The 55166-nt window shown below is 64.2% G+C and carries 59 protein-coding genes and 1 tRNA gene (2 of these 60 cut by a window edge); 28 read left to right on the top strand and 32 right to left on the bottom strand.

Translation table 11 applies throughout. The features are described from left to right. Positions 1 to 800: the 3' portion of an acetate/propionate family kinase gene (locus tag QM467_RS05615; protein ID WP_283365313.1), read on the top strand. Its footprint begins 373 nt before the window's first position; 800 of the gene's 1173 nt are visible here — the last part of the coding sequence; its start codon lies beyond the left edge, outside the window; its stop codon occupies positions 798 to 800. A gap of 284 nt (positions 801 to 1084) precedes the next feature. On the opposite strand, the gene QM467_RS05610 is transcribed toward QM467_RS05615, so the two are convergent. Then, entirely contained in the window at positions 1085 to 1288 is a 204-nt protein-coding gene (locus tag QM467_RS05610; protein ID WP_283365312.1) for a hypothetical protein, read from the bottom strand. Positions 1289 to 1412: 124 nt separating this feature from the next. Here QM467_RS05610 and QM467_RS05605 point away from each other — a divergent pair, with 124 nt between their 5' ends. The 3 genes from QM467_RS05605 to QM467_RS05595 all read left to right on the top strand — a co-directional run bounded on the left by QM467_RS05605 (position 1413) and on the right by QM467_RS05595 (position 4111). Continuing rightward, positions 1413 to 2207 carry an enoyl-CoA hydratase gene (locus QM467_RS05605; RefSeq protein WP_283365311.1) on the top strand — a complete coding sequence of 265 codons (795 nt, stop codon included), beginning with the start codon at positions 1413 to 1415 and terminating at the stop codon, positions 2205 to 2207. A 282-nt stretch (positions 2208 to 2489) separates the two neighbouring features. Beyond that, the gene (locus tag QM467_RS05600; RefSeq protein WP_283365310.1) at positions 2490 to 3545 is read left to right on the top strand and encodes an HAD family hydrolase; all 1056 of its coding nucleotides are present in this window, start codon (positions 2490 to 2492) and stop codon (positions 3543 to 3545) included. A gap of 215 nt (positions 3546 to 3760) precedes the next feature. Further along, positions 3761 to 4111, top strand: a complete 351-nt coding sequence (locus QM467_RS05595; protein ID WP_283365309.1) for a hypothetical protein — start codon at positions 3761 to 3763, stop codon at positions 4109 to 4111. Positions 4112 to 4888: 777 nt separating this feature from the next. Here QM467_RS05595 and QM467_RS05590 read toward each other — a convergent pair. Both QM467_RS05590 and QM467_RS05585 read right to left on the bottom strand, forming a co-directional pair. Then, on the bottom strand, positions 4889 to 5893 hold the full coding sequence (locus QM467_RS05590) for a glycosyltransferase family 2 protein (protein WP_283365308.1): 1005 nt from the start codon (positions 5891 to 5893) through the stop codon (positions 4889 to 4891). Positions 5894 to 6424: 531 nt separating this feature from the next. Next, positions 6425 to 7606, bottom strand: a complete 1182-nt coding sequence (locus QM467_RS05585; RefSeq protein WP_283365307.1) for a fatty acid desaturase — start codon at positions 7604 to 7606, stop codon at positions 6425 to 6427. 162 nt (positions 7607 to 7768) lie between these two features. On the opposite strand from QM467_RS05585, the gene QM467_RS05580 reads away from it, so the two are divergent. After that, on the top strand, positions 7769 to 7963 hold the full coding sequence (locus QM467_RS05580; protein ID WP_283365306.1) for a hypothetical protein: 195 nt from the start codon (positions 7769 to 7771) through the stop codon (positions 7961 to 7963). Between the two features lie 106 nt (positions 7964 to 8069). Here the strand turns inward: QM467_RS05580 and QM467_RS05575 are convergent, their stop codons facing one another. Continuing rightward, a complete protein-coding gene (locus tag QM467_RS05575; RefSeq protein WP_283365305.1) occupies positions 8070 to 8435 on the bottom strand; it encodes a hypothetical protein in 366 nt (121 codons plus the stop codon). A 234-nt stretch (positions 8436 to 8669) separates the two neighbouring features. On the opposite strand from QM467_RS05575, the gene QM467_RS05570 reads away from it, so the two are divergent. Both QM467_RS05570 and QM467_RS05565 read left to right on the top strand, forming a co-directional pair. Beyond that, entirely contained in the window at positions 8670 to 9353 is a 684-nt protein-coding gene (locus QM467_RS05570) for an ion channel (RefSeq protein ID WP_283365304.1), read from the top strand. Position 9354: 1 nt separating this feature from the next. Further along, positions 9355 to 10485: an NAD(P)/FAD-dependent oxidoreductase gene (locus tag QM467_RS05565; RefSeq protein ID WP_283365303.1), complete on the top strand. Its 1131-nt coding sequence runs from the start codon at positions 9355 to 9357 to the stop codon at positions 10483 to 10485. Between the two features lie 18 nt (positions 10486 to 10503). Here the strand turns inward: QM467_RS05565 and QM467_RS05560 are convergent, their stop codons facing one another. From QM467_RS05560 to QM467_RS05545, 4 genes are all read right to left on the bottom strand, one after another. Continuing rightward, positions 10504 to 11742, bottom strand: coding sequence for a hypothetical protein (locus QM467_RS05560; RefSeq protein ID WP_283365302.1), 1239 nt, complete (start codon positions 11740 to 11742; stop codon positions 10504 to 10506). Between the two features lie 202 nt (positions 11743 to 11944). Continuing rightward, the gene (gene clpA, locus QM467_RS05555; protein ID WP_283365301.1) at positions 11945 to 14371 is read right to left on the bottom strand and encodes an ATP-dependent Clp protease ATP-binding subunit ClpA; all 2427 of its coding nucleotides are present in this window, start codon (positions 14369 to 14371) and stop codon (positions 11945 to 11947) included. Positions 14372 to 14381: 10 nt separating this feature from the next. Next, complete coding sequence (clpS, locus tag QM467_RS05550; protein WP_283365333.1) at positions 14382 to 14726, bottom strand: ATP-dependent Clp protease adapter ClpS; 345 nt, start codon at positions 14724 to 14726, stop codon at positions 14382 to 14384. Between the two features lie 713 nt (positions 14727 to 15439). After that, the gene (locus QM467_RS05545; RefSeq protein ID WP_283365300.1) at positions 15440 to 15778 is read right to left on the bottom strand and encodes a phasin family protein; all 339 of its coding nucleotides are present in this window, start codon (positions 15776 to 15778) and stop codon (positions 15440 to 15442) included. 257 nt (positions 15779 to 16035) lie between these two features. Between QM467_RS05545 and QM467_RS05540 the strand changes: the two genes are divergently transcribed. Continuing rightward, the gene (locus QM467_RS05540) at positions 16036 to 17790 is read left to right on the top strand and encodes a serine hydrolase (protein ID WP_283365299.1); all 1755 of its coding nucleotides are present in this window, start codon (positions 16036 to 16038) and stop codon (positions 17788 to 17790) included. Between the two features lie 60 nt (positions 17791 to 17850). Here QM467_RS05540 and QM467_RS05535 read toward each other — a convergent pair whose 3' ends face one another. Next, positions 17851 to 18570 carry a J domain-containing protein gene (locus tag QM467_RS05535; RefSeq protein WP_283365298.1) on the bottom strand — a complete coding sequence of 240 codons (720 nt, stop codon included), beginning with the start codon at positions 18568 to 18570 and terminating at the stop codon, positions 17851 to 17853. 40 nt (positions 18571 to 18610) lie between these two features. Next, positions 18611 to 19315, bottom strand: coding sequence for a VWA domain-containing protein (locus tag QM467_RS05530; protein ID WP_446737737.1), 705 nt, complete (start codon positions 19313 to 19315; stop codon positions 18611 to 18613). 93 nt (positions 19316 to 19408) lie between these two features. Here QM467_RS05530 and QM467_RS05525 point away from each other — a divergent pair, with 93 nt between their 5' ends. Continuing rightward, a complete protein-coding gene (locus QM467_RS05525) occupies positions 19409 to 19846 on the top strand; it encodes a DUF1489 family protein (protein ID WP_283365297.1) in 438 nt (145 codons plus the stop codon). A 49-nt stretch (positions 19847 to 19895) separates the two neighbouring features. On the opposite strand, the gene QM467_RS05520 is transcribed toward QM467_RS05525, so the two are convergent. From QM467_RS05520 to QM467_RS05505, 4 genes are read right to left on the bottom strand one after another with little or no spacing between them, the layout of a single operon-like run. Beyond that, complete coding sequence (locus QM467_RS05520; RefSeq protein WP_342395098.1) at positions 19896 to 20462, bottom strand: globin domain-containing protein; 567 nt, start codon at positions 20460 to 20462, stop codon at positions 19896 to 19898. Then, on the bottom strand, positions 20459 to 21370 hold the full coding sequence (locus QM467_RS05515; RefSeq protein ID WP_283365296.1) for an ion channel: 912 nt from the start codon (positions 21368 to 21370) through the stop codon (positions 20459 to 20461). Before QM467_RS05515 ends, QM467_RS05520 begins: the two co-directional genes overlap by 4 nt. Positions 21371 to 21374: 4 nt before the next feature. Then, positions 21375 to 22028: a glutathione S-transferase family protein gene (locus QM467_RS05510; protein WP_283365295.1), complete on the bottom strand. Its 654-nt coding sequence runs from the start codon at positions 22026 to 22028 to the stop codon at positions 21375 to 21377. 14 nt (positions 22029 to 22042) lie between these two features. After that, positions 22043 to 22462, bottom strand: coding sequence for a rhodanese-like domain-containing protein (locus QM467_RS05505; protein ID WP_283365294.1), 420 nt, complete (start codon positions 22460 to 22462; stop codon positions 22043 to 22045). 93 nt (positions 22463 to 22555) lie between these two features. On the opposite strand from QM467_RS05505, the gene QM467_RS05500 reads away from it, so the two are divergent. Both QM467_RS05500 and QM467_RS05495 read left to right on the top strand, forming a co-directional pair. Then, on the top strand, positions 22556 to 22843 hold the full coding sequence (locus QM467_RS05500) for a DUF3253 domain-containing protein (protein ID WP_283365293.1): 288 nt from the start codon (positions 22556 to 22558) through the stop codon (positions 22841 to 22843). 51 nt (positions 22844 to 22894) lie between these two features. Then, a complete protein-coding gene (locus tag QM467_RS05495; protein ID WP_283365292.1) occupies positions 22895 to 23683 on the top strand; it encodes a YdcF family protein in 789 nt (262 codons plus the stop codon). Positions 23684 to 23685: 2 nt separating this feature from the next. Here QM467_RS05495 and QM467_RS05490 read toward each other — a convergent pair whose 3' ends face one another. Beyond that, complete coding sequence (locus QM467_RS05490) at positions 23686 to 24489, bottom strand: glycoside hydrolase family 25 protein (RefSeq protein WP_283365291.1); 804 nt, start codon at positions 24487 to 24489, stop codon at positions 23686 to 23688. A 225-nt stretch (positions 24490 to 24714) separates the two neighbouring features. On the opposite strand from QM467_RS05490, the gene QM467_RS05485 reads away from it, so the two are divergent. After that, positions 24715 to 25611, top strand: coding sequence for a polysaccharide deacetylase family protein (locus tag QM467_RS05485; protein WP_283365290.1), 897 nt, complete (start codon positions 24715 to 24717; stop codon positions 25609 to 25611). A 31-nt stretch (positions 25612 to 25642) separates the two neighbouring features. Here QM467_RS05485 and QM467_RS05480 read toward each other — a convergent pair. Beyond that, positions 25643 to 25729 (bottom strand) — tRNA-Leu (locus QM467_RS05480). A gap of 142 nt (positions 25730 to 25871) precedes the next feature. Here QM467_RS05480 and lipB point away from each other — a divergent pair. Further along, positions 25872 to 26594, top strand: a complete 723-nt coding sequence (gene lipB, locus QM467_RS05475) for a lipoyl(octanoyl) transferase LipB (RefSeq protein WP_283365289.1) — start codon at positions 25872 to 25874, stop codon at positions 26592 to 26594. Here the strand turns inward: lipB and panC are convergent. The 6 genes from panC to QM467_RS05445 all read right to left on the bottom strand — a co-directional run bounded on the left by panC (position 26591) and on the right by QM467_RS05445 (position 32322). Then, positions 26591 to 27442, bottom strand: coding sequence for a pantoate--beta-alanine ligase (panC, locus tag QM467_RS05470; protein WP_283365288.1), 852 nt, complete (start codon positions 27440 to 27442; stop codon positions 26591 to 26593). The genes lipB and panC overlap by 4 nt on opposite strands. A 7-nt stretch (positions 27443 to 27449) precedes the next feature. After that, complete coding sequence (locus tag QM467_RS05465; protein WP_283365287.1) at positions 27450 to 27932, bottom strand: gamma-glutamylcyclotransferase family protein; 483 nt, start codon at positions 27930 to 27932, stop codon at positions 27450 to 27452. Positions 27933 to 28006: 74 nt separating this feature from the next. Further along, positions 28007 to 28888: a GYF domain-containing protein gene (locus tag QM467_RS05460; protein ID WP_283365286.1), complete on the bottom strand. Its 882-nt coding sequence runs from the start codon at positions 28886 to 28888 to the stop codon at positions 28007 to 28009. A gap of 180 nt (positions 28889 to 29068) precedes the next feature. Then, a complete protein-coding gene (locus QM467_RS05455) occupies positions 29069 to 31075 on the bottom strand; it encodes an acetyl-CoA carboxylase biotin carboxylase subunit (RefSeq protein ID WP_283365285.1) in 2007 nt (668 codons plus the stop codon). A 142-nt stretch (positions 31076 to 31217) separates the two neighbouring features. After that, a complete protein-coding gene (locus tag QM467_RS05450) occupies positions 31218 to 31694 on the bottom strand; it encodes a hypothetical protein (protein ID WP_283365284.1) in 477 nt (158 codons plus the stop codon). Between the two features lie 121 nt (positions 31695 to 31815). Further along, positions 31816 to 32322, bottom strand: coding sequence for a flavin reductase family protein (locus QM467_RS05445; protein ID WP_283365283.1), 507 nt, complete (start codon positions 32320 to 32322; stop codon positions 31816 to 31818). A gap of 156 nt (positions 32323 to 32478) precedes the next feature. Here QM467_RS05445 and QM467_RS05440 point away from each other — a divergent pair, with 156 nt between their 5' ends. The 8 genes from QM467_RS05440 (at position 32479) to QM467_RS05405 (ending at position 39419) form a co-directional block, all read left to right on the top strand. Next, complete coding sequence (locus QM467_RS05440; RefSeq protein WP_283365282.1) at positions 32479 to 33393, top strand: branched-chain amino acid ABC transporter permease; 915 nt, start codon at positions 32479 to 32481, stop codon at positions 33391 to 33393. Positions 33394 to 33396: 3 nt separating this feature from the next. Further along, entirely contained in the window at positions 33397 to 34725 is a 1329-nt protein-coding gene (livM, locus tag QM467_RS05435; RefSeq protein WP_283365281.1) for a high-affinity branched-chain amino acid ABC transporter permease LivM, read from the top strand. After that, positions 34722 to 35651 carry an ABC transporter ATP-binding protein gene (locus tag QM467_RS05430; RefSeq protein WP_283365280.1) on the top strand — a complete coding sequence of 310 codons (930 nt, stop codon included), beginning with the start codon at positions 34722 to 34724 and terminating at the stop codon, positions 35649 to 35651. The genes livM and QM467_RS05430 overlap by 4 nt, the downstream gene beginning before the upstream one ends. Further along, complete coding sequence (locus tag QM467_RS05425; RefSeq protein WP_283365279.1) at positions 35648 to 36385, top strand: ABC transporter ATP-binding protein; 738 nt, start codon at positions 35648 to 35650, stop codon at positions 36383 to 36385. Before QM467_RS05430 ends, QM467_RS05425 begins: the two co-directional genes overlap by 4 nt. Next, positions 36382 to 36690, top strand: coding sequence for a DUF6867 family protein (locus QM467_RS05420; protein ID WP_283365278.1), 309 nt, complete (start codon positions 36382 to 36384; stop codon positions 36688 to 36690). The genes QM467_RS05425 and QM467_RS05420 overlap by 4 nt, the downstream gene beginning before the upstream one ends. Positions 36691 to 36792: 102 nt before the next feature. Further along, entirely contained in the window at positions 36793 to 37287 is a 495-nt protein-coding gene (locus QM467_RS05415; RefSeq protein WP_283365277.1) for a hypothetical protein, read from the top strand. 361 nt (positions 37288 to 37648) lie between these two features. Next, complete coding sequence (locus QM467_RS05410) at positions 37649 to 38200, top strand: hypothetical protein (protein WP_283365276.1); 552 nt, start codon at positions 37649 to 37651, stop codon at positions 38198 to 38200. 103 nt (positions 38201 to 38303) lie between these two features. Then, positions 38304 to 39419 (top strand): branched-chain amino acid ABC transporter substrate-binding protein, encoded by a 1116-nt coding sequence (locus QM467_RS05405; protein WP_283365275.1) that lies wholly within the window; start codon positions 38304 to 38306, stop codon positions 39417 to 39419. Positions 39420 to 39517: 98 nt separating this feature from the next. On the opposite strand, the gene QM467_RS05400 is transcribed toward QM467_RS05405, so the two are convergent. Beyond that, positions 39518 to 40249 (bottom strand): cytochrome c biogenesis CcdA family protein, encoded by a 732-nt coding sequence (locus tag QM467_RS05400; RefSeq protein WP_283365274.1) that lies wholly within the window; start codon positions 40247 to 40249, stop codon positions 39518 to 39520. 114 nt (positions 40250 to 40363) lie between these two features. Here QM467_RS05400 and QM467_RS05395 point away from each other — a divergent pair, with 114 nt between their 5' ends. The 3 genes from QM467_RS05395 (at position 40364) to QM467_RS05385 (ending at position 43106) form a co-directional block, all read left to right on the top strand. After that, entirely contained in the window at positions 40364 to 41362 is a 999-nt protein-coding gene (locus QM467_RS05395) for a P1 family peptidase (RefSeq protein WP_283365273.1), read from the top strand. A gap of 89 nt (positions 41363 to 41451) precedes the next feature. Then, positions 41452 to 42450, top strand: coding sequence for a sigma-70 family RNA polymerase sigma factor (locus QM467_RS05390; protein WP_283365272.1), 999 nt, complete (start codon positions 41452 to 41454; stop codon positions 42448 to 42450). Then, the gene (locus tag QM467_RS05385) at positions 42447 to 43106 is read left to right on the top strand and encodes a ChrR family anti-sigma-E factor (protein WP_283365271.1); all 660 of its coding nucleotides are present in this window, start codon (positions 42447 to 42449) and stop codon (positions 43104 to 43106) included. The genes QM467_RS05390 and QM467_RS05385 overlap by 4 nt, the downstream gene beginning before the upstream one ends. A gap of 22 nt (positions 43107 to 43128) precedes the next feature. On the opposite strand, the gene QM467_RS05380 is transcribed toward QM467_RS05385, so the two are convergent. From QM467_RS05380 to QM467_RS05365, 4 genes are read right to left on the bottom strand one after another with little or no spacing between them, the layout of a single operon-like run. Beyond that, complete coding sequence (locus QM467_RS05380) at positions 43129 to 43524, bottom strand: DUF2177 family protein (protein WP_283365270.1); 396 nt, start codon at positions 43522 to 43524, stop codon at positions 43129 to 43131. Beyond that, entirely contained in the window at positions 43521 to 44765 is a 1245-nt protein-coding gene (locus tag QM467_RS05375) for an SAM-dependent methyltransferase (RefSeq protein ID WP_283365269.1), read from the bottom strand. Before QM467_RS05375 ends, QM467_RS05380 begins: the two co-directional genes overlap by 4 nt. Further along, complete coding sequence (locus QM467_RS05370; protein ID WP_283365268.1) at positions 44752 to 45573, bottom strand: DUF1365 domain-containing protein; 822 nt, start codon at positions 45571 to 45573, stop codon at positions 44752 to 44754. Before QM467_RS05370 ends, QM467_RS05375 begins: the two co-directional genes overlap by 14 nt. Next, the gene (locus QM467_RS05365; protein ID WP_283365267.1) at positions 45570 to 46922 is read right to left on the bottom strand and encodes an NAD(P)/FAD-dependent oxidoreductase; all 1353 of its coding nucleotides are present in this window, start codon (positions 46920 to 46922) and stop codon (positions 45570 to 45572) included. The genes QM467_RS05370 and QM467_RS05365 overlap by 4 nt, the downstream gene beginning before the upstream one ends. Positions 46923 to 47044: 122 nt before the next feature. Here QM467_RS05365 and QM467_RS05360 point away from each other — a divergent pair, with 122 nt between their 5' ends. After that, positions 47045 to 47845, top strand: a complete 801-nt coding sequence (locus tag QM467_RS05360; protein WP_283365330.1) for a DUF1295 domain-containing protein — start codon at positions 47045 to 47047, stop codon at positions 47843 to 47845. A gap of 66 nt (positions 47846 to 47911) precedes the next feature. Continuing rightward, positions 47912 to 48946: an AI-2E family transporter gene (locus QM467_RS05355; RefSeq protein ID WP_283365266.1), complete on the top strand. Its 1035-nt coding sequence runs from the start codon at positions 47912 to 47914 to the stop codon at positions 48944 to 48946. A gap of 7 nt (positions 48947 to 48953) precedes the next feature. Here the strand turns inward: QM467_RS05355 and QM467_RS05350 are convergent, their stop codons facing one another. Beyond that, the gene (locus QM467_RS05350; protein ID WP_283365265.1) at positions 48954 to 50708 is read right to left on the bottom strand and encodes a metallophosphoesterase family protein; all 1755 of its coding nucleotides are present in this window, start codon (positions 50706 to 50708) and stop codon (positions 48954 to 48956) included. A 272-nt stretch (positions 50709 to 50980) separates the two neighbouring features. Here QM467_RS05350 and QM467_RS19905 point away from each other — a divergent pair, with 272 nt between their 5' ends. Then, positions 50981 to 51412, top strand: coding sequence for an HlyD family secretion protein (locus QM467_RS19905; RefSeq protein WP_446737736.1), 432 nt, complete (start codon positions 50981 to 50983; stop codon positions 51410 to 51412). Beyond that, the gene (locus tag QM467_RS05340; RefSeq protein ID WP_342395097.1) at positions 51352 to 51657 is read left to right on the top strand and encodes a hypothetical protein; all 306 of its coding nucleotides are present in this window, start codon (positions 51352 to 51354) and stop codon (positions 51655 to 51657) included. The genes QM467_RS19905 and QM467_RS05340 overlap by 61 nt, the downstream gene beginning before the upstream one ends. A gap of 25 nt (positions 51658 to 51682) precedes the next feature. Here the strand turns inward: QM467_RS05340 and QM467_RS05335 are convergent, their stop codons facing one another. The 4 genes from QM467_RS05335 to mdcG form a co-directional block, all read right to left on the bottom strand. After that, a complete protein-coding gene (locus QM467_RS05335; protein ID WP_446737735.1) occupies positions 51683 to 52711 on the bottom strand; it encodes an Lnb N-terminal periplasmic domain-containing protein in 1029 nt (342 codons plus the stop codon). 187 nt (positions 52712 to 52898) lie between these two features. Next, on the bottom strand, positions 52899 to 53807 hold the full coding sequence (locus QM467_RS05330; protein ID WP_283365263.1) for an ACP S-malonyltransferase: 909 nt from the start codon (positions 53805 to 53807) through the stop codon (positions 52899 to 52901). Positions 53808 to 53845: 38 nt separating this feature from the next. After that, the gene (gene mdcB / locus QM467_RS05325; RefSeq protein ID WP_283365262.1) at positions 53846 to 54697 is read right to left on the bottom strand and encodes a triphosphoribosyl-dephospho-CoA synthase MdcB; all 852 of its coding nucleotides are present in this window, start codon (positions 54695 to 54697) and stop codon (positions 53846 to 53848) included. Then, positions 54694 to 55166, bottom strand: partial view of a malonate decarboxylase holo-[acyl-carrier-protein] synthase gene (gene mdcG / locus QM467_RS05320; RefSeq protein ID WP_283365261.1) — the 3' portion only. It continues 202 nt past the right edge of the window; only the last 473 of its 675 coding nucleotides appear in the window; its start codon lies off the right edge, out of view — the gene reads right to left on this strand; its stop codon occupies positions 54694 to 54696. The genes mdcB and mdcG overlap by 4 nt, the downstream gene beginning before the upstream one ends.

Genomic DNA, 55166 nt, shown 5'->3' with positions numbered 1-55166 from the left:
CGCACAATCTCGCGCCAATCCGAACCGTCTTCGACGTGGCGCCACACAAGCCGCAAGTCGCCTGCTTCGACACCGCCTTCCACCGGAGCCAGCCTCCGCTGGCCCAGACCTTCGCCTTGCCGCGCCGCTTCACCGACGACGGCGTGCGGCGCTATGGGTTCCACGGCATTTCCTACGAATATCTGGTTTCGCGTTTTCGCGAACTCGCGCCTGAAACAGCAGCCGGCCGCGTCGTCTTCGCGCATCTCGGCAATGGAGCGAGCCTTTGCGCAGTGAAGGACGGGCGCAGCGTCGCGAGCACCATGGGGTTTACCGCCGTGGATGGCCTGATGATGGGCACGCGCTGCGGCGCGCTCGATCCGGGCGTCGTGCTCCATTTGCTACAACATTACGGCATGGACGCCCGGGCGATCGAGGAGGTGATCTACAAGAAGTCTGGCCTGCTCGGCGTCTCGGGCATATCCTCCGACATGCGGTCCCTGCGCGCCTCGACGGCGCCGGAGGCCCGCGAAGCCATTTCGCTTTTCGTGTACCGGATCGTCCGGGAGCTGGGCTCGCTCGCCGCCGCCTTGGGCGGCCTCGACGCGCTGGTGTTCTCGGGCGGAATCGGCGAGCACGACGCCGCCACCCGAGCCGAGGTCGTCGAAGGTTCGGCATGGATCGGCGCGACTCTCGACCCGGAGCGCAACGCCCGCGGCGAGTTGCGCATCAGCCGGGACGGCTCGCGCATCTCGGTATGGGCGATCCCGACCGACGAGGAGCGGCTTATCGCGCGCCAGGCGAAAGTGCTGCTTTCCTGACCGCCTGCGCGCCACGGTCGTGGCGAAGCATTTCGGGAGGCAAGTCGGCCTTGACAGGTTGGCGTAAGTGAAAACTATCGGTGTTGCGACGACCGCTTGAATCCGCCGCGCGAGGTTCGGCTCGCTCTCACCCTGCGACTCGTCATAGAACGACGATCGCGAGACCGACAGCAGGCGACGCTGCATGCCAATCGTCAGCGCGGGATGGTCTGGCTCGATCATGCCGCGCCTGACTTCCCGGTCCAGAGCTTGAGCTTTCTGGACAAAGATTCGCTATCGCGGACCTACGGTTCATTGGCGACGGCCAGTTCTCCGATCTTGGCGTGCAAGTCCCGGACGGCGCCCTCGTCGACCCCGGCCGTCTTCTTGCCGCCGCGTTTGAAAATATCTGCGGATCCTTCGAGCAGCGCCTTTTTCCGTTGGTGGCTGATGGTCGGATGCACGCCATAAGCTGTCGCCGACTCGGCCGCGGTCTTTTTGCCTTTCAAGACCTCAACGGCGACGCGCGCCTTGAAAGCGGCGTCATGATTTCTTTGTTGCGGCTGGCTGAGACTCGTCCGATTTCTGTGGTGTCATCAATTCCATTCGCACCGCATCCGGAGCCTGAGATCAATGGCCGAGCTACAGCTGCCTTCCTATGAAACCATTCTGATCGAACAGCGTGGCCGCGTCGCGCTCATGACGCTGAATCGCTCGCAGGCGCTCAATGCGCTTAACGTGCAGAGCGCGGTCGATATTTCCGATGCCCTCGCCCGGCTCGACGAGTGCGAGGAAATCGGCTGCATTGTCATTACTGGATCGCAGAAGGCGTTTGCCGCGGGCGCCGACATCAAGGAGATGCAGAATCTCTCCTATACCGAGGCCCATCGCCTTGACTGGTTCCACCTTTGGGATCGCCTCGCACAGGTCCGCAAACCCATCGTCGCCGCTGTTTCTGGCTTCGCGCTTGGCGGCGGTTGTGAACTGGCGATGATGTGCGACTTTGTCATCGCATCCGAAACCGCGAAGTTCGGGCAGCCCGAAATCAAGCTTGGAGTCATGCCGGGCATTGGTGGATCTCAGCGGCTCACGCGAGCGGTCGGCAAGGCCAAAGCCATGGATATGTGTCTCACAGGCCGAATGATGGATGTGAATGAGGCGGAACGCTCCGGTCTTGTTTCCCGGGTTGTGCCAATCGATCGCCTCATGGAAGAGAGCATGGAGGCGGCGGCGACGATCGCCGCAATGTCCTTGCCTGTGGCGCGACTGACGAAGGAAGCCGTGAATATCGCCTTCGAAATGCCATTGAGCCAAGGTGTGCGTTTTGAGCGCCGTGTTTTCCAGTCTCTGTTCGCCCTGGACGACCAGAAGGAGGGGATGGGCGCCTTTGTCGAAAAGCGTCCTGCGAATTTTCGAACACATAAGTGATGAAAAACCTGCCGCGCCGGTGATATGCGGACAACGTACGCCCGCGTTCCGCCCATCGAGTCCGGGAGGGTGCGATAGCTGGCGGGCGTACGCGAGGCGGCCGATAGCGCCGTCGCGCGATACGCCCCGGCGTGACGCCTGACGGCGACAGGAAAGCACGACTGAAATTCGACGGATCGCTATAGCCCGAGCACATGTTCAAGGACCGATGCGCCCGCCGCCCGGACGATGATTTGAGCCAATTTTCCTGAGCTGTGAAAAACGCCTATCGAGGGCCAATCCATGAAACCAGACTTTCCTTCCCGCGGCATGAGCCGTCGCAGCCTTCTCGCCGCATGGGCCGTTCTGCCCGCTCTCTCAGGGCTGTTGCGTCCGGCTTCCGCGCAAGCGGGGGACGCAACCAATCCTTTGCCATCGTGGAACGATGGCCCGGCGAAAAAGGCGATCCTCGACTTCATTCGCGTCACGACCGATCCGGCGAGCAAGGATTTCGTCCCGCCCGAGGAACGCATCGCCACCTTCGATCAGGACGGCACGCTATGGGTCGAGCAACCGATCTACGCGCAAGTGATCTTTTGCCTCGACCGCGTCCCGGCCGTGGTCAAGGCGAAGCCCGAACTGGCCGGCATCGAGCCGTTCAAGACCGTGCTGACCGGAGACTTCGAGAAGATCGGCAAGCTTTCGCCGCACGACTTCGAAAAGATCGCAATGGCGACCCTCACCGGCATGGACGTGGACACGTTTCAGGCCGACGTGAAGGCGTGGATCGCTGAGGCCCGGGATCATCGCTGGAAGCGTCTCCATACCGAACTGACCTACCAGCCGATGCAGGAGGTTCTGACCTTCTTCCGCGCCAATGGCTATAAAACCTTCATCGTCACCGGCGGCGGGCAGGATTTCGTGCGCGTCTATTCCGAGCGGATCTATGGCGTCCCGCGCGAAAATGTAGTCGGCAGCGCGCTCGGGACGAAGTTCGGCTACGACAGGAACGGCAAGCCGTTCCTGACCAAGGAGCCGAAGTTGCTGTTGAACGACAACAACGCCGGCAAGCCCGAGAGCATCCACCTCGAGATCGGCCGCAGGCCGCGCGCCGCCTTCGGCAATTCGACCGGCGACCGCCAGATGCTGGAATACACAAAGGCCGGCGACGGCGCCCGGCTGTCGATGATCGTGCTGCATGACGACGGCAAGCGCGAATATGCCTATGGTCCCGCTCAGGGGCTGCCGGAGACCAGGATCGGAACCTTCCCGCAGACGCTCTATGACGAGGCGAAGAAGGACGGCTGGTTCGTTATCAGCATGAAGGACGACTGGAAACGGATTTTCGCCTTCGAATAGACGCTCCGCGAATGGCGGCAGCCGCTCAGGCGGCCTCCGGCAACTCGACCCGAACGTGCGTCGCGGATTGACGAAATAGCGCTTTCGAGCGGGTCGCTGGCGGCGGATGCGGTTCGCAATCGATCCACCAAAAGCTGCCGCCATTACGACCCGCTTGCCTGTGTGGCCCCTCGTCAGGCGCGCTGAATGAGACTGCGACAAACGCCATTGCGCAATTGGCGCGCTTCGAGGAACGGCTGGTAGACCCCGCGCGAAGCTGGAAAATCGCCAAGTCCGACTATACCGAACGAAATTATTGGGACGATGACGTGAGCGCCTTCGAGGATGCGATGACGGCGCCCAGCGCCAAGAACTCGCCCTGCTTTGTGATCCCGGCGAACCACAATTGGTTCCACAACCTTGCCATGTTCCAGATCATCGCCGAAACGATGGAAGGTCTGGATCGAAACCGACTGTCCATCTCGCCGAAATCAAGCGAAAATACCATGCGATGCAGCGTGAGGAGACGCCGGGCGGCAAGCGGAAGAACGCCAGCAAGTCGAAATAGCGGCGAGCGGCAATCTTGATCGCTGGCGAAGCGCGGGCGCGGCTCAATCAGGTCCCGACCTGCCCGTGGCGCCATTACGCCTGCGCCGACATCGTGGCGAAACTCCCCTCCTCCCGAAAATGTGAACGGCGCTGGCGTCACGCTCAGGCAATCCGTGGTAATGGAAGCAATCGTAGAAAAGTCGTTTCAGAATACAGGATTGCATTTTGACGCATCGTGACAAATTCGGAAGGCTGACTTTCGGGCGCAAATGGAGTCGGCGTGACGACGCCGACGCCGCGACGCCCCGGTTGCCCATCACGCTCCCACTCAAGATTCGACGTTCCGACGAATCCTTTTCGGTCGAGGACGCCACGGGTCGTTCCATCTCCTTCGTCCAATTCGATGACGAGCCTTCGCGCCTCGCGGAAACGCGGCGGTTTTCGCGGGACGAGGCGCGGGAAATCGCGCAAATGATCGCGCGCCTGCTCACGGACGTCGACGCTGTAGTCGATGGCCCCGCAAGCAGGACCATACCGCTTGAGGACTTGAACGCCGGGAATGACGAGTAGCGTTCGACGTCGTCGCCATCAGACGGGCTCCTTCCCGGTCGCGGTGCGAGGGCGGAGGCGAGCAGCCAGCTGTCCTCCCAGGCCAGTCCGGTCTGGGGCAGAACGCCTTGGACTCCAGGCGTTTCAGACGCGAGTGCGATCCGATTGAGATAGGGAAAATCGCCGGCGCGCGCCGATTCCGGCGACCCAAGATATAACGCCTTGGGCGCCCGAGAAGCGATCACGCCGTCTTGCAAGCAGTCCTTTCAGCGGCAGCTGAAGTCGGAGGAATGGATGATCGATGCGGACGGATCAAAAGTATTTTTCGAATCGCTTTTGCCGCCCTGCAGCTGACTTTCATGCAGTTGTGAATCTGCGCTTCTATCGCCGGGGAATGGCTCACGCGAGCCGCCGCCCCTGGACATGTGCATCAAACCGCCCAGCCCGCGAATATTTCCATAGAACCGCCGGCGATCATCGGCGCTGGCGCCAATCCATAACGCGCTCAGCGCGTTTCGCGCGAAATTGCCAGTAATTGAAACGAGGGCGGAGACAGCGCCCAGGCGGCCTTTGCGCGCCAGATAGACCGGATTGACCACCTGGGCGAAACCCAGGGCGAAGCCGCTCGTGCGAGGCGTCGCCGACGGCAGCTTCACGCCAAACAGGACCGACGAACGGACGACCCTTCCCCGGCGCGCAACGCGCGCGCTGAAGTCCGCATCTTCCATCCAACCGCTTACCGGGAGGCTTTCATCAAACCATATCGCCCCGACGGCCGCCCGCCGGAGGGCCATGTTGCATCCCCGCAAGGGCCATGGCTCGACGATGTTTGTCTCGGTTTGCGGCAAGCCGTCATATAGATCGACAAGCGACAGCGCGTCATCAAGGCTCGTCGATGACGACTTTTCGCCATCGGTCAGCAACCTGCCTGTGAGACCAACAATATCCTTCGACGATTCAAGAACCGCGACCGCGCGCTCGATCCAAAACCGGGAAGGAATGAAGTCATCCGTAAAGAAAAACAGATATTTGAAACGTCCCTCGGTCAAGGCGATCGCGTCGTTCAGTTGCGCTGCGATTCCCTTGCGTCCCAGGGAGACGGACAGTTGGGGATTGGCTGCGTCGAGCTTGGCAAGATCCTCAGCTTCCGACCCGATTACAAAAATGTGGTCGGGCCGCAGCGTCTGGTCCTCGAGCCGCTGGATGAAATCGGCGAACTGGGCAGACTTGTTTTTAGTAAAAGCCAATACGGCAATATCTGCGTGAGCCATCTTAATACCTTTTTATTAAGTAAAATACTTAATTGTTCACGATGCATTCCCGCCAGCAAATTCAAATGGCCGACAAGCTCAACCATTTGTTTCTTATTACATTTATGCATTTTATAACAATTTGAAGAAAGCGCAATTCACAAATTGGATAGATAGCTGAGAAGCAGTTAGCGCTGTCGGCGCCAAAACACTAACCGACTTTATTATTTACGGCCGGCTGCTTCTCAAACACATCCCGCCAATTGAGGAAATAATTCCAGGATGACGGACGAGGTTGCTGCGACGGCGCGGGATACATAAGCGGGCCGGCCGGGTTTTCCCGAGACACAGAACGTGGAGCCGCCGTCGTTGAAGTCGCAATTGCTTGCAATTTAACGATTTTTGTCATTCGAAGTTTCATCGCGCCAAATCTGCGCCAATAGCGAACCCGCCTCGCGATGACGCGGCGACGCCCGCTTCTCAGATGAGATTTGGCTGGCCTTTCGCCTAATTCGCTCGGCCCGGCGCCGACGCGCAGGCCCCTCCCCGCGCTCAGGCGCGGCTGGCGCAGGGAATGCCGTTCTCGCGCATATAGGCGAGGTCGGCGTCGGTCGCGAAGGTCCTGTCCCATTCATCGAGCCGGGGCTGCATCACTTTGTGGAACAACGGCGGCGCCAGGGACAAGGCGATCATGGTGAGATAGCCATGCCGGTGGGAAAGCGCGTCGCTGCGCGTTTGGAGATCGCCGCAGGCGCGGCGCGGATAGATGTGATGATCGGAATGACGGCCAACGCAATAGAGCACCGCATTGGTGCCAATATGATAGACGTCCCACGACAGCCGGGCGTCGAGCGGTTCGCCCTCGACCCGCAACAGGCCGTAATGCTGGACATAATCCGTGGTGGCGAGGAAGAATCTGCCGAGCGCCGCGCCGATGAAATAGACGGCGACGGCCTTCAGCCCCGCGATCAGGAAGAAATAGCCGGCGAGGGCCGCAAAGATCAGCCAGCCGGTGAGGAAACGGTTGTTCAGGGTCCAGAACGGCGACCCGCCACGGCTTAGCCTTTCGCGCTCGAACCGCGCGCCGGCGGCGATATTGCCGATGTAGACGCTGACGTAGAAACGATAAATCGAGACTCCGCGCCGGGGCGTGCCCGGATCGCTGGGAAGCCCCAGATAGCGGTGATGGATGGCCGGATGGTGGAGCGCCATCCAGGGATCGCCGCCGAGTCCGCTAAGCCAGCGCGAAAGTTCGACATCGAAGGGAGAATCCGTCCTGTGCAGCAGCTCATGCGCGGCGATCAGGCCGAGCGCCCAGTTGAAGCCCTGCGCGAGAATGGCGAGAACGAGGTCAAATCGCGTCGTCGCCGCGCGCGCGGCGTCAAGATCGATCCCGAGCGGCTTGAGCGCCGCCGCCAGATATAGTGGATCGCCCGGAGTGAAATAATAGGCGAACAGCGTCGCGTTCACGAAGAGCAGAGGCGCGTTGAGCATCAGCATCGCGTTCTGCAAAGCCGCCGGAGGATGGGGATTGTTGGTTCGGTCCTCGCCGCCCAATTCGTCCACCAGCGTCGCAAGAATCATGAAGATCGCGACGGGCGCCCATGTCCAGAGCCCGCCAGCCATTAAGCCGATCGCCGAGGCGAGGAAAACAAGGTTTTGCGCGGTAAAACGCAGCTGGGCGACATCGGACAATGCGATCTTGTCGCGTAATTTCAGAATCTGCTCGACCATTGCCCCGTCACTATCCTGCGATCGTCACGCATATTTCTCGACCTTGGACTCTGCCGCAGTGTTTTAATTCTTTTTTGACGATGCCGAAAGTTCCGTTCTTAACATTTTACCTCCTATTTTGATCGTGCTGACGGGGTGCGCCGGAATTGGGAGTTTCCAGACTTGAGCGTCATGGGATTCGCGTTGCAATGGGGATGCCGGCTCGGAGCCGCGGGCTTCGCAGCCGGTTTCTTTGGCCCGATGATCTTCACGCCGGGCGCCAATCAAGGGCCGCTGCTCGGCCTGTTCATCACCGGGCCGCTCGGCTTTGTGGCGGGCGCGGCCGGCGGGGCTCTGTTTGCCGCGTTCCGCCGTTAGCGCGCCGAGCAGCCTCACGCCGCCACCGATCTGGATTTCGACATAAAAACATGGCGTTGTGTCAACAATCTGACCCAACGCCTCGCAGCCGAATGGACGCCATGCTTCACTTGGCCAGGCTGGTCTGTATGGTGGACGCCATCGCCTTCGCTTTGATGGGGTCAGTTTCAGCCAGCGCCGTTTTCGCCATCGCCGCCGCCCCCTCCAGCTTCTTGCGCTGATCCGGGGCGGAGTCCGGAATGGCGCCCATGCCGAGATCCTTGCACGGATTGCCCGGCCCGGCGTTGAAATCCGCGCCCGCGGGCCCCTCGAGGCAATTGATCACATGCTGCAGATGGGCCTGGACCATCTTTGCGGAATCCGCGCCCGCAGCCATGCCGGCATGGGCGGCGGCGGTGGCGATCTGCTTCGCCGCATCCGCGGCATAAGCCGGCGCGCCAGCAAGAGCAGCGAACGCGCCGAGCGCGGCCATGCGCAGGAAAATCCTCATCAGCCCCCTCCCCAATTTTCGGCGCCGGCGAGGGCGCTTTTTTCGCCTGCGCCGGCCAACCGCCGCAGGACCTCCATGGGCAATCGACGGCAGGGTAAAAAGTTCCCCCGCCGCAGGACTCGCGTGAACAATCCGAGTTTTCCGCGGCAGCGGAAGCTGCTTGGCGCGAAAGCGAAGGGCCCGTAAAAACGAGGCTGGGACAAACGGGGACGAGACATGATCCGCAATGAGCGATTTCTGGCGTTTCGAGAAAAATTCGGCGATCCGATCCTCACTGGCCTGACGATCTTTTTGGCGGTGCTGCTGTTCGCCCTTGTGCCGATTCAGGCCACGATCGGCTTCGCGTTCACGCCGCTGGGCGTTCTCGTCGTCGCCGTGATGGCCGCCGGGGTCTACGTGCTTTCGGCCCGCTGGATCGTGCTGATTCCCATCGCCGTCGCGGTCGTCATGCATTTCACCTTGAAACTGGTCCGGGAGCAGCAGGGCGCGCTGCACCCGCATATCTATTTGATCGCGAGCCTGTGGCTGACTCTTTCGCTCACTTTCGCGCTGGTCGTGGCGCGCGCCGTCTTCGCCAAAGGCCCCGTCACCATTCACCGCATCATCGGCGCTGTCCTGCTCTATATGCTGATCGCCCTTATCTTCGTTGCGCTTTACCTGTTCATCGGCGAGACCTTCCCCGGCGCCTTCGAAAATCTCGTCATCGCGGATAGTCCGCGCCTCGGCGCCGACACCATCTATTTCAGCTTCACTACGCTGACCTCGGTCGGCTTTGGCGACATGTTTCCCATCCATCCGATCGCGCGCAGCCTGTGCAATCTCGAATCCATCTGCGGACAGCTCTTTCCCGCGATCCTGATCGCACGGCTGGTGTCGCTGCACATCGAACAGGCAAAATAAGATGGATGTGGATGCGGTCGTCGTCGGAGCCGGAGTTGTCGGGCTCGCCGTCGCGCGCGCGCTGTCGACGCCGGGCCGCGACGTGCTGGTCATCGAGGCGGAAAAGTCTATTGGCCTTCATACGTCGTCGCGCAATTCCGAAGTCATCCACGCAGGGCTTTATTATCCGGAAGCCAGCCTCAAGGCGCAGCTATGCGTGGCCGGGCGCGAACTGCTTTATGATTTTTGCCGCGAGCGTGGCGTCCCGGCGCGGCGCCTCGGCAAGCTGATCCTGGCGACCGAGGAAAAACAGCTCGCCCGGCTGGCCGCCTTGCGCGAACAGGGACGCAAGAACGGCGTTGACGATCTGGTCTGGCTCGACGGCGCGGCGGCGCGCGAACTTGAGCCGGAGATCGAATGCGTCGCCGCCCTGCTCTCGCCCTCAACCGGGATCGTCGACAGCGCCGCGCTGATGCTGGCGCTTCAGGGCGAAGCCGAGGCCAAAGGCGCGCAACTCGCCTTCCGGACGCGGGTCGCTGGAATCGCCCGGCGCGGCGAAGAGTTCGAGGTCAGGACGAGCGGCGGAGAGGACGGCAGCGAGAGCGGCGCCGTCTCCTGCCGGGTCGTGATCAATTGCGCTGGACACGGCGCCCACGCGGTCGCGCAAAATATTCAGGGCTATCCCGCCGCGCTGATCCCGCCCCGTTTCCTGGCCAAGGGCGATTATTATTCGGTTTCCGGCCGCGCGCCCTTTTCCCGCCTGATCTATCCGCTCCCCGTCGAGGGCGGTCTCGGCGTGCATGTGACGCTCGATCTCGCGGGCGGCATCAAGCTCGGGCCGGATGTCCATTGGGTCGAAGAGCTCGATTATGCGCCTATCTCGGGCCAGGAGGAGGCTCTCCGCGCCGCCGTGCGGACCTATTGGCCGGGCGTCGCTGAGCGGGACATCGCCAGCTCCTATTGCGGAATCCGGCCGAAAATCAGCGGTCCCGGCGCCGAAAACGCCGATTTCCGCATCGACGGGCCGGACGTCCATGGCGTCAGCGGCCTCGTCAATTGCTTCGGGATCGAATCGCCCGGCCTGACCTCGTCGCTGGCGATGGCGCGGTTGATCGCGCGGCTCGCGTCGCCGCAGTTCGAGCAGAAGAATTGAGCGCGGGACGATTGCGCGTCACCAGTGAGAGAAGCCTTCGCCGGCGCCTGCGCTATGGCCGCCTTTCACATTTCCGAGGATCGTTCCCCTCGGACCGGGCGCGAGCCTTACCTGGTTCAATTCACCGGCCAGGTCGGGATTGCGGGCAAGATAACGCCCCACTTCGCGTTCGGCGAGCGCATCGACTGAGGATTCCGTCACCGCGACCGTACCAGCCCCCGCGCTTCCCGAAAGGGCGAGGGCGCCGACGCCGGTCACCGCCAGCCCCACCTCCGCGACCTTTCCCGCCGTTCGCGCCACCTTCAGCACCTTGACAGATCTCTCGGCGCCCGAGGTCGACTTGTCGATATATTTGTGAAGGAGGTTCGCCGCGTCACGGACGGCGATCGCCGAGACGATCAACAGAGCGCGCGCGCCCCAGACTCGACCCTCGTTCATCAGGTTCATCGCGCGCACCAGAATCTTGTGCGGCCCGTCCCAGATGTCCATGCTCGGGAAATCGGCGCCGCCCAGAAAATCCGACGCCTCGACGACGCCGACCGTCGCCTCGCGCCGGATTCGGGCGATCTCGATATGAAGCTGCATTCCGTCCTCGATTTCGGAGGAGAGCCGTCGAACTTCGCGGTCCAATGCGCTTTGAACCGGTCCCTGGTCGACTTTTTCGTAATAATTGGCGCCGATGACCTGGGTCGAGAGCAAGGCCTGGCGATCGATCCGTCCGGTGCTGGTCGGAATGGTATCGCCTCTCGGGCCGAGCGAAAGCCAGACTTCGAAATGCCTTGGATCCTTCACCCAACGCGAAGGATCGTCGGCGTCCCTCACCATTTTGGGCGACAGGCGCAGCCATACGCCATGATATTCAAGCGTCTTGCGAACCTTGTCGAGATAATCCGACTCGTCGGGATTGTCCGTGGTCGGAACAAGCGCCTTTGAATCCAGCAGCGGCGTCAATTGCAGGCGGACGCAATCATCGAGCTGATGCAAGGGGACATAGGCCCGCATCACCTTGTCCGCGCGCCGCCTCGCCTCGGGGTCGGTATAGACGATCTGGCCGTAGATTTTCGTCCCTTTGCGCAGGACGTCATTGGCCTCCTGCTGCACCACGGGATCGATCACCAAAGCGTCGAGATAGGTTTGCAATTGAATGTGCTGGCCGGCCGTCAGCTGCGCGAGCACGGAGGCGTAACCTGCTGTGGTGAGGACTTCGCCGATCGTCGCCGCTCCAAGGGCCGCCGCATGTTTCTGCGTATCCCCCATGACGCCAGATCCTTCATGTCACGGCAGACGATTGGGACCGCTCGTTTTGCCATCGCCTCCCCTGCATAACGACGATCAGGCTTGGCGGTTCAGCGCTTCGCAAAAACGTGACATCGCCGCCGGCGCCGCCCCGTTCGAGGCCGCCAAATAGGAAACGGCGGCCTTTCGGTCGCCGTCTCTTTCATTCGCAATGAACTGACCCTTATTCTTCCGAACTGGCGGGCGCGGGCGCCGCCTTGGGCTTGCGAGTGCGGGCGCGCACTTCCGGCTCGGGACGGACCTTCTTGCGCGTCGCCTCGACGATCTCCTTGTCGGGACGGGGCAGCACCGGACCGTCGGGGAAGACGAAGACCAGCTTCGAATCCGCCCCGGCGCCCGCCGTGACGACCCGAACCGTGCCGCCGTTCTTCAGGCGGCCGAACAGGACCTCGTCGGCCAGCGGCGTCTTGATATGGGTCTGGATGACCCGCGCCATTGGCCGCGCGCCCATGGCCTGATCGTAACCGCGCTCGATGAGCCAGGCCCGCGCCTCGTCGGACAGCTCGATCGAAACATTGCGATCCGCGAGCTGCGCCTCAAGCTGCATGACGAACTTGTCGACAACCTTGGCGATGACCTCGGTCGGCAGATGGGCGAAGGGCACGATGGCGTCGAGACGGTTGCGGAATTCCGGCGCGAACATGCGGTTGATCGCCTCCACATCGTCGCCGGTCCGCTTGTTCTGGGTGAAACCAAACGCCGCCCTGGCCATATCGGCCGCGCCGGCATTGGTGGTCATCACCAGAATAACGTTACGGAAGCTGATCTGCTTGCCGTTGTGATCCGTCAGCTTGCCGTGATCCATGACCTGCAACAGGATGTTGTAAAGGTCCGGATGGGCTTTCTCGATTTCGTCGAGCAGCAGCACGCAATGCGGATGCTGGTCGACCGCATCGGTCAGCAACCCGCCCTGTTCGAAGCCGACATAGCCGGGAGGCGCGCCGATCAGCCGGCTGACGGTGTGCCGCTCCATATATTCGGACATGTCGAAGCGCACCAGCTCGACGCCAAGCGAATTGGCGAGCTGATTGGCGACTTCCGTCTTGCCGACGCCAGTCGGGCCAGAGAACAGATAGCTGCCGATCGGCTTCTCGGCGTCCCGCAGACCGGCGCGCGCCAGCTTGATCGAGGCGACGAGCGCCGAAATGGCGTCGTCCTGGCCATAGACCACCCGCTTCAACGTAGTGTCGAGATTCTGCAGCACCGCGGCGTCGTCCTTCGACACGGTTTTCGGCGGAATCCGCGCCATGGTCGCGATGGTGGCCTCGATCTCCTTGACGCCGATCGTCCGCTTGCGCTTCGATTCCGTGATCAGCATCTGCGAAGCGCCGGTCTCGTCGATCACGTCGATCGCCTTGTCCGGCAACTTGCGGTCATGGATATAGCGGGCCGACAGCTCCACCGCGGCCTTGATGGCGTCATTGGTGTAGCGCAGCTTGTGGAACTCCTCGAAATAGGGCTTGAGGCCTTTGAGGATTTCGATCGTGTCCGGGATCGACGGCTCGTTGACGTCAATCTTCTGGAAGCGCCGGACCAGAGCCCGGTCCTTCTCGAAATATTGCCGGAATTCCTTGTAGGTGGTCGAGCCGATGCAGCGCAGGCCGCCCTGGGCGAGCGCCGGCTTCAGCAGGTTGGAGGCGTCCATCGAACCGCCGGATGTCGCGCCGGCGCCAATCACCGTGTGAATTTCGTCGATGAACAGGATCGCCTTCTTGTGCTGCTCGATCTCCTTCATCACCTGCTTGAGGCGCTCCTCGAAATCGCCGCGATAGCGCGTGCCCGCGAGCAGCGCGCCCATGTCCAGCGCAAAAACGGTCGCGCCCTTGAGCACTTCCGGCGTTTCGCCCTTGACGATCTTCCGCGCGAGACCCTCGGCGATCGCCGTCTTGCCGACGCCGGGGTCGCCGACGAGCAGCGGGTTGTTCTTGTGCCGGCGGCACAGGACCTGGATCGTGCGCAGAACTTCCGCCTCGCGCCCGATCAGCGGGTCGATCCTGCCGTCCTTCGCCTTGTTGTTGAGGTTGATGCAATAAGCCTCTAGCGCGGTTTCCTTTTTCTTGGATTCCTGATCCTTGCCCTCACGGCCCGTGTCGCTGCGCTCGGCATCCTCCTCGGCGCCGCGCTGGGCCTTGGCGCCTTCGGTGTGGCCGGGGCGCTTGGCGATGCCGTGGCTGATGTAATTGACCGCGTCGTAACGGGTCATTTCCTGCTCCTGCAGGAAATAGGCGGCGTGGCTCTCGCGCTCGGCGAAGATCGCGACCAGCACATTCGCGCCGGTGACTTCCTCGCGGCCGGAGGACTGCACATGGATCACGGCGCGCTGGATCACCCGCTGGAACCCCGAGGTCGGCTTGGGATCTTCCTGCAATTCGGTGGTGAGGTTATCGAGCTCGTTCTCGATATAGCCGGTCAGATTCTTCCGCAAAACCTCAAGATCGACCGAGCAGGCGCGCATGACGGCGGCTGCTTCGGCATCGTCCAGCAAGCTCAGCAAAAGATGTTCAAGCGTGGCGTATTCATGCCGGCGCTCTGACGCAGCGGCAAGCGCGCGGTGGAGGGTTTGTTCGAGGTTGCGAGAGAATGACGGCATAAGTTCAACCTCACTTCTTTTCCATTACGCATTGCAGCGGGTGCTGATGCTTTCTGGCGTGATCCATCACCTGGGTCACCTTGGTGTCAGCGACTTCATATGTATATACGCCACATTCTCCGACGCCATTATTATGAACTTGCCACATGATTCTGTTGGCGTCGTCGAAATTCTTGTGAAAAAACGAGCACAATACACCGATGACAAAGTCCATCGGGGTATAATCATCGTTCAACAACAAAACGCGATACATGGACGGACGCTGGGTCTGCGTCTTGGTCCGGGCGATGACCGCAGTGCCGGTTCCATTTCCCGGGCCATCATTGCTGGATTTGCGACCGCCCTTGCCCGCCATGCGCGGGACCGTCGTGGAAAGCCGGCGCGTCAGATTGATGTCGCGCGCCTGGGCCATGCGGCTTGCATCGATCCGTTTGGGGTTGCTTTTTCGCGTGGACACCGCCGTCCTCTCCTCAAGATCCGATGAATTCCCCGTCCCGACCCGCAACATCTCCCATTCAGCACGAAAATTTCGTCTTCATTGCGAGCGCCCGTCGAACCGTTTGAGCCCCATCTCCTTCATGCAATTTATGCGCCGCCTGCCGGGTCCGCCAGACCGGGCCGAAAATTTTTAACGACTCGCAAGTCTGCGCTTCAATTCTTGCCTGAAACCTAATTGCGGGCCTCATGGAAAATGCGCCCCTGAAATCAACTTGGAAAATTTGTCCACAGTAAGTGCGCGGCTTGGAAAAATGGCCTCGCCCCAACCTGAGTCGCCATGTCTTTTGTCTGCCTCCTTACAGGTCCGATTTCGCCCAAATTTTCGGCTTGCCGCCCATGGTTGAGACGCGATCCGCCTTTATTACGCGCGCCACCGGGAAACCGATCCACCAAACGCAAAAGAAAAGCCCGACCACCAGGGTCGGGCTTTCTCATTGCGACGCAGACAAACTCTAACGCTACGAAACTCGCGGATGGTTCAGGCTCAAAAACGCCGAGCCTGAACGACCAACCAACGCGACGTCCGGGGAGCCTCGCCAGATACGCGACGCGGCGTCCCGATCAGAAAAATCAAGCGGCGGCCTTGACCTTGGCGATCGCGCCTTCAACCGGCTTGAACGCTTCCTTGGCGACGTTGGCATAGAGCTCGCCGAGCTTGGAAACTTCGGCTACGAAGCCTTCATAGGAGGTCTTGGCGAATTCCTGCTGCAGGGCGATGGCCTGCTCGAACTTGGTCACGCCGAGAAGCTTCTCAACGAAAGCCGAGCCGCTTTCCAGCGAACGCTTGGAATAGTCGGTGGTTTCGGCGGCGATCGCCTGGAGCTGCTTGGAAACTTCGGTCGCGGCGGCCTGAACGGCCTCGAACTGGTCCTTGCCGAAAGTCTGATACTGATCGAAATTGATAGCCATTGTCGACACCTGTCGTAAGGGCCGCTGGGCGGCCTGAGAACCCTGAGCGCGAACTCTCCGCTGCTCATGACGTCAATTTATATGCACCGCACAATAAGTCAAGCGTCTTTTGTGCAGTGCAACATTTTTTTGACAATTCAAATTGCGCGGTTTTAACGCCCGGGTAACCGCGTTCCGATAGGTTTTGGTCACGTTATCGTCACGGCGAGCTTATTTTGCGCCGGAAGGACGACCTTACGGTTCAACGGGACAGATGTATGTTCAAGCGTAGCGTTTGCAGCCGTTTCGCCGCCAACATGGCCCTATCCGGCATTCTCATCGCCTTGGTTGGAGCCGGGCTTGCGACGCCGGCGGAAGCCCGGCATCACCATCGCCATGCGCATCACGCGCATGTCGCGCGCCACCACGGCCATTCGGGCGTTCACGCCCGCGTCGCCGCGCGCCAGAATCGCAACGGCGCCGTCGCGCCCGTCGGCGCCACCGCCGCGATCGTCGTCGATGGCGCCAGCGGCCGGATGATCTATGGCCTCAACGAAAACGCGCCGCGGCATCCGGCCTCCGTCACCAAGGTGATGACGCTTTACCTGCTGTTCGAACAGCTCGAAAAGGGCCGTTTCAGCCTCAACGACGAGATCGAGATTTCGGCTCACGCCGCCGCGCAGTCGCCATCAAAGCTCGGCCTGCGCCCCGGCCAGACGATCAGGGTCGAGGACGCCATCAAGGCCATCTGCACCAAATCCGCCAATGACATCGCCGTCGCGGTCGCCGAGGCCGTCGGCGGCACGGAAAGCGATTTCGCCGAACAGATGACCCGCAAGGCCTATTCCCTCGGCATGAACCATACGTTCTATCGCAACGCCTCCGGCCTGCCGAACCCGGAACAGATCACCACGGCCGCCGACCTCGCCGTACTGGGCCGCTCGATCCAGGAGCGCTTCCCGCGCTACTATCGTTATTTTTCGATGCATGAATTCGCCTATCGCGGCCAGCGCATCCACAATCACAACCATCTGATGGATCGCGTCGAAGGCATGGACGGCATCAAGACCGGCTATACGGCCGCTTCGGGCTTCAACCTGCTCAGCTCCGTCAAGCGCGACGGCCATTACATCGTTTCGGTGGTGATGGGCGGCAAATCCGCACGCTCGCGCGACAATTACATGGAAGCCCTGATCGAGAAATATATCGACGAAGGCGGCTCGGCGCGCGGCGCGACCCGCGTCGCGGAACAGGAAGAGCCGGCGCGCCAGGCCAAGGTTGAGCCCAGGAGCGAACCGGAGCGCAAGCCCGTCGTGCTGGCCCCGCCAAGCGAAAGCGCCGCGTCCGATGCGCCGGTGCGCCTGCCCGTCGCCGCCGTCAGCCCCGATCCTCGCCCGCGTCCGGCCTATGTCTCGGCGGCGCAGCCCTCCCGCGAGAACGAGGAAACCCGCCTGCCGACCGCGACCATCGCGCGTCACGCCAGTGCAGCCGACGGCTCGACCAGCGCGCAGGCCCATGAAAGCGCCGGCGCGGTGACGCCCGCAGGCCGCTGGATCGCCGGCCCGGCCGGCCGCGAAGCCCTGCGCGCGGCGGTTCGTTTCCAGCCGAGCGGCAAAGCGGAAACCAGGTCCGAGGCCAAATCCGAGGCCAAGCTTGACAATCGCATCGAGATCAAGCCGCCCGTCCGGCCCGAACTCAAGCAAGAGGCGAAGCTGGAGACCAAGGCCGTCTCAAAAACCGACGAGAGCGCTTCCACGTCGAAACAGGCTCTGCCGACCAAGCCCCCCGTCCCCGGCTGGATGATCCAGATCGGCGCCACCGACGACGCCGACAAGGCCGCCGCGCTGCTCTCCAAGGCCAAGGCCCAGCGCGGTTCGCTGCTCGCTTCGGCCAAACCCTATACGGAAAAAGTGAGCAAGGGCGGCGGCACGATCTACCGCGCGCGTTTCGCCGGCCTCGAAGAGTCCAGGGCCGAAGCCGTCTGCAAGGCTCTGAAGACGTCTGGTTTCAGCTGCTTCACCACCCGAAACTGAGCGGCGGGAGCCGCTTCGTTTCTTCGAGTTCGTCCGCGTATTACGAGTTTTGGGAGCGTATCAGCCTTGACGACGCATGAGCCTGTCCTTGGCCTGGTTCAGTCTGGCCGCATCATCCGTCGTCCCCCCGTGGTCGGGATGGCGTTCCTTCATGAGGCGCCGGTGCGCCCGAACGATCTCCTCAGCGCCCGCGCCCGATCGAAGACCCAGCGTCTGATAGGCTTCCTCCTCGGTCATTTCGCCGCCACGCCCCGCCTGGCTCCTCCCCGCGTGCGCGTCACCATCGCTTGCCGCGCGCCATCCGGGAAAGCGGCGGTCGAGATAATTGTCAAGTAACAGGACGGAGTCCGGGTCGCGCGCGGCGCATTCCTCGCGCAAGCGGTCAAGTTCCTCGCGCGACAACGCGCTCAGCGGCGCGCCCATGAAAGTTCCGGCCAGCACCGTTCCCTCGACGTCGCCGCTGGCAAGATCGAGCGTCATTTCGAGAAAAGCCGTGCGGACGCGCGAGGTCTTTTTCGCCTGCGCACGGCGGGCGGCCATTTGCGCGAACTTGCTCCACGAAAAGCTTTCGCCCGTGAAGAGGTAAAGCGACAGGCCGCCGAAGCCGAGCGCGAGCGGAACCCTCCCCCGCAGCAGAACGAGCAAGGCCGCCGCAGCCGCCAACAGCCCGCCGCCCATGCGCAGGTTTTCCGCGACCCGCGCGGGCGAGGCCCGGCCCAATTGGCGCAGCAGATAGACGCCAAGGATCAGCGTCAGAATTCCAAACAGCAGGAAAGGCATCTCGTCTCCGTAATCGTTGCGCCAGAGGCGCCAACGGGGATCAGCGCATCTGGGACAGCAGCTGGCGCGCTTCAGAATCGCCCTTGCGCGCGCGGTCGCTGAGCGCCGTAAAGCCGCCAGCGGCATAGGCCGCCGCCGCGCGCAGCAGGTTGGCGAGACGGCTGGCGGAGCCGGAATCAAAGGTGGCGTAGGCGCCGCCGGTGAGACGCGCGATATCCTTGAAACAGGCCGTCGCCTTGCGGTCGCCGCCCTCATGGAAGATAAAGCCCTTCACGCCGAGCAGGCCAAGCTCCCCCGCGAGGCGTCCCAGTTCATCGGCCTTCTCCTCCATGCTGTCGCCGACATAGACGAAGGCCCCGACGGGCGCCTCGGCCTGTTCGGAGCGGATGTGGCGCAGCACGCGGCCGATCTGGGTCGCGCCGCTCGAGACCGAAATTTTCGCCATGGCGGCGGCGAGCCCGGCGCCGTCGCGCAGGAAGGCCGAGGCCCGGCATTCGTTGAAGCCACGAAAATAGACGAGCTGGATGTCGAGCCCGCCACAGGAAGACGCGGCGGCGAACATCTGCCCCTGGACCTGCTGCGCGACGTCCCAGGTCGGCTGCCGGCTCATGGTCGCGTCGAGCGCAAAGACGAGCCGCCCCCGGCCCGGCTCCGGGCGCGTCGGCGCCTTGCGCATGGCGTCGGCAAAGGCCTCGACTTCGGCCCTGTTCGCCGGAATGACCGGAGTCTTGTCCCCGTCGCCCACAATCTTCTCCCCTGCTCCCGATAAGATGGCGCAGGCGCGGCGAAACGCAAGGCGGCGCTTTCAGGATCGTCTCCGCCGCGCTAGGTTGCCGGCATGACCCTGCATCTGCTGAAACTCTGCGTCGGCGTGGAGTCCATCGCCGAACTGCGCGCCTTCACCCGGATGCGGCGCAAGCACGCGCCCCAAGTCGACGCCCACGAGGTCCACGCGCATGTCACGCGCATGATTCCCAAGCGCGTCGACGAATTGCTCGACGGCGGCTCGCTCTATTGGGTCATCAAAGGACAGACCTGCGCGCGGCAGAAGCTGATCGGCGTCGAGCCCTTTGTCGATTCCGCAGGGGTGAAACGCTGCGCCCTACAGCTCGACGACGAGGTGGTCGCCGTGCGCCCGCAGCCGCACCGGGCCTTCCAGGGCTGGCGTTACCTGACGCCCGCCGACGCGCCGCCTGATCTCGATTCCATCGCCGCCGGCCTTGGAGACATGCCTGAGGCCCTGCGGCGGGAGCTGTCGGATCTGGGCCTGATTTGACGGTTCAGACTCGGGTTTTCTTTTGTTTCCGAGATGAACCCGGTCTTGCTCAGGCGGCCTTCATCGTGTCCGCGATCGCTGCATAAGCCGCCTGCCACGCCTCTCGCGTTTCCGCTGTGAAGGCCTCGCCAAGACCCTGCTGCAAAGTCCAGATCAGGGCTTCGCCGAGGGGGCCGTAATTTTCGGCGCGAACGCCGAATGATGCATGTTGGCGTGCGAGCGCCCGCAGGCCGGGCTTGAGTTGATCGAAATTCTCAAGGCTGGCAACGGCGACCGTCAGCGTCGCCATGAACTTTCGTCCCTGCTGACTGATGTCGGCCTTGAACAGGGGGCGAAGTTCCGGCGCGATGTCGAACAGACGCGCATAGAACAGCCCGGCGGATCGATCGGCGATCGGGGCTACCTTGGCGAAGCTTTCCTTGATCAACCGGACTTGTTGCGGAGTCATGAGCCGCTCCTGACTTTCCACGTGGGGCGAGTCGCCGGCTTGGGACAAACGACCCGGAACCTCCGACGGCGACGACCATAGGCCAAAAAACCGTTCGCGACCTTCAAACCTTCCATGCAAGCCTTCCATGACGGCGTCGACAGGAGGACGCCCGGCCGAGCGCTTCATGCGGGCGCGCCGGAGTTCTCGTCCGCCTCGAGCGGCTCGGTAATGCTGAGCTGGCGGTAGTCGATCTGCGGCACGCCATTCTCGCGCGTGTTCAGAATATCGGCGAAGACCTCGCCGAACCGAATGTCGCGCCAGGAATAGCCTTTGCGCACATTGATCGTCTGGCCGGAAACGTCGTCCAGACCATCGAAGATCACCACGAAAAAGGCGTCCATCGCCTCCAGTTGCTCGGGGCCGAGGCCGAACAGGGGGCTGTTCTCATCGATCGGATGAAAGAGCGTCCAGGAAAAAGCGAAGATTGGATTGCGGGCCTGCAGCAATTGCAGCGGCTTGAAGCGGCGGTAGCCAACGCCCTCGGCCGTGTCGTCATTATAAATCAGCCAGATTTCGCCGCGCGCCGCGTTGACCGAACTGCGGCGGGCGTTGGCGAAACGCGCCATCAACATGTTCCGGCCGTCATGGGGCGCCATGGTCATGACTTCGGCGAAAATGACCCGCGCGCGCGGCCGGGAGAAGCGCGCGAAAATCAGGCCGGTGAAGACCGCGAGCGTTGACATGCCGGTGAAGATTTCCAGCGTCGCGACCGAATGGCCATAGGCGTTCTGCGGATGCATGTCGCCATAGCCGACGGTCGCCAAAGTCTCGATCGAGAAGAAAAATAGATCGACGAAGGAGTCCTGCCGCGCATTGGCGATGCTGTCGCCGCCCAGCCAGAACAAGGTGGCGAAGATGATGTTCATCACCAGGAAATAAAGGCCGAAGCCGCCGAAAAACGCCGGCCAGGACACGCTCATGCTGTTGTGGAACGCATCGGTCCAAAAGGACTGGTCGAGGCCGCGCGTCAGGAATTCGCGGTCGCCGATGCGGACGATCTGGGCGTGGTCGGCGTTGCGGCGGCGGCGGATCATCGGCTCAGATATTTTCCCATTTTTCGATCACCCAAGCCTCGGCCTGCGCCGCCTCGCGCCATCGCACAAAGTCCGGCAAGGCCAGAACCGAGTCGCAATAGGCGCGGGCCGGCGCTTCCAGCGGCAGGGCGTAAGTATCAAGGCGACTGGCCACCGGCGCGAAAAAGGCGTCGGCGGCGGAGAATTCGCCGAACAGGAACGGTCCGCCGAATTGCGCCGGCGTTTCCGCGAAAATGGCCTGGATGCGCGCGAGATCGGCCCGCGCCGCCTCTTCCAGCGGCAAAGGCGCGGCGCGGCGGGCGCGGCGGAAATTGGTCGGGCACGCCTGGCGCAGGCCCTGAAAGCTAGAATGCATTTCCGCGCAGAGCGAGCGCGCCCGGGCGCGGGCCTGCGGCGCCTTGGGCCAGACGTTCCGGTCGGGGAATTTCTCCGCCAGATATTCGACGATGGCGAGCGAATCCCACACCGCGAAATCGCCGTCGCGCAACAGCGGAACCTTGCCTGTCGGACCCTCGCGCAACATCTTTTCGCGCGAGCCGTCGACATAGAGAGGCGTGACCACTTCCGTGAAGGGAATGTCCAGAGCGCGCATGAGCAGCCAGGGCCGCAGCGACCAGGACGAATAGGCCTTGTTGCCGATGAACAATGTCAAAGACATGAAAAACTCCGGACTCAGGGCTTTTTGGCGGGCGGCGCAAGCGGCGCCTCATGCGGCGCGCCGGCCTTCTTCCAGGCGCCGAATCCGCCCTCGACATGGGCGACAGGGGCGAGGCCCATGCGCTGCGCCAGATGAGCCGCCAAAGCCGAACGAAGGCCCCCGGCGCAGAAGAAGACGAAGGTCTTGTCCTGCTGGAACTGCGGCTTGGCGTAGGGGCTGGCGGGGTCGATCCAGAATTCCAGCATGCCGCGCGGGCAATGGAAGGCGCCGGCGATTCGCCCTTCCCGCTCCAGTTCGCGCGGATCGCGCAGATCGACGAACAGCACGTCGTCGCGCCCGAGCAGTTCCTGCGCCTCGGCTACGCTCAAGGTCTTGATCGCGGCGTTGGCCTCGGCCAGCATCTGCTGGATTCCATAAGATATGTTCGGCGGCATGGAGGATTCCTTCTGGCCGGATTGGACCGTAGGGCCGCCGCCGCGTCAACTTCGATCTCTTGACCCGGCCCCGGCTTTCTCCGACAAGCGGGCATGCTTGAAGACGACCCCCTTGCCAAAGATTCTCTGGCCCAGACCATCATCTCGCTTTGCGCCGCGGTCGGTCCCGGCAAAACGATCGACCCCTCAGAAGCGGCGAAACATTACGCCCGCCAGCGCGAGGAGGACGATCTCGCCTGGCGCAGCCATTTGACTCAGGTGCGCGCCCGCGCCGTGGCGCTCGCCCGCGCGGGACGCCTCGTCGTCTATCGCAAGGGCAAGCCGGCTGACCCCAATGACTTTCGCGGCGTCTATCGCATCGGCCTGCCACGCGGCGACTGACGCCGGGAGCCGGCAGCACGGCGCCGAGCGCCAGAATGAGGAAACGCCGAAATGTTTTTCAACGTCTCCAAAATCGTCTGGCTGTTCGCCTCGCCCCTGCACTTCCTGCTCATCTGCCTGATCGTCGGCCTGCTGCTGGCCCCGCGCTGGCGCCGCGCCAGGGCTCTGGCGCTCGCCGCGACCGCCGGCCTCGCGCTGATGGCTTTTTCGCCGGTCAGCGCAATGCTCCTGCGTCCGCTGGAGGACCGCTTCCCCAGCCGTTCGGAGACGATGGCGCCGCCCAAGGGAATCATCGTGCTTGGCGGGGCGGTGGACGAACGCATCGCGGCAGCGCGCGGCCAGGTCGCGACCAATGAGGCCGCTGAGCGGATGACCGCCGCGGCGGCGCTGGCGCGGCTCTACCCTCAGGCGAAGCTGGTCTTTTCGGGAGGCTCCGGCGCGCTGGTCGACGATTCGGCGAAGGAGGCCGATGTCGCACGCAAATTATGGCGCGAACTCGGCGTGCCCGACAGCCAGATGGTTTTCGAGGACCGCTCACGCAACACGTTCGAGAACGCCGTCTATACGAAAGCGCTCGTCAAGCCGCGCAAAGGCGAGGATTGGCTGCTGATCACCTCGGCCTATCACATGCCGCGCGCCATGGGCATTTTCCGCGCGCTGGGGATGGAGCCGATCGCCTTCCCGGTCGATTACCGGACTTATGGCGATTCCAATGATTTCCGTCCGCCGGCGGAGGGAACGCTCGCCGTCCGCAATTTCGAAACGGCGGCGCGGGAATGGGTTGGATTGCTGGTCTATCGGCTCACGGGCAAGACCGATTCGTTCCTGCCCGCGCCGTAACATCAATTGCTGGCGTAGCCGTTGACCTTCAGCCAGCCCTTCCAGTCCTTCTCGTCGCCAAAGAAGGCGTTGCGGTCCACCTTGGTGGGAATGCCGTTGACATAGGCGTCCGACTGGTACTGCCAGAAGTGCCATGCGCGATCGCCATATTTCACCGACGGCCGATGCTTGGTCGAGCGAATCCAGATCGGATATTCGGTCAGGGCGCCGTCGATGATCGCGGCGTAGAAATCGACCGTGGTGTAGATGACCGGCTTCTTGCCGTAATAGCGCTCCATCTCGACCAGCATGGCCTTGATTTCGCGCAGGGTCGGATCGCGTTCGAGCCGCCTCGGGCAGGTCGGGGAATCCGGCGTCGCCTCGACGTCGAGCACCGGCGGCAAAGCGTCCGGCTCCGGCGGCACGTTCTTCTCGAACCACGCCATGTTCTCATGCCAAGGCCGGCACCAGTAAACGAAATGATAGGCGCCGCGCGGCAGGCCCGCGGCCTTGGCGCCCTGCCAGTTCTGGACAAATTTCGGATCGATGCGGTCGCCGCCTTCGGTCGCCTTGATATAGGCGAATTTGACGCCGCCCTCCTGCACCGCCGTCCAGTCGACATTGCCCTGATATTTCGACACATCCACGCCGTGGATGGTGAAAGCGCGGGCAAGCTGGGTCGCCTCGGTCTCCTTATATGTGCCGGGTCGCGCGCCAACGAGCGGCTTTTCCGGCAAAACGGTCGGTCCCGCGCCGCAAGCCGCAAGCGCGAGGAGGAAACCGGGAAGCGCGATTCGCGCCATGATTTTCATATAAAAATCACACATGCGGGCAAATTACCTCTCACTGGGTAATGAGTCCTTAATCTGCATCACGCCTCGTCACCGTCCTCATTGAAGCGCAATTTGCGCTTTTGGCAAGCGCAGCTGAAGTCTAACGGCCGCAAACGCCTCATTTCCGGGCGTTTTGACCCTTGCCAGCGCCGGGTCGGAGGCGCCAAAAGGGCCGCGTGCGCCGGCTAAAGCGTAAACGCGCGTTCAGGAATTCTGCGCATGACGGCTAATAAAGCATTAATCGCGTTCAGCCTCCTGCTTGCGCTTGCCGGCGGGGCGCAAGCCGCAGGCTGCGGGCCGGAGGCGCTGGGCGTCTCCCGGACCATCGCGATCGGCGGCTCGCCGCATGTCGGCCTCAAGACCTATCCGCAGACCCTCGATCTCAAGGACCATGAAGTCGTCCTGACCTTCGACGACGGCCCCGCCGCGACCACGCCGCGCGTGCTCGACGCGCTGGCCGCCCAATGCGCCAGGGCGACCTTCTTCCTCATCGGCCGCAACGCCGCCGGCATGCCGCGCCTCGTGCAGCGCGAAATCGCCGAGGGCCACACCGTTGGCCACCATTCCAACTCCCATCCCATGCTGCGCAGCCTGCCCTTCGACAAGGCGATGGCCAATATCGACGATGGCGTCGCGGCGGTGGACAAGGCGGCCGGCGGCAAGGATTCGAAATTCTTCCGCTTCCCGGGCTTCGCCGATTCGCCCGCCCTGCTGGAGGCGCTCGACAAAAAGGGCATGCCGGTCTTCGGCGCCGATCTCTGGGCCTCGGACTGGAACGTGATGACGCCGCAGGAGGAGCTGGAGCTGCTGATGGGGCGGCTGCGCCGCGCCGGGGGCGGCATCGTGCTGCTGCACGACACCCACAAGCAGACGGCGGACATGATTCCCGCTTTGCTGGCGGCGCTGAAGGCCGAGGGCTTTCACCTCGTCCATATCGTTCCCGGCGATTCGCCGCCCGCGCTGAAACAGGCCCCGGCGGGCTGGACCTCGGAAACCGACGCGACCTTGCAGAAAATGGGCGTGAGCGGCGCGGCAAAACGCGTAAAAACGACGCCAGCGCCCAAGGGCGACGCGCCGATCCAGGAGCAGAAGGATTCCGCCCCGCCGAAAATCTGATCTGGGGAAAACATCAAGCTTCGAAGAAGCTTGGTGCGGCCAAGAGGACTCGAACCTCCACCCCGGTTAAAGGACTAGCACCTCAAGCTAGCGCGTCTACCAATTCCGCCATGGCCGCAGGATTGTTGGCCACGAAGGCCCGAACAATCGGTAGGCGCGTCGTCTAACAAATCGGTCCTGAGGTTGCAAGCTATTCGCCCGCTTTTTTCTCGACGCCGGCGCGACGCCGCGCGATAAGCGAAAAAAACCGAGCCGCTTTCATGACCGAGACCAGCGAAAAACCCGCCCCTTCCCTGCTGCCGGCGCCCGGCGCGCCGCCGGTGGACTGGCGCATTTCCGACGGACTGACCGATTACGCCTTCGCGGTCGCCGAAATGGAGGCGCGCGCTTCGGCCATCGCCGAAGGAAGCGCCAATGAGCTGGTCTGGCTGCTGGAGCACCCGCCGCTCTACACGTCGGGCACGTCCGCGCGCCCGGAAGACCTGCTCGACGCGCGCTTTCCGGTCCACGCGACGGGGCGCGGCGGCCAGTTCACCTATCACGGCCCCGGCCAGCGAATCGCCTATGTGATGCTGGATCTCAACCGCCGCACGCGCGATGTCCGGGCCTATGTCTGCGCGCTGGAAAAATGGATCATCGCCGCGCTGGAGCGTTTCAGCGTCAAGGGCGAGATACGCGACGGCCGCGTCGGCGTCTGGGTGCGTCGGCCAGAGAAGCGCGCGGGCCTCCATGGCGAGATCGCGGAAGACAAGATCGCGGCCATCGGCGTGCGCATGAGGCGCTGGGTCTCGTTCCACGGCATCGCGCTCAATGTCGAGCCGGAGCTGACCCATTTTTCCGGCATCGTGCCCTGCGGCATCGCCGAAAGCCATTTCGGCGTCACCAGCCTGGTCGATCTCGGGCTGCCGGTGGGTTTGCCGGACGTGGACGTAGCGCTAAGGCAGAGCTTTGAGGAAATTTTCGGACCGACCGTCGCGGTCTAGACCGCCCAATTGTCGATCAACCGCGTCTTGCCGAGCTTGGCCGCAACCAGCAGCCGGATCGGGCCATCGGCAAGAGACGCGGCTGGGGCGAGGCTCGCGGCGTTGCGCGCTTCGAAATAATCCAGCGCGAAGCCTGCCGCCGCAATTTTTTCCTCAGCGCGCGAAAGGACGGACGCAACCGCCGCACCGCCGCGAATCGCCTCGGCGCTCTCGCACAGGACCTGCGAGAGCGTGACCGCCGCCGCGCGCTCCCCGGCGCTCAGATAGACGTTGCGCGAGGACATGGCGAGGCCGTCGGGCTCGCGCAGGGTCGGGACGCCGTAAATCTGCGTCGGAATGTCGAGATCGGCGGCCATGCGGCGAATGACGGCGAGTTGCTGGAAATCCTTCTCGCCGAAAAACGCGGCGTCGGCCTGGGCCTGATTCAGCAATTTGGCGACCACCTGCGCCACGCCGGCGAAATGATCGGGCCGGAACCTGTCCTCCAGCCCGGCCAGCGCCGGACCGCCGGGGATCACCTGGGTCGAGAAGCCCTGCGGATACATTTCCGCCGCCGTCGGCGCGAAACAGCCGTCGCAGCCGATTTCCGCCAGCTTCGCGAGATCGGCCTCGAAAGTGCGCGGATAGGCCGAGAAATCCTCGTTGGGGGCGAATTGCGTCGGATTGACGAAGATGGAGACGACGCAGCGCGTCGCATGGGCGCGCGAGGCCTTGACCAGCGAAATATGGCCGGCGTGCAGCGCCCCCATGGTGGGGACCAGCGCGATGGTCTCGCCGGCCGCGCGCCATTGCGCCACGGCGCGGCGCAATGCGGAAATCTCGCGGAAAATTAGCGGCTGTCGGGTCATTTTCGGCTCAAAGAAAGGAAGAGTTCTTGATGGCGCGGAATTTTTTCGGCGCCTCGGGGACGGTCTCGCCCGCGACCCGGCGCAGGAAATCGACATAATCCGCCGACAGCCCCTGCGCCCGCGCCGCCGCGACGATCCGGGCCATATAATCCGGAGGCGCGCGTCCGGCGCTCTTGCCAGGCGCGCCGACATAGACCAAAGCCCGGACGGGCGAGGCGCCTTCGCGCAGGACCGGCTGGCTGATCTTGCGATAGGCGCCCTGCGCCACGGCCTCATAGCGGTCGAGCGCCGCGAAATCGCCGAAACTCAGCTCCCACAACACGCCGAAGGCGGTGGCGGCGGGGTCGCGCACGACCGTCGCAAAGCCGTCGGGCAAAAGATCGAAGCGATGGCGCGGCAGATAAGCGCGTCCCAGCAGCCGCGCGCTGGGGCAACGCCGCGTCATGGGGTCGGCGTCCATGTTGGAGCCATAGGCGAAGGTCAGGGGCATGGCGTCAAAACCGGTGGAAGGGCGGTTCGCCCTTCCCTCTTTTGCCGCCTTGGGCGCCAACGCGCAAGCGCGGATCAGGCCGCCAGCGGCTGCGCGATGGCCGCGCCCGGCGCGCGGGGCGTGACGACGATTTGCGAGACAGACCAGTCCGCAAACCAGCGCAAGGCCCACGGGAACGGCAGCAGGAAACCAAGCGCGAGCGCCAGAACCAGCGAGCGCCAGAGCAGGTCGAGGCCCGAGCCGACAAATTCAAAGGCGTGGGTTCCGACGACCTTGGCGCATATCCAGCGCATCATGTATTTCAGCGCCCACGCCCAGCCGATGATGGTCAGCATCGAAAAGGCCAGCAGCAGAACCCAGCCGAAATAGCCGAGGAACCCGCCCTCGAAGGCAAGGGAAAGGCCGCCCTGCTCCGCCCGCAGCGAGCGGCAGAACCAGCCGATCAAAAGCACGTTGAGGAAGACGCTCAGAGCCAGCGCGATGAGCGAGGCGGAGCCCTGGGCCTGCGAACCGGAAAGACCCGGGCCGATCAATTCGACGAGGCCCAGGCCGGCGAAAATATACCAGCATTCGCCCAGCGCGCTCTCCAGAAACAGGCGGCGTCCGCCCGGCAGCGCGACCTGCTCCGCCAGCCAGCGGTAAAACCACAGGCCGACCCAGGGCGCGGGAATGATGAAGGCGACGGCGAACATCAAGACGATCGAGCGCCAGAACAGGCCCCAGACCGGAAAGGAGGGTTGCAAGGGCCCTGCGCCCGCCGGATTGGCGGCCGCGATCTGCGCGAAGATCGCCGCGAGCGCGGGATGATTCGCCGCCAGAGTGGGCGCGCCGCCCTCGACCCAGACCAGACAGTCGCGCGCGATCCGGCCGGTTCGGGCCAGAGTCTCAAGCTCTTCGACGGAGACAGGGCCGTTCTGCGCGCCCGAACGATCCTTGAAATAATAATTTCCCGCCATGAGCCGGTCCTCAATTTGCCTCGGTGCTCAACTGCGCCGCCAGTCTGCGGCGCAGCCAAAAAAAACGCCAGTCCCGAGCGACGGGACTGGCGCAAAAAGCTTTGCCGCACGCGAGGGGCGTGCGGCAATCATTTCCGCGAGCGGTTGGCGCACGCCAGAGCGGGCGGCCAAAAACTCAGATCAGGCGAATTCCATGATCACCGCGTCGACGGCGAGCGAATCGCCTTCCTTGGCCTTCAGCGCCTTGACGGTGACGTCGCGCTCGGCGCGCAGCACATTCTCCATCTTCATCGCCTCGACCATCGCGAGCGGATCGCCGGCTTTCACTTCCTGGCCTTCGGCCACATAAAGCGCCTTGACCAAGCCCGGCATCGGGCAGAGTAGCGACTTCGACGTATCGGCGATCTTCTTCTCCGGCATGAGCGCGAAGAATTCGGCCTCGCGGCGGGTGAAAACGCGGGCCTCGACGGTCACGCCGGCATGGGCGATCTCGAAGCCATTCAGGATCGCGCGCACCTGCACAGCCACCGCTTCGCCGTCGATCAGGCCGTTCCAGACCGCATCGCCCGGAACCCATTCGGATTCGAGGCGATGAGCGTGGCCGTCCTCGGCGAAACGAACCAGCAGCGCGTCGTCGCCCAGATCGATGTCGATGTCGTAATGCGCCTTGTCGAGCGTGACAGTGCGCGCGGTCTGGAACCTGACCGGCTTCTGCGTCTGCAACTGGCCCGAAATCTGGCGCTTGCGCTCATTGCCGATGGAATCGACGAAAGCCGCGACCGCCGCCAGACGATGAGCGACCTCGCCCTTCGCAGTCAGCGGCGAGAAGCCGTCGGGATATTCCTCGGCGATGAAGGCTGTGGAGATATTGCCCGAACGCCAGCGCTCGTGCTGCATCAGCGAGGACAGGAAGGGAATGTTGTGGCGGATGCCGTCGATGACGAAGCCGTCGAGCGCGCGCGCCTGCGCCTCGATCGCCGTGAGGCGGTCGCCGGCGTGCGTCACCAGCTTGGCGATCATGGGGTCGTAATAGATCGAGATTTCGCCGCCCTCGAACACGCCGGTGTCGTTGCGCACCGTCACGCCCTTCCAGCGGCCTTCTTCCGGTGGGCGATATTTGACGAGGCGGCCGGTGGAGGGCAGGAAGTTGCGGGTCGGGTCTTCCGCATAGATGCGGCTCTCGACGGCCCAGCCCTTGAGATGCACGTCCTTCTGCTCGATGCTGAGCTTTTCGCCGGCGGCGACGCGGATCATCTGCTCGACGAGGTCGATGCCGGTGATCAACTCGGTGACCGGATGCTCCACCTGCAGGCGGGTGTTCATTTCGAGGAAGTAGAAGCTCTTGTCCTGTCCGGCGACGAATTCCACCGTGCCGGCGGAATCGTAATTCACGGCCTTGGCCAGCGCGACGGCCTGCTCGCCCATCTTCTTGCGGGTTTCCTCGTCGAGCAGCGGCGACGGAGCCTCCTCGATCACCTTCTGGTTGCGGCGCTGAATGGAGCATTCGCGCTCGCCGAGATAGATGACGTTGCCGTGCTTGTCGCCCAGCACCTGAATTTCGATATGGCGCGGGTTGACGATGAATTTCTCAACGAAAACGCGGTCGTCGCCGAACGAGCTCTTGGCTTCGGATTTCGCGCGCGCAAAACCTTCGGCGACTTCCTCGCGGGTGTAGGCGATGCGCATGCCCTTGCCGCCGCCGCCGGCAGAGGCCTTGAGAATCACGGGATAGCCGATGCCGTCGGCGATCGTGACCGCCTCTTCAGGCGTCTCGATCACGCCGAGGAAGCCCGGAACGGTGCTGACCTTGGCGGCGTTGGCGAATTTCTTCGATTCGATCTTGTCGCCCATCGCCTCGATGGCGCCGACATTCGGGCCGATGAACACGATGTCGTTGGCCTTCAGCGCCTCGGCGAAGGCGGCGCGCTCGGACAGGAAGCCATAGCCGGGATGGACGGCCTCGGCGCCGGTCTTCTTGCAGGCGTCGATGATCTTCTCGATGATGAGATAGGATTCAGCAGCCGGGGGCGGGCCGATATGGACGGCTTCGTCGGCCATTTCGACATGAAGGGCGTCTTTATCGGCGTCGGAATAGACGGCGACCGTCTTGATGCCCATCCGCCGCGCCGTCTTGATGACACGACAAGCGATTTCGCCACGATTGGCGATCAGGATTTTCTTGAACATTCAGGCCCCGGAGCTGAACGGAAGCGGCCTTGCGATCACAAGGCCCGTGCTTACGGTTGGATCGGGACCGCTTTTATGGGAAGTCTCCGCCCTCGTCCAGCCGTCAAAGGGCTGATGCGGCCTCGACTTCACGCGCTGCCTCTTAAACGAGCGCGGCCTCCCGGGCCAGCGCGGCCTGGACCTCGGGGGCCTCGATCCGCCCGCGCACGGCGGCGACCAGCCATTCCGGCGCGCGATGGGCTTCCGCCAGCACATTTGCGAGCAGCGCGACGGCAGTGAGGGCGCGGCAACGGTCCGCCTCAGCCAGCAGCCATTCGGCCTGCTCGCCGATCACCACGCCGGTCGGACGGCGCTGCCAGACCATGTGGTCGGTGACGCATTGGATGAAAAACTCGGTCCATTCGGCGCAGGGCGCGTCCTGGACGCGCTCCAGATCGAACAGGGCGGCGATCTCATCCTGCGTCGCGGCCTCGTCCTCGAACAAGGCGCGGCGCAGCTGGCGGACCTCGGAGGAGGTCAGATTGCGGCCCTGCCGGGCCAGCGCGGCGATCAGGGCGCGGCGCTCATTCAGGGCTTCCAGGCCATAGAGGGAAAATTTCACGGCGCGGGCGGTGCTCATCACTGGGAACTCCATCGACAGATGAAGCCTAGCGCCCCGCGCCTTGCCCGTTCCTAAAGAGACAAAGTGAACGCTTGGAAAGGTTAAGACTTTTCATTTCAATAAGTTCTTGCGCCGTAACTTATTCGGCGCTGCGCCGGTAGCCGCGGCGTTGATAGAGCAGCCCGGGCCCCTCGTCACGCCGCGCCACGGCCTCGACACGGCCGAAAAAGATGTGGTGCGTGCCGACATCCTTCACTTCGATCAGCCGGCAGTCGAAATTGGCGAGCGCGCTTTCCAGCAAGGGCGCGCCGGTCAGCCCCTTGCGCCACACGCCATGGGTGAATTTTTCGGCAAAATGCTCATTGGTGCGCCCGGCGAAAATTTCCGCCAGCGGACGGTCCTCGACGCAGAGCGAATTGACGCTGAAGAATCCGTTTTCGATGAAGCGCGCCGCCGAGGGCGAATTGCGGTTGATGCAGACCAGCAAGGTCGGCGGATGGTCGGAAATCGAGGCCAGAGCCGTCACCGTCATGCCGGCGAGCCCGGCCGGGCCGTCGGTCGCGACGAGGTGGACCGGCGAGGCGATCTCGCTCATCGCATCGCGATAGGCCTGGGGATCGAGCATTACCACCTCTTCCGCGCGCAACCAGTCTCTCCGTCAGGCATGTTTCAGGCCGGTCTTACCCGTAGCCCGCGCACAAGGGAACCCCACAGCCGCAAAACGCCGCCAAAACCGCAACATTGCGGCGCGGCGCGGCGCTTGCTAGCGTCACATGGCGCGCGCGCCGATTCTGGATGGCGAATGGAAATCTTTCTGCAACAGCTCATCAATGGCGTAACGCTCGGCTCGATCTACGGGCTGATCGCCATCGGCTACACGATGGTGTTCGGCATTATCGGCATGGTCAATTTCGCCCATGGCGACGTGTTCATGCTGTCGGCATTCATCGCCCTGCTGCTCCTGCTGCTGCTGACCCAGGTTTTGGGCATGCCCGCCGGCCTCGCCTTCGTCCCCGTGCTTTTCGGCGCCATGTGCCTGACGGCGTTATGGAATTTCGTCATCGAGCGGGTCGCCTACCGCCGCCTGCGCGGCTCCTTCCGCCTCGCGCCGCTGATCTCGGCCATTGGCATGTCGACCTTTCTGGCCAATTTCGTCACCGTGACGCAGGGGCCGAACAACAAGTCCATTCCGCCCCTGCTCGATCATATCATCCCGCTCACCACCGGCGGCGCCTATGACGTCACGCTGTCTTACAAGCAGATCCTGATCGTCGTCGTCACCGCGATCCTGCTCGCGGCCTTCTGGTTCGTGGTGCAGAAGACCTCGCTCGGCCGGGCCCAGCGCGCCTGCGAGCAGGACGCCAAAATGGCGGCCCTGCTGGGCGTGGACGTCAACCGCACCATCGCGCTCACCTTCGTCATCGGCGCGGCGCTGGCGGCGGTCGCCGGCTGCCTGTTCCTGCTGCAATATGGCGTGGTCAAATCCTCGGACGGCTTCGTGCCGGGCGTGAAGGCCTTTACCGCCGCCGTGCTCGGCGGCATCGGCTCGCTGCCGGGCGCCGTGCTCGGCGGGCTGGCCATCGGCCTGATCGAAACCCTGTGGGGGCAATATTTTTCCAGCGACTACAAGGATGTCGCGGCCTTTTCGATCCTGGCGATCACGCTGATCTTCATGCCCTCCGGCCTGCTGGGGCGGCCAGATGTCGAAAAGGTCTGACATTTGAGCGCGCCGCAGCCCCTCCTCCCTCGCGCCTTCAAGGAAGCGAGCCTCGCGGCGGTCATCGTCGGGGGTCTGAGCTATCCCATTATCGCCTTCCGGGCCGAGCCGGATTTCAACAACGCTTTGGCGCTGACCTCGCGCTGGCCGCTGTTCTTCATTTTCTGCGCGCTCGGCTTCGGCTTGCGCTTCCTGCTCACGCTCTGGTCCGGACGGCCCAAGCCGGCGCGCAGCGAAGCCGCGCCGGCGCTCGAAAAACCCGGCGCAATGACGAAAAGCCGCTGGCTGGCGCCGCTCGGCCTGGCCGCCCTGGTCGCCTATCCCATCGTCATCCTGGTTTTGCTCGGACCGCAGGCCGCGTTGAAATGGGTCGACACTTTCGGGGTGCAGATCCTGCTTTACATTCTGCTCGGCTGGGGGCTGAACATCGCCGTCGGCCTCGCCGGACTGCTCGATCTCGGCTATGCCGCCTTCTATGCCGTCGGCGCCTATGCCTATGCCCTGCTCGTGCCCCTCACGGGCCTGTCGTTCTGGGCGCTGCTGCCGGTTTGCGGCCTGCTCGCGGCGTTCTGGGGCTTCTGCATCGGCTTTCCCGTGCTGCGCCTGCGCGGCGACTATCTCGCCATCGTCACTCTGGCCTTCGCGGAAATCGTCCGCATCGTTCTGGTCAACTGGGACGTCGTGACCCATGGCGAGGCCGGCCTGTTCGGCTTTCCGCCCGTCACCTTTTTCGGCCTGCCCTTCATTCCCGGCCCGCGCGGCTTCGCGGCGCATGTCGGCCTGCCCTTTGCCGCCGTCCACAAGTTGATCTTCCTCTATTTCGTGGTGCTGGCGCTGGCGCTGCTCGCCAATTTCGTGTCGATCAGGCTTCGCCGCCTGCCGCTCGGACGCGCTTGGGAAGCTTTGCGAGAGGATGAGATCGCCTGTCGGGCGCTTGGCCTCGACACCGCCAATATCAAGCTCACCGCCTTCGCGCTCGGGGCCTTTTTCGCCGGGATCGCGGGCTGCATCTTCGCTCTGCGGCAGGGCGTGGTGTCGCCGTCGAGCTTCACCTTCAACGAAAGCGCGACAATTCTCGCCATTGTCGTGCTGGGTGGGCGCGGCTCGCAATGGGGCGTGGCGCTGGCCGCCGTATTGATCGTCGGCGCCTCGGAGCTGCTGCGCGAACTCGCCTTCCTCAAGGCGATCTTCGGTCCCGATTTCGACCCCGCGCAATATCGCATGCTGCTGGTCGGCCTCGCCATGGTGGCGATGATGAATTTCCGCCCGCGCGGCATCGTCTCGGCGCGCCAGCCGACCATTACACTGCCGCCAGCCGGGGAGCGAGCATGACCGCCCCGCGCTGGATCGCCGAGCCGCTGCTGCGGGTCGATCGCCTCACCATGCGCTTTGGCGGCCTCGTCGCGGTCAATGACGTGTCTTTCGCGGTCGGGCGCGGCGACGTCACGGCGCTGATCGGCCCCAATGGCGCGGGCAAGACCACCCTCTTCAACTGCCTGACCGGCTTCTACAAGCCGACCGTCGGCCGCATCGCCTTTTCACGGATGGGCCTGCAGGACGACAGCCGCATTGAGGCGCTGACCGCCTCGGCGCGCCGCTATTCGCGCGACGGCGGCCAGGACCTGTTCCTGCTGGAGCGGATGCCGGATTACGAAATCGCCAAAAGGGCCAAGGTCGCCCGCACATTCCAGAACATCCGGCTGTTCGCGGGCATGAGCGCGCTGGAAAATCTCATCGTCGCCCAGCATGTCGCGCTGGCCCCGGCGTCAGGCTATGGCTTGTTCGGCTTGCTGGGCTTGCCGATCTACCGCCGCGCGGAACAAGCCGCCGTGGAAAAAGCAGAGCGATGGCTGGAGCGCATCGGCCTGCGCGATCGCGCCAACGACCCCGCCGGCGCCTTGCCATACGGCGACCAGCGCCGGCTGGAGATCGCCCGCGCCATGTGCGCGGAGCCGTGCCTGCTCTGCCTCGACGAGCCTGCAGCCGGCCTCAACGGCCACGAATCCGCCGAACTCGCGCGACTCCTGCGCGAAATCCGCGATTTGGACGGCGTCTCGATCCTGCTGATCGAGCACGACATGTCGGTGGTCATGGCTATTTCCGACCATATCGTCGTGCTCGATTATGGCCAGAAGATCGCCGACGGCTCGCCGGCGCAGGTGCGCGAGGACCCCGCCGTGATCGCGGCCTATCTCGGCGTCGAGGAGGCCGAAGCCGACGCGATTGAATCCATACTGGGGCTGGAGGAGCAAAAGTGAGCGCTTTGCTCTCCATTCGCGGCGCGACCGCCTATTACGGCGCGGTCCAGGCGCTGAAGGGCGTCGATCTCGACGTCGGACAGGGCGAGATCGTGGCGCTGATCGGCGCCAATGGCGCCGGCAAATCGACCTTGATGATGAGCGTGTTCGGGGCGCCGCGCCTGCGCAGCGGCAGCATCTTTTATGACGGACGCGACATCACCGACCTGCCGACCCATGAAATCGCAAGGCTTTCCATTGCGCAATCGCCAGAGGGGCGGCGCATTTTCGCGCGCATGACCGTTTACGAAAACCTGCAAATGGGCGCGGCGGTGGCGCGTTTCGACCGTTTCCAGGACAATCTGTTCGAGGAGAATCTGGAGCGGGTCTTCGCCATCTTCCCTCGCCTCAAGGAGCGCGTCGCCCAGCGCGGCGGCACGCTTTCCGGCGGCGAGCAGCAGATGCTGGCCATCGCCCGCGCCTTGATGAGCCGGCCCAAGCTGCTGCTGCTCGACGAGCCCTCACTCGGCCTCGCGCCGCTGATCTGCAAGCAAATTTTCGAGGTCGTGCGGCGGCTCAACAAGGAGGAAGGCCTTTCGGTCTTTCTGGTCGAGCAGGACGCGCATCACGCCCTAAAGCTGGCGGATCGCGGCTATGTCATGGTCAATGGCGCCATCGCGCTGCAGGGGCCGGGGCGCGAACTACTACAGGACCCGAAAATACGCGCCGCCTATCTCGAAGGGGGCGCGCATTGAACGAGAGCTTCATCCTTGGCGATCCGCGCGTCTTCATCGGCGTGACCTTGTTGCTCGGCGGACTCGCCTCCTTCGCCGCCGGCCGCGCCGTGGCGAGCACATGGCGCCCGCTCTGGCTGCTGCCGCTCTATGGCCTGCCCTTGGCCTTCGCCATGCGCTTCCTGCATTGGGCGCTGTTCGGCGAGCCGCTCGCCGCGCCGGTCGCGGTTCTCATCGCCTATGCCTGGACGCTCGCCGTGCAGGGCCTCGCCTGGCGCGCCGCACACGGTGGACTGGTCAAACGCCAATACCCTTGGCTCATTTGAAGCCTTTGCAGCTTTTTCGCGATTTTTCGGTTCTCGGAAGATGACCGCCACGACGTCGAGCGCTATATTCGAAAAAGGTGGAATTCTTGAAGGAGACGTCAGATGCTCCGGTTTTTCATTGTCCTGCTCGCGACCTCTCTGGCCGGCGGCCATCTCGCAAGAGCCGAGGCTGCGCCCCTTTCGCCATCGGGTCTGCGCCCCGACCAACCAATCCCGATTATACAGGTCGACTTTTACTCAACCTATCCATATCGCCATCATGACTGGCGCGGCTGGCGGCGCTATCCACCGGGTTATGGCGCCGAAACGGGCCCTGCGGTTGTCGGCGTCCTCGTTGGTGGCCTGCTGACCAATCCCTGCTTCTCCGGCGGCTGCTATTATGACCCTCGCGACGCCTGTTATCCGGGTCACTCCTGCAGCGGAAGCTGGGGCGGCCCAACGGCGGCTGACGAGCATGCCATCCTGGACGCCTACCAGGCCATTTCCCGGCAGGCCGCCAGAGCGGCGGTTTCCTCTGTCATGATCGAACCTGGAAGCCGGGCGGCGCCTCATGTGGCGCGCAAGCAGCGCCATGCTCACGACCAGAAGCAGCCTTAAGCATAGGCTTTGAAAATCCTGCCCGCGCGGAGGCTCCGCCGGCGCTGCGAATTGCGGCGATTTTCCTGGCGGCCACTTTCCTTTCCGGCGCAGCCCAGGCCCAAATAAAGCAATATCTCTGGATCTCGAAAAAACGCCTCAAATTTGCGGTCGTATTACCGCTTCGGCGCAATTCCGCCGAGGGGACTGGCGCCGCGATGGCGCCGTTATTACATTTTTTGGGAACGTTGAGCGCTTTACGCGCATTGAGTAGCAGCAACTCGCTCCGACGACGTTTCCCGATGCCTATTCCGTGCGAAACGTCATTCAATGTTCCAGCATGATGCTGCAACGGACGAGTTCGATCGGGAGGGCGCCGAAAATGCCCAGAATTTTCGCAAGCATACTCGCTATATCCTTGGCGTTGGGCAATTTTGCTGGCGATCCGGTCATCGCCGCGCCATTGGGATTGCCGAAACCTGCCTTCGACTCTTCGCCGGTGGGAATCGAGAGGGTGGCCTACTACTATCACCACCACTATCGCCATCACCATTATCGCCACTATTATCGTCACCATCACTATTATCGACATCATCGGTATTATTATGGAAGCAACGCAGCGGCAGCGGCGATGTTCGGCGCGGTCGCAGCTGGCATATTGAGCAACGGTTGCTATTACGGTGACTGCGGCTATTACGGTTATGGCGGCTATGGCGGATACCCTGTCTACGGCTATGGCGGCTATGGCGGCTATCGCGGTTACGGCGGTTATGGCGGTTATGGCGGTTATGGCGGCCGTTGGCGCCACGGCGGCTACTATGGGGGACGGGGTTTCGGCGGCTTTCACGGCGGTGGGTTCCACGGCGGCGGCTTTCACGGCGGTGGGTTCCATGGCGGTGGCTTCCATGGCGGCGGCGGCCATGCCCATCGCTGAACGTCGAGACGCTTTGTTTGCGCCAAGCCCGCAAAATCGATCGACAACCTGATTGACCGCCGGCAAGATTGGCCCCGATCAACAATGGCGTCGGAGCCGATTCATGCGAAGAAATTTGGGGGCCATCTGCCTGGCCGCAGTGCTTTTGTCGGGCGCCGCCCAGGCCCAGATCAAGATGGGCGTCGGCGCGCCGGTAACCGGCCCGGACGCGGCCTTCGGCCTGCAACTCAAAAATGGCGCGGAACAAGCCGTGGCCGACATCAACGCCTCGGGCGGCATTTTGGGGCAGAAGGTCACGATCGAAAGCGGGGACGACGCCGCCGACGCCAAGCAGGGCCGCTCGGTCGCCAATCAGTTCGTCGGCGACGGCGTGACCTTCGTCGTCGGCCATTTCAACTCGTCCGTCACCATGCCGGCCTCCGACGCCTATAACGAGGCTGGCGTGCTCCAGATCACCCCCGGCTCGACCAATCCGCAAATTACCGAGCGCGGCTATCCCATGCTGTTCCGCACCTGCGGGCGTGACGACCAGCAAGGCGCGGTGGCGGCCGCCTATCTCGTCGCCCACGCCAAGGGCAAGAAGATCGCCATCCTTCACGACAAATCGACCTATGGCAAAGGCCTCGCCGACGAGACGCGCAAGGCGCTCGCCGCCGCCGGCGTCCATGAGGTCATGTATGAAGGCCTGAACAAGGGCGAGAAGGATTTCTCCGGCATCGTCTCCAAGCTCAAGTCCGTGGACGCCGACATCGTGTTTTTCGGCGGCGTCCATACCGAGGGCGGGCTGCTGGTGCGCCAGATGCGCGATCAGGGCGTGAAGGCCGTGCTGATGGGCGGCGACGGCATCGCCAGCCAGGAATTCGCGGCCATTGCGGGGCCGGGCGTCGAAGGCACGTTGATGACCTTCCCGCCGGACCCGCGCCTGCGCCCGGAAGCGGCCGCCGTGGTCAAGGAATTCGAGGCGAAGAACTACAATCCGGAAACCTATACGCTCTACAGCTATGCCGCGGTGCAGGCCATCAAGCAGGGCATTGAAAAGGCCAAGTCGACCGATCCTGTGGCGGTGGCCAAGGTCCTGCACGAGGGCGGCCCGTTCTCGACGGTCGTCGGCGACCTGTCCTTCGACGGCAAGGGCGACGTCACCCGCGCCGACTATGTCGTCTATGAATGGCGTAAAGGCCCGGACGGCAAAATCAGCTATGTCCAGCTTGACAAATAAGCTGAGCTTTTATGGTTAACAAACTGTTCAAGCAGGAAAACAAGGCTGAATCATAACACGAAGGGGTCGGCAGCGCCGGCCCCTTCCCTTTTGTTCGCTCAGCCCAGCGTGGCGAGGCCGGGAAAGGTCTGGAGCAGCCAGAAGCTGACATTCTGGATGCCGCCGGTGAGGAACATCACGCCGGTGATCACCAGCAGCACGCCGACGATGCGCTCGACCTTGCCGAAATGGGCCTTGAACCGCTTCAGGAAATGGATGAACGGCTCCATCGCCAGCGCCGCCAGCAGGAACGGCAGGCCGAGCCCGAAGGAATAGACCGCGAGCAGTCCGGCGCCGCGCGCCACCGTATCCTCGGACGAGGCCACGGCGAGGATGGCGGCGAGGATCGGCCCGATGCAGGGCGTCCAGCCGAAGGCGAAGGCCAGGCCCATGACATAGGCGCCCCAGAGGCCGATCGGCTTTTCGACGCTGACCCGCTTTTCGCGGTACATCAGGCTGAGCTGGAACACGCCAAGGAAGTGCAGGCCCATGCCGATAATGGCGAGTCCCGCCAGCGTCGTGAGCAGCGGCAGATAGGCGCGCACGGTCTGGCCGAGCGCGGAGGCGGTCGCGCCGAGCAGCACGAAAACGGTGGAAAAGCCAAGCACGAACAGAATCGCCGCGATCAGGGTGTCGCGGCGCGCGCGCCGCTCGCCGCCCTCGACCAGCTCTTCCAGCCCCGCGCCCGCGATGAAGGTGAGATAGGGCGGGACCAGCGGCAGGACGCAGGGGCTGAGAAAGGACAGCAGTCCGGCCAGGGCCGCCGCCGACAGGGTCACATTGCTGCTCATGCATCATTCCTGGCGTCGCGCCGGCGCATTTTTCCGGCGCCGCGCGATAGTTCTGTCAGATATCTGCTTATACGATAAAATTCATGCGGCATTTCAAGCCCGGAAAATTTGTTCGTGCGCAACCTCATCACCGACGTCGCCGGCCTGAAGGTCGGCTCCGCCCATGATCCCCTGCTGGCCTCGGGCGTCACGGCGCTCGTCTTCGACGCGCCCGCAACGGCCTCCATCGCGATTTCCGGCGGCGCGCCGGGCCTGCGCGACGCGGCTTTGCTCGAAGCCGACATGACGGTGCAGCAGATCGACGCTCTGGTCCTGTCAGGCGGCTCAGCCTTCGGGCTCGATTCGGTCGGCGGCGTGCAGGCCGCCCTGCGCGAGAGCGGACGTGGCTTCGACGTTGCGGGCCAGCTCGTGCCGATCGCGCCCGGCGCCATATTGTTCGACCTCGCCAATGGCGGCGACAAGAGCTTTTGGCGCGAGCCGGCCTATTGGCGGCTCGGCCATGCCGCTGCGCAGGCGGCGGCGCTGGATTTCCGGCTTGGCAGCCATGGCGCGGGCCATGGCGCGACCGTCGTCGACCTCAAGGGCGGACTCGGCTCGGCCAGCGGCCAGACTTCTGACGGCTTCCGGGTCGGGGCTTTGGTCGCCGTCAACGCCGTGGGACAGGCGACCATTGGCGAGACAGGCCATTTCTGGGCCGCGCCCTTTGAGCGCGACGGCGAATTCGGCGGGCTTGGCTGGCCGGCGCCCCTGCCGGCCAACGCCCTGGCGCTGAAGATGAAAGGCGCCGCGCCGCAAAACACCAATATCGCGATTGTCGCGACCGACGCCGCCCTCACCAAGGCCGAGGCCAAGCGCGTGGCGGTCATGGCGCAGGACGGATTGGCGCGGGCGCTGCGGCCCGTCCATGCGGCCATGGACGGCGACGTGGTCTTTTCGGCGGCCACGGGGCGCGCCGAAGGCCCGGTCGACGCCATTGCGCTGACGCGAATCGGGGCCGTCGCCGCCGATTGCCTCGCCCGCGCGGTCGCGCGCGCAGTGTTCGAGGCGGAGCCCCTGCCCTTCGCCAACTCCCTGCCGAGCTGGCGCCAGAAATTCGGCCCGCGCGGGACGTGAAAAAGCATAGGCCCAGTTGAACCATAGCCGCGTTCGCCACGTAACAGCGCCAGGGACCTGCAAAGGCCGCAGTCGGACGGGTGCGCGAAATGGACGAACTGGCTCAGGGCGTGGACGGCGAATCCCTCAGATTTAAACTCGATGACGCGCATGCCCCGCTGTCACGCCCGGCCCGGGCCGAGGCGGAGGCGGCGGTGGCCGTGTTGCTGGCCTGGGCGGGCGACGACCCCGCGCTTTTCCGGGCGCTTCCGCGACGATCCGCCGGAACAGGCCCGCTTCTTTACGCTGGCGCGCGGAAGATGAGCGCGGTTCTCTCCCAGATCGGCGCGCTTTTTGCGCCCGTGGCGCTGGATCTTGGCGCGTCCATGGCGCTGGACCTGGGCGCGCCCATGGCGCTGGACCTGGGCAGTCGATTGGCGATAATGCCTTCCCTTAAACGCCGGGGCGTTCCATTCGGGCCTTCGCCGCGCGCGAAACCGGCAGGTTCGAAAGAAGGCGACGCAATTCGGGTGCAGTCGGACAGCGCGAATATTGCGGCTCCCACCGCAGAGACGCTCAATTCATGGCTGCAGGCGGTGGCCGAAAGCCAGGACCGCGACGCCTTCGCGCGGCTGCATGTCTATTTCGCCCCGCGCCTGACGGCGTGGCTCAGCCGCTCCGGCCTCTCTCCCGTCCAGATCGAGGACATCGTCCAGGAGACAATGATTGCGATCTGGCGCAAGGCCGGCCTTTACAACGCCAAATATGGCGGCGTCTCGACCTGGGTTTTTGTCATCGCGCGCAATTTGCGCGTCGATTTCCAGCGTCGCAAGGCCAATCGCGTGGCCCAACCGCTGGAAGATTGGGACCCGATCGACGACAGCCCCGGCGGCGAGGAAAACCTGCTGACCGCCGAACGCGAAAGCAAGGTGCGGGAAGCTCTGGGAAAATTGACGCGCGATCAGGCGCTGGTGCTGGAGCAGGCCTATTTCGCCGACAAGCCGCAGTCCGCGATCGCGCGCGATCTGGGCATCCCGCTCGGCACGGTGAAGTCCCGCATGCGCCTCGCGCTCGCCCGCCTCAGGACTCTGCTGGAGGAAAAGCCGTGAGCCCGCGCCAGCACCCCAGCGACGAAACCCTGCTCCGCCACGCCGCCGGCACGCTGGGCGCGGGCCTGCGGCTTGTCGTCGACGTCCATCTCGAGTCGTGTCCGTGTTGCCGCGAGCAGGTCCGCCTGTTCGAGGCCGCGGGCGGCGCGCTGCTGGAAGGCTTGGCGCCGGCGCCGGTTTCGCCGGTTCTGCTGGAAAAGATTTTCGCCCGCATCGATGCGAAAGCCGCCGCGCCGCAATGGTCGCGCGCCGCGCCGTGCGCGCCGGTTCTCGACAATGGCTTCGCCTTGCCCGCCGCCATGGCGGACTGCGAGATCGGTCCCTGGCGTTTCGTCCATCCCAAATTGCGCTGGGCGCGCGTCCGCCTGCCCGACGCTCCGCGAGAACGCGTGATCCTGCTGAAGATCGCGCCCGGCCACGCCACGCCGGCCCATGGCCACGGCGGGTTGGAGCTGACCCAGGTTCTGTACGGCGCCTTCGCCAGCGCGCATGGCCTTTACGGCCCCGGCGACCTGGAAGAAGCAGACGAAGATGTGAAGGATCACGAGCCCCGCGTGACCGAGGACGGCGAATGCCTGTGCCTCGCGGCGGTCGAGTCGCCGCTGCGCATCAAGTCCCTGCTGGGACGTTTGTTCCAGCCACTGATGGGGATCTGATCCCGCGAGCGCCGGCGGGTTTTCAAGAGAGCCGTCCGGCGAGGTAACCGGCCAGAGCGGCGAGTCCGGTCAGGAAACAGCCCCAGGCCATGTCCACCAAGGTCAGGGACAGCGGCCAGCTCTTCAGCGTGGCCTGATTGGTCAGGTCATAGACGCCATAGCCGATCAGGCCGAGCAACAGGCCATGTGTCGCCGCCACCTTCCAGCTTTGCGCCGCCAGCGCCGGGTTGACGGCGAAAAACACGATTCCGAACGCATAGAGCAGGTAAAAGACGACTGCCGGCCCGAGCCGAAAGCCGTCCATGGCCAACCCGCCCATCGCCGGGCGGTAGAAGGAATCGCCCATGCGGCCGAGCCAGACGAAATCAATGCCGGTGAAGACGACGAGGGTCGCGATATAGACCGCGATGATTTTCATGACTCCGCTCCCGGCTTTTCGAGGAGATAAAAGCCGACATCGGTCGCCTGTTCGCGGAACCCCGCCTCGCAATAGCAAAGGTAATAGGTCCACAGGCGAAAGAATTTCCCGTCGAAGCCCAGAGCTGCGATCTCATCCTTGCGCGCGGTGAAACGCCGGCGCCATTCGTCCAGCGTCTTCGCATAGGAGAGGCCGAAATATTCGGCCTTGGCCAGCCGCAGCCCGGCGGCTTCGGCCTGATCTCGCATGATGGTCTTGGTTGGCAGAAAGCCGCCGGGGAAGATATGGCGCTGGATGAAATCCGGCCGGGCGCGATAATCTTCAAAGCGCGGCTCGTCGATCGTGATCGCCTGGATCAGCGCCTTGCCGCCCGGCTTCAGCACCTGCGCGATCTTGCCGAAATAGGCGGGCCAATAGGCCTCGCCGACGGCTTCGATCATTTCGATCGACACCACGCGGTCATAGGCGCCCTGCGTGTCGCGGTAGTCTTCGAGGCGCAGCGACACCCTCTTGTCCAGGCCTTCCCGCGCGATGCGTTCGCGCGCGAGTTCGAGCTGCGCGGGCGAAAGCGTCAGGCCGGTGACGCTTTCCGCGCCCCCCTGCGCCAGATGCAGCGCGAGCGCGCCCCAGCCGAAGCCGATTTCCAGAATCGTCTCGCCGCCGCGCAGGTCGAGCAAAGCGGCGGCGCGCGCCAGCTTGTTGCGCTGCGCCTGTTCGAGACCGCCGGTCGCCTCGTCCCAGAGCGCGGACGAATAGAACATGGTCGGATCGAGCCAGAGGCGGAAGAAATCATTGCCCAGATCGTAATGGCTCATGATGTTGCGGCGGCTGCCGCGCCGGGAATTGGCGCGCCGCCAATGCCGCAGCTTGTTGACCAGCCGGTGCGCCGGGCCGCCCGCGACAAGCGCGCCCAAAGCAGCCGAATTGGCGGCGGCGAGTCGGATCAGCGCCACGAGATCTGGACTGGTCCATTCGCCCGCGATGAAGCCGTCGGAAAAGCCGATGTCGCCGCGCAACAGCAAGCGGCGCAGGGCGCGCCATGCCCGAATGTCGATCGCGGCCTCAGGCCCGGCCGCCGCGCCCGCCGCCTCCAGAATTGCGCCGGAGGGAAGCCGCACCGTCAAGCGGCCCGCAACCATGCGGTCGAGCAGGCGGCGCAAGGCCAGAGCATAGGGATGGGCGATTCTTTTTCCGCGCGGCGCGGCGGCGATGTTCGCGGTCGGGGCTTCAATGCTGGTCATGGGCGGGAACTCGGTGCTGCGGGACGGGGCGCGGCGCGCCGGCTTGGACAATGGTGAGGAATTGCTCGGGCGGCGGCGGCTTGGCGCGCAGGCCGACGCCCTTGCGCCACAGCTTCAGAGCCTCCCAATGGATGCCGCCCACCACCCGCAAGGTCAGCAGCGGAATGGAGAAGAACAGGCGCAGCAGATTGGCGTCGTTCAGCTCCAACCGCCGGGCGCGATAATGCGCTGTCAGCAGCAGGCCCGCGGGGTCCGAGACGTCGATGGCGAGGCTCAGGTTTTCGTCGGGCGCGCGCAGGCGGAAGCCATAGTCCAGCTCCATGTTCATGAAGGGCGAGACATGGAGTTGCTTGCGGCAGGCCTGCCTGACCTCGCCTTCTTCCGCGTCCTCGACGGGGATCATGTAGGCGTGGCGCTCGCCAAACGTATTGTCCACCTCATAGAGAAGCGCCGCGAGTTCGCCCGAGCAACGGCAGCAATAATAGACGCTGATCGGATTGAAGGCCCAGCCGAGCAGGCGCGGCATGGTGAGCAGGAAAATCCTGCCGCCGTCCGGCTCGACGCCCCCGGCGCGCATGGCGGCCTCCACCTGTTCACGCAGCGGGCGGCCTGAGCCGTCGCCGCGATCGCGCCGATGGAAAGAGAACAGATTGAAGCGGTCGAGCGAGAACCAGCGCAGGCGCGAGTCGAACTCCTCCAGCCGGTCGAGATCGAGCAGCAGCGAATAGATGCGGTAGGCGAGGCGATGGACGCGCGGCCGCAGCCGGTGATGCGTCACCAAGCCTGAATAGAGTGCGGGCGCCATCATGGGGCCAGCGCCTTCTCGCGAGCCTGCGGCGCGGCGCCGATAAAGATCCGGCCGCTCTCCTGCGCCACGCGCCATGGCCTTTTGCCGCCGCCCAATTGCTCGGCCACGGCGAGGCCCGCCTGCAAGCCGTCCTCGTGAAAGCCGGAGCCGAAATAGGCGCCGCAATACCAGATCCGGTCCACGCCCTGCAGTGACCACAATTGCCTTTGCGCCTTCATCGCGGCCCCGTCGAATTGCGGATGGCGATAGTTTTGGCGCAAATGCGTCTTGGCGGCGTCAGGCCGCCGCGGCGGATTGAGCGTGACAAAAAGCTCCGGCGTTGACCCAAGCGGCTGTAGCGCGTTCATCCAGTAAGTGACGGCCAGTTCGGTTTCGCCGCCACCCTCGGCGAGATAGTTCCACGCCGCCCAGGCCGCCTTGCGGCGCGGCATCAGGCTGGCGTCGGAATGGAGGAAGGCCTCGTTGTCGGCGTAGCGGAACGCGCCGAGTATGCGCCGCTCCGCTTCGCTCGGGCGCTCCAGCATGGCGAGCGCGGCGTCGGCATGGGCGGCGATCACCACGGCGTCGAAGCGATCGACCCCGCCAGTCGCATCCCGCACTTCGACGCCGTCCGCCAGCCGCGACACCCGGGCGACCGGGGCGCAGAGCCGAATGTCCGGAATGTTTTCAGCAAGGCGCCGCACATAGGCGCGGGAGCCGCCGCGCACAGTGCGCCAGACCGGACGCCCTACAATCTTCAGAAGTCCGTGATTGTCGCAGAAGCGGACGAAGGAAGCGGCGGGATAGGCGCCCACCTCGGCGGCGGGCGTGGACCAGATCGCCGCCGCCATCGGGTAGAGATGGTCGCGGACGAAAGCCGCGCCATAGCCGCCGCGCGCCAGATATTCGTCAAGGCTGATGCCGCCCATGCGCGGCAGGTCGCGCGGGGCTTCGCGATAGAAGCGCAGCAGGTCGCGGATCATCGACCAGAAACGCGGCTTGAACACATTTGCGGGCTGGGCGAACAAGCCGCGAAAATCCTTGCCCGCATATTCATAGGCGCCGCCGTCCAGCGAAACCGCGAAGGACATCTCTGCCGGCGCCGTTTCGACGCCGATATGGGCGAAAAGCGCGGTGAGATTGGGATAGGTCGGCTCATTATAGACGATGAAGCCGGTATCCACGGCGATATTGCGCCCGCCCAGCGCCAGTTCGCAGGTGTTGGCGTGGCCGCCCAGACGGCGCTCCGCCTCATAAAGCACGACGTCATGATCGCGCGACAAGGCCCAGGCGCAGGAAAGCCCGGAGACGCCGGCCCCGAGCACCGCAAGCCTTTGAGGGAGCGGTCCGGGAGAGATTGATCGATCCATTGCAAGTCCAGAGGTGAGGGGGCGGACAGGAATTCTACGCGTCGGGCGGCGCGGCGGTTCACCGGCGCGATCCAAAAGCTTCGGCATGACGTTAAAAGGGGCGAAGGAGGCAGGTTTTGCTCATGTTTTACGGCCTGACGGCGGTCGCCACGCTCAACCTCGCCATGGCCTTGGCATGGCTGGTCAGGATGCGCACGGGCCGCAGCGGCTGGATCGACACGATTTGGTCAGCGGCGACCGGACTGGTCGCCGCTATTCTCGCCTTGGCGCCCTGCTCCGGGGCGGCTCCTTGCGGCCGCGGCGCGCTGGCCGCCGGGCTGGTCGCGGTCTGGTCGGCGCGGCTCGCAGGCCATATCTTCTCGCGGACGCGCGGCGCCGGCGACGATCCGCGCTATGCCGCGCTGGCGCAGGAATGGGGCGCGGATTTTCCACGCCGGCTGTTCGCCTTTCTGCAAATTCAGGCGGCGGCGGCCTTGCCTCTGGTCGGCGCGGTCGCTTTGGCCGCCCGTGCGCCGCGCCCCTTTCCTGATGTCTTCGATCTCGCCGGGGTCGTTGTCGCGGCGACGGCGCTCTGCGGCGAGGCGCTGGCCGATTCGCAACTGAGCCAATTCCGCCGCGCCGCGCCTGCGAGGGGGATCTGCGAGATCGGCCTGTGGAAATATTCGCGCCATCCCAATTATTTTTTCGAGTTCCTGTTCTGGTGCGCCTGGCCCTTGCTCGCGCTCGATTTCTCGGGCGCTTTTCCGCAAGGCCTGCTCGCCCTGGCCGCCCCGGCTTTCATCTATTGGCTGCTGGTTCACGTCAGCGGCGTCCCCCCGCTGGAGAAGCACCTGCGCGCCTCGCGCGGCGCCGCTTTCGAGGCCTATACGCGGCGCGTCAACGTCTTCTTCCCCGGCCCGCGACGAAATTCCCCCGACGGTTGAGTTGACGCGAAAAGCGGCTTAACTCTGGGCCGGACCACGCAAGGCTCAAGGCCGGAAAGCCGTTTCATGACTCAAGATCGCGCGGCGACCGCGTCGCTTCTTCTCGCCGCAATGGTGATCCTCCTCGCGGCGGCTTTTTTCGCCCGGCCCATCCTCGCCCCCGTCACCTTCGCCATTTTCATCGTCGCCGTCGTCTGGCCGATCCAGGGCGCGATGCAGCGGCGGGTCCCGAAGCTGCTGGCGATGGTCGTCACCCTGCTCTCGACGCTCGCGGCGATTTCAATTCTCGGCTATCTCGTGGTCTGGGCCTTTGGCCATGTCGCGCAATGGCTGCTCAATAATACCGCGCGCTTCCAGGCGCTTTACGGTCAGGCCGTCACCTGGCTCGAAACGCATGGCCTCGCCGTTCAGCCGCTGATGGCGACCAGTTTCAGTCCGGCCTGGATCACCGGCGCCGTGCGAGAAATCGGCGGACAGGGCTATGGCCTGCTGTCCTTCGTCGTCATCGCCTTCGCCTTCACGGTGCTGGGCCTGCTCGAAGTCGATCTCGCCCACCACAATATCCAGCGCCTCGAAAACGCGCGCCTGCGCGAATCCCTGCTGACCCCGGCGAAGGAAATCTCCGCAAAATTCCAGAAATACATGCTGGTCCGCAGTACGATGAGCGCGTTGACGGGCGCCGTCGTCTGGGTTTTTGCTCTGGCCGCCGGCATCGAACTGGCCACCGCCTGGGGCGTGATCGCCTTCGTCCTGAACTATATTCCCTTCATCGGGCCTCTGGTCGCGACCGTGTTCCCGTCCCTCTTCGCCCTGGCGCAATTCGAGTCGTGGAATCTCGCGCTGGTGGTCTTCGCCTGCCTGAACGCCATCCAGTTCTTCATCGGCAGCTATCTCGAACCGCGCATTGCGGGCGCCCGCCTGTCGCTCTCGCCCTTCATGGTCCTGTTCGCGGTGTTTTTCTGGAGCTTTCTGTGGGGCATCGCAGGGGCGTTCATCGGCGTGCCGATCCTGATCGCGGTTCTCACCATCTGCGGCGAGCACGAGCCATCGAAATGGATCGCGATCCTTTTGTCGGGCGGCGATCGAAACAAGGCGACCTGACGCTGTGTCAGGCTTGCGCCTTCGGCAGGCCGGCGAGGACGATTTTTTGGGGCTGCAACAGCTTGAGCCGCCGGTCTGGCCCGATGGCCAGACGATGCACGTAGAAACAGGTGTCGTCCCGGTCCTTCGCGTCCATGACCGGCGACGGGGCCGAGACGAGCCGCAGCCCGGCGCATTCCCCAACCCAATCGATGTGGCGATGGCCGTGCATCGCCACGACGCGGCCCGCGAGCGGCCGCAACCGCCGGACGAACCAGTTGCCATTGACGAGAGCGGTCCCGATACGCTCGGAAAGCGCCTTGGCTGGGCGCGGATATTCGACGAGATGGTGATGCAGCGCGACGACCCAACAGGTCGTCGGATAAAGGGCCATGACCTTCTCCAGCGCGCGGACCTGCTCCATCGAGACCATGCCCAGCGCGTTGGTGAAGGAAAAATGCGTGTCGGCGCTGGAGTTGAGCAGGATCATCCCGAGGCCATCCTCCCGGTCCGGCGCAACCACCAGCGGAAAGGCCTTGGCCCAAAGGTCGGACAGGTCCTGCGAGAACCACGGCTTTCCGGAATCGACGAAGGAACTCATCAAATCCGCGAAGGGCGCCAGAGCCGTCGCAAGGCTGCCGCCCAATCGCCCCGCCGCCTCATCGACGACCCGGACGCGCTCGCCGTGGAGCGTGGCCATGGCGGACAGGACGCGCAATTTGCGCAATTTCTTGTTGGGGCTCGTCGGCAGGTCCAGCCGCGCCGGATTGGCGCGATCGACAATATTCAGATCGTGATTGCCCGGCGCCATCACGATCAAATCGGCGATGGCGGGATGGCGCGCGACAATGTCGAGAAACTCGGCCCATTCCGTGGAAAGGCCAGCGTCGGTCACATCGCCGGTGATCAGGATCGCGTGGAGCGGATCGGCGGCGTGAAGGGCCTCCAGCCGGATGAAGGCCTGATCCAGCCGCTCGTTGCCGCGCGGGCCCGAGCGGCCGCTTTCGATGCGAAAGCCGTAATTCTCCCCGACGACATGGATATCCGACAGATGCGCGACACGCCAGACCGCGCCCGAAGTCGCTCCGTCGCGCGGCTCTTCGTCGAAGCGCTCCAGATCGTGCGGCTGGTCCATTGTCGCATCGGCGATCGCCCAGGCCAGCGCCGCCACGGCGACATAGGCGCTCACCAGCACGGCGCTGTTGGCCAACGCGGCCCGCGCCAGCCGCCACGGGGCGTGCAGAATGGCGATATCGCTCACGATGAGCGTCGATGGCCACGCCGCGGCCAGCACCCAGAGCGAAATCGCGCAGATCGCGAAGCCCGACACCAAAGCGGCTGCGGCGCGCAATTTCGCGAGGTGGGCGCTGTCGGGCGCGAACCGCCCTTCGAACAGCTGGCGCATCGCTTCCCGGCAGGCCGCGTAAATGGGCTGGACGGCGAGCGCGTTCAGCGCCCAAAAATTTCTCTCGGCCAAACGAAACAGGCGGCGGGAGCTGAAAAGCGCAACGGCGAGCAGCACGGCGAGAACCGCCGCGGACCACAGCCCCGCCTGAAAGGCCTCGACCCTGTCGAAAAAGGCGCTGAGCCAGATCGAGGCGACAACCGGCGCCATTCCGAGCAGCAGGCCGGGGAGCAGGATCAGCAGCACCCAGGTCACCGCCAGTTTCGGCAGGCTGATCTCCGTCAGCAGGGTGCCGGCGAGCGACAGCAGCGAACGGCTCTTGGTGCTGGACGCGTCATTCTCGATATCGCCAAGACGAGGATCTATGATGGGCTTCAAGAGCCGCCTCCAAAACTGCGCCCGAAAATGCGCCCGAGAGCGCGGACGGCGACCATAGACCTAGGCTTGGCTGGCCGCCAGAGCGGCGCTCAGGCTGCGGCGTTGACGCTCATCATTCTCGGAATGGCGTTTTTGCGCCTCTCGTTCTACGAGGAGGCTGCAACCAGCAGATCGCCATCGCCGAGCGGCGGGTCGCCCGTTATGAAATCCTGATCAAGACCCAGTCCGCGGCGCAGGCGACGCTGGACGAGGCCCGCCTCGCGCTGCAGGGCATGCGCGAACGCCGCGCCGACGTCGAGAAAGTCAAGCGCGAGCCGGAGCCGCTGGTCGCGCCGGTCGATGGAATCATCGCCTCGGCCAACGCCATGGCCGGCCAGATCGCGGAGGCCAATGCGGTCATCTTCCAGATCGTCGATCCGCAGCGCCTGTGGGTCGAAGCGCTGGCTTTCGATCCCGAAACCTATGCCGGCAAGGGCGTCGCGCGGAAGCCTCCGACGCCGCTCCGGCTCGGGCCGCCGCCGAAATTCCGATCTAGTGAAACAAAACGAAGGAGCCAATCCAATGAAACGCTCCCTTCTCGCTTTTACTTTGCTGCTGTCCGCCGCGCCCGCCTGTTTCGCCCATGCGCCGAAAATCGGCGAGCATGGCGGCCCCCAAGGCCGACGCAGGCTCCTTCCATGTCGAAGTCGTCGTCAAGGACATGACGATGGACGTCTATCTCAACGACCATTCGGCCAAGCCGATGGCTTCGGCGGGGTTCAAGGGCGTGGCCATATTCAAGGCGGCGGACGGCAAGCCGGTCCGCATCCCCCTCGCGCCCGCCAGCGACAACAAGCTCACCGGAGTCGCGCCGTCGCCGCTGCACGCCGAGCTGGAAGGCGCCGTACAGATCACCACGCAGACCGGCGGCGCGGTTCAGGGCAAATTCGGCGGCGAGCACGAGCACTGACCACCTCGCGCAGCGCAGGTTTTGATCAGCGGGCGGCATTCGCGGCGGGCGACGGCACGCCCTCGCGGATGAGTTTCGAAAAATCCGGCGAACCATCAACCTCGCGAGCGCGCGGGCTGATGCGGGAGCGCGCGCGCAGTTCCTCAAGCGAGATGCCGGTGTCGACCGCGCCGTGATCGTAAAGATAGCCCGGCAGGAAGCCATTGACGATCAGGCGCCAGTCGAGCGGCATGTGTCCGCCGGCGGCGCGGATCAGCTTCACGACCGCCGTCGTGCAATTGGTCACGATCGAATTATAGAATCGCGGCCTCGCAGCGAGATCGTTGGATTCCTCGACATATTGCAGCATGATGGCGCGGGCGATGGCGGGCGGCGTGCGCAGACGGTAGAGCTGGACGTCCTCCTCCCTGATATTCGAGCGCAGCCGAACGACATCGCGCTCTTCCGACGCGATGATCACCAGCGGACTGTTCCTGAAAAGATCCGCGATGGGCGCGAATTCGCCGCCCTTCAGGCTGCGGACCTCGATCGACCAGGCGAGATAACGCCCGTCCTCGAAGCCAAAGCTCATGATGACATGGGCCATTTCCGGCCCCGCCCAATAGGCCAGAAACAGATCGAGATAGCGCAGCTTCGACAGGTCGTAGGACTCGGTCACCCAGCGTTCCTTGAACTCCGTGCGGCTGCTCCAATCGAAGTCGCGGACGTTGGTAAGCGTCAGGATGTCCCCGTCGACCACGCCCGTCACCTGACGGGCGACGTCCGGCGACCAGTTCCCGGTCTCCGGCGGCTTGATCGTGCCCCACCAGATCAGAACGGCGCCAAAAGCCGCAGCAAACAGGCCGAGCGACCGCAGGCGGCGTCCGGAAAACAGCCGGACGATCGTCGCGAGCGCGAGGAGGCCGAAGGCGCCTGCCGCAATGGCCCTGACCCATTCCGGCCCTGGCGTGCGGAACCAGAGCGCGAGCGAAGCCCATACGCCGACCGGAAAGATGACGAACAGGGCGACCAGGCCCCAGACAAAAACCGCGGCCTTCCGACTCGGATTTCCCAACTCAAGAACCTCGCTCGAGGGAGGCAATCGGGCGCTCTCGCCCAATTGCAGATTCGGCGAAGCTTAGCTTGAGAGAGAGAGAACTGGCAAAGCCTTCCCCGCGCCAGAGTCGAACGAGCCTTGCCCGTCCGAACCTATTTGGCGGTCAAGGTCTGTTCTAGCCTCTCCTGTTCGGCGGGCGCGGCCTCTAGGCGATTTGACGCGACACCCAGTCCAGCACGCCGTCAAGACTGTTGAATTCCGCGACCGAACGCGCCGGCATATCCGGCATTCGGTCGCGCGCCATGCGCGACAGCCCGGCGCCGGGGCCGAGTTCAAGCAGGACCGTGCAGCCTCTTTCGCGCAAGCCATCGAGGCAGGCGGCCCAGTCGATCGTTTCCGCCAATTGGGCTGCCAAAGCCTCCCGCGCCGGCCCCGGAGCGAAAACGGGCGCGCCGCTGATCCCCGCCAGCACGGGCGCCGACGGCCTTTTCCATTCCGCTTGATCGAGCGCAAGACCGAAGGGCGCGACGGCGGTCTGCATCAGGCTGGTGTGCGACGGAATATGGATCGCCAGCGGCGTGGCCTTCGCGCCGCGCGCCTGCGCTTCCTCGCCGCAGGCGGCGACCGCCGCCGGGGCGCCGCCGACGACGAGCCTGTCGTCGGCGTTGACGATGGCGATTTCGACGCCATGCCGGTCGCAGAGCGCGCGAACCGTCGCGCGGTCCAGACCGCGCAACGCCAGCATGGCGCCGCCTCCCCGAAAGGCTTCGTCCATCAATTTGGCCCGCCGCCGGGCCAGCGCGACGACATCCTGCGGCGAAAGCGCGCCCGCGCAACCATAGGCCGCCAGTTCGCCAACGCTATAGCCCGCGAGTGCGTGGACCTGCGGCAGCCTGTCGCCGATCGCCGCCCAGACCGCGAGTTGAAAGGCGCAGACCAAAGGCTGCGCGACGACATTGACCTGCATCTCTTCGGCGGTGAGCGCGAAGGGGTCGCATCCGGTTTCGCGCACGAAAATGTCCCAGATCGGCTGGGCCTCGCCGCATCGCGCGAGAACGCCGAACATGCCAGGCGACTGGTCTCCCTGTCCGGGACACAGCAGGCCAAGGCTCACGGGATAAGGCTCATGGGATAAGGCTCATGCGACGAGACTCATGGGGCAAGCCCGTGGACGAACCAGGCGGCGGCGAGACAATCCGCCGCGCCGCCGGGCGAAAGATGCAGGGCGACGCAATCGCCGTGCAGGTCGAGCGCGCGCTGGCGCCAGTCCCGCGCATGCACGCCGCCCGCGTCGAGGAACCGGCGCGCCGCGTTCTGGACAAAACCGAGGCCTTCGAGCCCGCCGCGATGCAACAGGTTGGTGTCCTGCAATTCGGCCATAATGGCGAAAAGGCATTGAATGGAGGCGCGCTCCGCGCAGGACGTTCGCTTCAGCGTTTCGCGCAGCGCCGGAACGGCGATTCCGAGCAGTGTCGGCAGGCCCGCCAGCAATTCCTCCCGCGCCCCGCGCGCGCCATAGCGCCGGATCACGCGCGCGCCATGAGAGTCCGGCGCTACGCGCCCCACTTCCGCGACGCCTTCGCCCCATAATTGGAGGACCGTTTCCGTCAGCAATTCGCCTTGGAGGCCGAGGCCACGCGCGCGCCGCCAGCCCGCCGCCGCGGCGAGAAAGCCGAGACAGAAAATCGCGCCGCGATGGGTGTTGATTCCGCCCGTCGCCGCCAGCATCCGCCGCTCGGCCTCGATCCCCAGACGCCGCAATTCATCAAAAGACGCCTCGCGCGCGCCGGCCTCCGCGATAGCCGTGAAATAGAAGCGCAACGCGAGAAGGGAGCGAACAAAAGTCGTCAGGTTCATGTCGTCATGCGCGCCATTATCGACAGGGCTGACGAGGCCGGGCTTGGGATGAAGCTTCAGTTCCGTCAGTAGCGCGCGGATGGCGAGGCGCCCGATATCGCCCGATGCGCTGCGTAGATCAGGCGCGAAACGAGTCTGACTGGTCATGCGGCCCTCGCGGAGAGTAGAGCGTCGATGTCCTCGATCGAGCGCAGGCTGACATTATCGGCGCCCTTGACCAGAATTTTTTGCGGGCGCGCGGCAAATTCGCGCCAGGCGACAAAATCTCCGCCGGGCAAGGCGATCTCGCCGTCGAGGCGCGGCGCCGGCCAGCGGCTTTCGAAATTCTGCAACAGGGCGATCCACGCCGCCAGCTGGGTGCCATGGGCCGGGGTCAGCAACAGGTCGATGTCGGAATTGCGCGTGACGTAAACAAGGGCGGGGTCAGCGGCGAAAAACTGCCAGGCGAACGATCCGAACACGCGCATTTCCGGCGCGATGCGGGCGACCACGCCCGCCAGTTCGCGCATCGCCTCGGGCCAAAGCGCCGCGCCATTTTCAACGACGTCGAGGAAGAAGGGAGGCTGGCGGCGCAGAGCGACCGCTTCAGTCGGGAGGATCACGCCAACCCGCCTCT

This window comes from Rhodoblastus sp. 17X3 (genome assembly GCF_030056575.1).
Taxonomy (GTDB): Bacteria; Pseudomonadota; Alphaproteobacteria; order Rhizobiales; family Beijerinckiaceae; genus Rhodoblastus.
The sequence above is the reverse complement of the archived record's forward strand: the minus strand, read 5'-3'. Positions and strand labels throughout refer to the sequence as shown.

Excerpts from the sequence above, each read along its gene's own strand:
- QM467_RS05535 (WP_283365298.1), bottom strand. The coding sequence starts at position 18,570 with ATGCCTTTCCTGCTGTTTGGAATTCTGACGCTGATCCTTGGCGTCTAT.
- panC (WP_283365288.1), bottom strand. The coding sequence starts at position 27,442 with ATGACCCGACAGCCGCTAATTTTCCGCGAGATTTCCGCATTGCGCCGC.
- QM467_RS05390 (WP_283365272.1), top strand. The coding sequence starts at position 41,452 with ATGGACGAACTGGCTCAGGGCGTGGACGGCGAATCCCTCAGATTTAAA.
- QM467_RS05380 (WP_283365270.1), bottom strand. The coding sequence starts at position 43,524 with ATGAAAATCATCGCGGTCTATATCGCGACCCTCGTCGTCTTCACCGGC.
- QM467_RS05400 (WP_283365274.1), bottom strand. The coding sequence starts at position 40,249 with ATGAGCAGCAATGTGACCCTGTCGGCGGCGGCCCTGGCCGGACTGCTG.
- QM467_RS05465 (WP_283365287.1), bottom strand. The coding sequence starts at position 27,932 with ATGCCCCTGACCTTCGCCTATGGCTCCAACATGGACGCCGACCCCATG.
- QM467_RS05485 (WP_283365290.1), top strand. The coding sequence starts at position 24,715 with ATGACGGCTAATAAAGCATTAATCGCGTTCAGCCTCCTGCTTGCGCTT.
- QM467_RS05430 (WP_283365280.1), top strand. The coding sequence starts at position 34,722 with ATGACCGCCCCGCGCTGGATCGCCGAGCCGCTGCTGCGGGTCGATCGC.
- QM467_RS05570 (WP_283365304.1), top strand. The coding sequence starts at position 8,670 with ATGATCCGCAATGAGCGATTTCTGGCGTTTCGAGAAAAATTCGGCGAT.
- QM467_RS19905 (WP_446737736.1), top strand. The coding sequence starts at position 50,981 with ATGCGCGAACGCCGCGCCGACGTCGAGAAAGTCAAGCGCGAGCCGGAG.
- QM467_RS05520 (WP_342395098.1), bottom strand. The coding sequence starts at position 20,462 with ATGAAGCGCTCGGCCGGGCGTCCTCCTGTCGACGCCGTCATGGAAGGC.
- QM467_RS05605 (WP_283365311.1), top strand. The coding sequence starts at position 1,413 with ATGGCCGAGCTACAGCTGCCTTCCTATGAAACCATTCTGATCGAACAG.
- QM467_RS05410 (WP_283365276.1), top strand. The coding sequence starts at position 37,649 with ATGCCCAGAATTTTCGCAAGCATACTCGCTATATCCTTGGCGTTGGGC.
- QM467_RS05505 (WP_283365294.1), bottom strand. The coding sequence starts at position 22,462 with ATGCCGCCGAACATATCTTATGGAATCCAGCAGATGCTGGCCGAGGCC.
- QM467_RS05365 (WP_283365267.1), bottom strand. The coding sequence starts at position 46,922 with ATGGATCGATCAATCTCTCCCGGACCGCTCCCTCAAAGGCTTGCGGTG.
- QM467_RS05575 (WP_283365305.1), bottom strand. The coding sequence starts at position 8,435 with ATGGCCGCGCTCGGCGCGTTCGCTGCTCTTGCTGGCGCGCCGGCTTAT.
- lipB (WP_283365289.1), top strand. The coding sequence starts at position 25,872 with ATGACCGAGACCAGCGAAAAACCCGCCCCTTCCCTGCTGCCGGCGCCC.
- QM467_RS05450 (WP_283365284.1), bottom strand. The coding sequence starts at position 31,694 with ATGAGCACCGCCCGCGCCGTGAAATTTTCCCTCTATGGCCTGGAAGCC.
- QM467_RS05585 (WP_283365307.1), bottom strand. The coding sequence starts at position 7,606 with ATGGTCGAGCAGATTCTGAAATTACGCGACAAGATCGCATTGTCCGAT.
- QM467_RS05460 (WP_283365286.1), bottom strand. The coding sequence starts at position 28,888 with ATGGCGGGAAATTATTATTTCAAGGATCGTTCGGGCGCGCAGAACGGC.
- QM467_RS05340 (WP_342395097.1), top strand. The coding sequence starts at position 51,352 with ATGGCGGCCCCCAAGGCCGACGCAGGCTCCTTCCATGTCGAAGTCGTC.
- QM467_RS05590 (WP_283365308.1), bottom strand. The coding sequence starts at position 5,893 with ATGGCTCACGCAGATATTGCCGTATTGGCTTTTACTAAAAACAAGTCT.
- QM467_RS05525 (WP_283365297.1), top strand. The coding sequence starts at position 19,409 with ATGACCCTGCATCTGCTGAAACTCTGCGTCGGCGTGGAGTCCATCGCC.
- QM467_RS05495 (WP_283365292.1), top strand. The coding sequence starts at position 22,895 with ATGTTTTTCAACGTCTCCAAAATCGTCTGGCTGTTCGCCTCGCCCCTG.
- QM467_RS05355 (WP_283365266.1), top strand. The coding sequence starts at position 47,912 with ATGACTCAAGATCGCGCGGCGACCGCGTCGCTTCTTCTCGCCGCAATG.
- QM467_RS05515 (WP_283365296.1), bottom strand. The coding sequence starts at position 21,370 with ATGATCCGCCGCCGCCGCAACGCCGACCACGCCCAGATCGTCCGCATC.
- QM467_RS05360 (WP_283365330.1), top strand. The coding sequence starts at position 47,045 with ATGTTTTACGGCCTGACGGCGGTCGCCACGCTCAACCTCGCCATGGCC.
- QM467_RS05540 (WP_283365299.1), top strand. The coding sequence starts at position 16,036 with ATGTTCAAGCGTAGCGTTTGCAGCCGTTTCGCCGCCAACATGGCCCTA.
- QM467_RS05405 (WP_283365275.1), top strand. The coding sequence starts at position 38,304 with ATGCGAAGAAATTTGGGGGCCATCTGCCTGGCCGCAGTGCTTTTGTCG.
- QM467_RS05490 (WP_283365291.1), bottom strand. The coding sequence starts at position 24,489 with ATGTGTGATTTTTATATGAAAATCATGGCGCGAATCGCGCTTCCCGGT.
- mdcB (WP_283365262.1), bottom strand. The coding sequence starts at position 54,697 with ATGACCAGTCAGACTCGTTTCGCGCCTGATCTACGCAGCGCATCGGGC.
- QM467_RS05545 (WP_283365300.1), bottom strand. The coding sequence starts at position 15,778 with ATGGCTATCAATTTCGATCAGTATCAGACTTTCGGCAAGGACCAGTTC.
- QM467_RS05455 (WP_283365285.1), bottom strand. The coding sequence starts at position 31,075 with ATGTTCAAGAAAATCCTGATCGCCAATCGTGGCGAAATCGCTTGTCGT.
- QM467_RS05565 (WP_283365303.1), top strand. The coding sequence starts at position 9,355 with ATGGATGTGGATGCGGTCGTCGTCGGAGCCGGAGTTGTCGGGCTCGCC.
- clpA (WP_283365301.1), bottom strand. The coding sequence starts at position 14,371 with ATGCCGTCATTCTCTCGCAACCTCGAACAAACCCTCCACCGCGCGCTT.
- QM467_RS05375 (WP_283365269.1), bottom strand. The coding sequence starts at position 44,765 with ATGACCAGCATTGAAGCCCCGACCGCGAACATCGCCGCCGCGCCGCGC.
- clpS (WP_283365333.1), bottom strand. The coding sequence starts at position 14,726 with ATGGCGGGCAAGGGCGGTCGCAAATCCAGCAATGATGGCCCGGGAAAT.
- QM467_RS05500 (WP_283365293.1), top strand. The coding sequence starts at position 22,556 with ATGCTTGAAGACGACCCCCTTGCCAAAGATTCTCTGGCCCAGACCATC.
- QM467_RS05440 (WP_283365282.1), top strand. The coding sequence starts at position 32,479 with ATGGAAATCTTTCTGCAACAGCTCATCAATGGCGTAACGCTCGGCTCG.
- QM467_RS05560 (WP_283365302.1), bottom strand. The coding sequence starts at position 11,742 with ATGGGGGATACGCAGAAACATGCGGCGGCCCTTGGAGCGGCGACGATC.
- QM467_RS05510 (WP_283365295.1), bottom strand. The coding sequence starts at position 22,028 with ATGTCTTTGACATTGTTCATCGGCAACAAGGCCTATTCGTCCTGGTCG.
- QM467_RS05370 (WP_283365268.1), bottom strand. The coding sequence starts at position 45,573 with ATGATGGCGCCCGCACTCTATTCAGGCTTGGTGACGCATCACCGGCTG.
- QM467_RS05415 (WP_283365277.1), top strand. The coding sequence starts at position 36,793 with ATGCTCCGGTTTTTCATTGTCCTGCTCGCGACCTCTCTGGCCGGCGGC.
- QM467_RS05600 (WP_283365310.1), top strand. The coding sequence starts at position 2,490 with ATGAAACCAGACTTTCCTTCCCGCGGCATGAGCCGTCGCAGCCTTCTC.